General features: G+C 71.2%; 47 protein-coding genes and 2 tRNA genes (2 of these 49 only partly in view). 30 read left to right on the forward strand and 19 right to left on the reverse strand.

Annotation, left to right across the window (positions count from 1 at the left end; translation table 11 throughout):
- A protein-coding gene (locus tag H288_RS0112185) for a hypothetical protein (RefSeq protein WP_020092860.1) crosses the window boundary here: on the reverse strand, positions 1 to 180 show its start. 864 nt of this gene lie to the left of the window's left edge; the window shows 180 of its 1044 coding nt (coding positions 1-180); the start codon lies at positions 178 to 180; its stop codon lies off the left edge, out of view.
- Between the two features lie 407 nt (positions 181 to 587).
- Between H288_RS0112185 and H288_RS0112195 the strand changes: the two genes are divergently transcribed.
- Positions 588 to 878: a PilZ domain-containing protein gene (locus H288_RS0112195; protein WP_020092862.1), complete on the forward strand. Its 291-nt coding sequence runs from the start codon at positions 588 to 590 to the stop codon at positions 876 to 878.
- 18 nt (positions 879 to 896) lie between these two features.
- On the opposite strand, the gene H288_RS0112200 is transcribed toward H288_RS0112195, so the two are convergent.
- Positions 897 to 1076 carry a hypothetical protein gene (locus H288_RS0112200; protein ID WP_020092863.1) on the reverse strand — a complete coding sequence of 60 codons (180 nt, stop codon included), beginning with the start codon at positions 1074 to 1076 and terminating at the stop codon, positions 897 to 899.
- A 262-nt stretch (positions 1077 to 1338) separates the two neighbouring features.
- On the opposite strand from H288_RS0112200, the gene H288_RS0112205 reads away from it, so the two are divergent.
- Entirely contained in the window at positions 1339 to 2277 is a 939-nt protein-coding gene (locus H288_RS0112205; protein WP_245274493.1) for a hypothetical protein, read from the forward strand.
- 73 nt (positions 2278 to 2350) lie between these two features.
- Here the strand turns inward: H288_RS0112205 and H288_RS0112210 are convergent, their stop codons facing one another.
- The 4 genes from H288_RS0112210 to aroA all read right to left on the reverse strand — a co-directional run bounded on the left by H288_RS0112210 (position 2351) and on the right by aroA (position 4916).
- Entirely contained in the window at positions 2351 to 2638 is a 288-nt protein-coding gene (locus tag H288_RS0112210; RefSeq protein WP_012322505.1) for a hypothetical protein, read from the reverse strand.
- 116 nt (positions 2639 to 2754) lie between these two features.
- Positions 2755 to 2830: transfer RNA gene (locus tag H288_RS0112215), tRNA-Lys, on the reverse strand.
- Positions 2831 to 2922: 92 nt separating this feature from the next.
- Positions 2923 to 3561, reverse strand: a complete 639-nt coding sequence (cmk, locus tag H288_RS0112220) for a (d)CMP kinase (RefSeq protein WP_051123743.1) — start codon at positions 3559 to 3561, stop codon at positions 2923 to 2925.
- Between the two features lie 5 nt (positions 3562 to 3566).
- Positions 3567 to 4916, reverse strand: a complete 1350-nt coding sequence (gene aroA / locus H288_RS0112225; RefSeq protein ID WP_020092866.1) for a 3-phosphoshikimate 1-carboxyvinyltransferase — start codon at positions 4914 to 4916, stop codon at positions 3567 to 3569.
- Positions 4917 to 5183: 267 nt separating this feature from the next.
- Here aroA and H288_RS0112230 point away from each other — a divergent pair, with 267 nt between their 5' ends.
- Both H288_RS0112230 and H288_RS0112235 read left to right on the forward strand, forming a co-directional pair.
- Complete coding sequence (locus tag H288_RS0112230) at positions 5184 to 5570, forward strand: TIGR02300 family protein (RefSeq protein WP_026604880.1); 387 nt, start codon at positions 5184 to 5186, stop codon at positions 5568 to 5570.
- Between the two features lie 153 nt (positions 5571 to 5723).
- Positions 5724 to 5799 (forward strand) — tRNA-Ala (locus H288_RS0112235).
- A 234-nt stretch (positions 5800 to 6033) separates the two neighbouring features.
- On the opposite strand, the gene H288_RS0112240 is transcribed toward H288_RS0112235, so the two are convergent.
- Positions 6034 to 6522, reverse strand: coding sequence for an Lrp/AsnC family transcriptional regulator (locus tag H288_RS0112240; protein ID WP_020092868.1), 489 nt, complete (start codon positions 6520 to 6522; stop codon positions 6034 to 6036).
- Positions 6523 to 6702: 180 nt separating this feature from the next.
- Between H288_RS0112240 and mdeB the strand changes: the two genes are divergently transcribed.
- The 6 genes from mdeB to H288_RS0112270 all read left to right on the forward strand — a co-directional run bounded on the left by mdeB (position 6703) and on the right by H288_RS0112270 (position 14329).
- Positions 6703 to 9387, forward strand: a complete 2685-nt coding sequence (gene mdeB / locus H288_RS0112245; protein WP_026604881.1) for an alpha-ketoglutarate dehydrogenase — start codon at positions 6703 to 6705, stop codon at positions 9385 to 9387.
- 76 nt (positions 9388 to 9463) lie between these two features.
- Complete coding sequence (locus H288_RS0112250) at positions 9464 to 10840, forward strand: 2-oxo acid dehydrogenase subunit E2 (protein ID WP_020092870.1); 1377 nt, start codon at positions 9464 to 9466, stop codon at positions 10838 to 10840.
- A gap of 8 nt (positions 10841 to 10848) precedes the next feature.
- Positions 10849 to 12582 (forward strand): dihydrolipoyl dehydrogenase, encoded by a 1734-nt coding sequence (gene lpdA, locus H288_RS0112255; RefSeq protein WP_026604882.1) that lies wholly within the window; start codon positions 10849 to 10851, stop codon positions 12580 to 12582.
- Positions 12583 to 12763: 181 nt separating this feature from the next.
- The gene (locus H288_RS0112260; RefSeq protein WP_026604883.1) at positions 12764 to 13510 is read left to right on the forward strand and encodes a hypothetical protein; all 747 of its coding nucleotides are present in this window, start codon (positions 12764 to 12766) and stop codon (positions 13508 to 13510) included.
- A 34-nt stretch (positions 13511 to 13544) separates the two neighbouring features.
- Positions 13545 to 13955, forward strand: coding sequence for a DUF2147 domain-containing protein (locus H288_RS0112265; protein WP_020092873.1), 411 nt, complete (start codon positions 13545 to 13547; stop codon positions 13953 to 13955).
- Between the two features lie 104 nt (positions 13956 to 14059).
- Entirely contained in the window at positions 14060 to 14329 is a 270-nt protein-coding gene (locus H288_RS0112270) for a hypothetical protein (RefSeq protein ID WP_012322495.1), read from the forward strand.
- 169 nt (positions 14330 to 14498) lie between these two features.
- On the opposite strand, the gene alaS is transcribed toward H288_RS0112270, so the two are convergent.
- Complete coding sequence (gene alaS / locus H288_RS0112275) at positions 14499 to 17177, reverse strand: alanine--tRNA ligase (RefSeq protein WP_020092874.1); 2679 nt, start codon at positions 17175 to 17177, stop codon at positions 14499 to 14501.
- A gap of 229 nt (positions 17178 to 17406) precedes the next feature.
- On the opposite strand from alaS, the gene H288_RS0112280 reads away from it, so the two are divergent.
- The 5 genes from H288_RS0112280 to H288_RS0112300 all read left to right on the forward strand — a co-directional run bounded on the left by H288_RS0112280 (position 17407) and on the right by H288_RS0112300 (position 21981).
- Positions 17407 to 18573, forward strand: coding sequence for a transglycosylase SLT domain-containing protein (locus tag H288_RS0112280; RefSeq protein ID WP_020092875.1), 1167 nt, complete (start codon positions 17407 to 17409; stop codon positions 18571 to 18573).
- A gap of 120 nt (positions 18574 to 18693) precedes the next feature.
- Positions 18694 to 19290, forward strand: a complete 597-nt coding sequence (locus H288_RS0112285; RefSeq protein WP_020092876.1) for a NepR family anti-sigma factor — start codon at positions 18694 to 18696, stop codon at positions 19288 to 19290.
- Between the two features lie 72 nt (positions 19291 to 19362).
- A complete protein-coding gene (locus H288_RS0112290) occupies positions 19363 to 20292 on the forward strand; it encodes a transglutaminase family protein (protein ID WP_020092877.1) in 930 nt (309 codons plus the stop codon).
- A 75-nt stretch (positions 20293 to 20367) separates the two neighbouring features.
- A complete protein-coding gene (locus H288_RS0112295; RefSeq protein WP_020092878.1) occupies positions 20368 to 21186 on the forward strand; it encodes a transglutaminase family protein in 819 nt (272 codons plus the stop codon).
- A 147-nt stretch (positions 21187 to 21333) separates the two neighbouring features.
- Positions 21334 to 21981, forward strand: coding sequence for a L,D-transpeptidase (locus H288_RS0112300; protein WP_020092879.1), 648 nt, complete (start codon positions 21334 to 21336; stop codon positions 21979 to 21981).
- Positions 21982 to 22094: 113 nt separating this feature from the next.
- Here the strand turns inward: H288_RS0112300 and H288_RS0112305 are convergent, their stop codons facing one another.
- The gene (locus H288_RS0112305; RefSeq protein WP_020092880.1) at positions 22095 to 22430 is read right to left on the reverse strand and encodes a hypothetical protein; all 336 of its coding nucleotides are present in this window, start codon (positions 22428 to 22430) and stop codon (positions 22095 to 22097) included.
- Positions 22431 to 22559: 129 nt separating this feature from the next.
- A complete protein-coding gene (locus tag H288_RS0112310) occupies positions 22560 to 23048 on the reverse strand; it encodes a phasin (RefSeq protein ID WP_012322487.1) in 489 nt (162 codons plus the stop codon).
- 259 nt (positions 23049 to 23307) lie between these two features.
- Here H288_RS0112310 and H288_RS0112315 point away from each other — a divergent pair, with 259 nt between their 5' ends.
- The 5 genes from H288_RS0112315 (at position 23308) to H288_RS0112335 (ending at position 32230) form a co-directional block, all read left to right on the forward strand.
- Positions 23308 to 25902: a PAS domain-containing protein gene (locus H288_RS0112315; RefSeq protein ID WP_106735912.1), complete on the forward strand. Its 2595-nt coding sequence runs from the start codon at positions 23308 to 23310 to the stop codon at positions 25900 to 25902.
- Between the two features lie 266 nt (positions 25903 to 26168).
- Entirely contained in the window at positions 26169 to 28115 is a 1947-nt protein-coding gene (gene acs / locus H288_RS0112320) for an acetate--CoA ligase (RefSeq protein ID WP_020092882.1), read from the forward strand.
- 135 nt (positions 28116 to 28250) lie between these two features.
- Complete coding sequence (locus tag H288_RS0112325; RefSeq protein WP_020092883.1) at positions 28251 to 28622, forward strand: DUF485 domain-containing protein; 372 nt, start codon at positions 28251 to 28253, stop codon at positions 28620 to 28622.
- Complete coding sequence (locus H288_RS0112330) at positions 28619 to 30301, forward strand: cation acetate symporter (RefSeq protein ID WP_020092884.1); 1683 nt, start codon at positions 28619 to 28621, stop codon at positions 30299 to 30301. The genes H288_RS0112325 and H288_RS0112330 overlap by 4 nt, the downstream gene beginning before the upstream one ends.
- Positions 30302 to 30595: 294 nt before the next feature.
- Positions 30596 to 32230: an MFS transporter gene (locus H288_RS0112335; RefSeq protein ID WP_020092885.1), complete on the forward strand. Its 1635-nt coding sequence runs from the start codon at positions 30596 to 30598 to the stop codon at positions 32228 to 32230.
- A 600-nt stretch (positions 32231 to 32830) separates the two neighbouring features.
- Here H288_RS0112335 and H288_RS0112340 read toward each other — a convergent pair.
- The 4 genes from H288_RS0112340 to H288_RS0112355 all read right to left on the reverse strand — a co-directional run bounded on the left by H288_RS0112340 (position 32831) and on the right by H288_RS0112355 (position 37984).
- A complete protein-coding gene (locus H288_RS0112340; RefSeq protein WP_020092886.1) occupies positions 32831 to 33070 on the reverse strand; it encodes a hypothetical protein in 240 nt (79 codons plus the stop codon).
- Positions 33071 to 33467: 397 nt separating this feature from the next.
- On the reverse strand, positions 33468 to 35066 hold the full coding sequence (gene purH / locus H288_RS0112345; RefSeq protein WP_020092887.1) for a bifunctional phosphoribosylaminoimidazolecarboxamide formyltransferase/IMP cyclohydrolase: 1599 nt from the start codon (positions 35064 to 35066) through the stop codon (positions 33468 to 33470).
- Between the two features lie 84 nt (positions 35067 to 35150).
- Positions 35151 to 36899 carry a heparinase II/III family protein gene (locus tag H288_RS0112350; RefSeq protein ID WP_020092888.1) on the reverse strand — a complete coding sequence of 583 codons (1749 nt, stop codon included), beginning with the start codon at positions 36897 to 36899 and terminating at the stop codon, positions 35151 to 35153.
- A gap of 173 nt (positions 36900 to 37072) precedes the next feature.
- Positions 37073 to 37984 (reverse strand): zinc ABC transporter substrate-binding protein, encoded by a 912-nt coding sequence (locus H288_RS0112355; RefSeq protein ID WP_245274497.1) that lies wholly within the window; start codon positions 37982 to 37984, stop codon positions 37073 to 37075.
- A 188-nt stretch (positions 37985 to 38172) separates the two neighbouring features.
- Between H288_RS0112355 and H288_RS0112360 the strand changes: the two genes are divergently transcribed.
- From H288_RS0112360 to H288_RS0112390, 7 genes are all read left to right on the forward strand, one after another.
- Positions 38173 to 38718: a Spy/CpxP family protein refolding chaperone gene (locus tag H288_RS0112360; protein WP_026604886.1), complete on the forward strand. Its 546-nt coding sequence runs from the start codon at positions 38173 to 38175 to the stop codon at positions 38716 to 38718.
- Between the two features lie 92 nt (positions 38719 to 38810).
- Positions 38811 to 40571: an ABC transporter ATP-binding protein gene (locus tag H288_RS0112365; protein ID WP_020092891.1), complete on the forward strand. Its 1761-nt coding sequence runs from the start codon at positions 38811 to 38813 to the stop codon at positions 40569 to 40571.
- A 127-nt stretch (positions 40572 to 40698) separates the two neighbouring features.
- Positions 40699 to 41787: a branched-chain amino acid aminotransferase gene (locus H288_RS0112370; protein WP_020092892.1), complete on the forward strand. Its 1089-nt coding sequence runs from the start codon at positions 40699 to 40701 to the stop codon at positions 41785 to 41787.
- Positions 41788 to 41961: 174 nt separating this feature from the next.
- A complete protein-coding gene (locus H288_RS0112375; RefSeq protein ID WP_020092893.1) occupies positions 41962 to 43767 on the forward strand; it encodes a hypothetical protein in 1806 nt (601 codons plus the stop codon).
- 134 nt (positions 43768 to 43901) lie between these two features.
- The gene (gene oxlT, locus H288_RS0112380; protein WP_020092894.1) at positions 43902 to 45188 is read left to right on the forward strand and encodes an oxalate/formate MFS antiporter; all 1287 of its coding nucleotides are present in this window, start codon (positions 43902 to 43904) and stop codon (positions 45186 to 45188) included.
- Positions 45189 to 45334: 146 nt separating this feature from the next.
- The gene (oxc, locus tag H288_RS0112385) at positions 45335 to 47080 is read left to right on the forward strand and encodes an oxalyl-CoA decarboxylase (RefSeq protein WP_020092895.1); all 1746 of its coding nucleotides are present in this window, start codon (positions 45335 to 45337) and stop codon (positions 47078 to 47080) included.
- Positions 47081 to 47360: 280 nt separating this feature from the next.
- Positions 47361 to 48056, forward strand: coding sequence for an esterase (locus H288_RS0112390; RefSeq protein WP_020092896.1), 696 nt, complete (start codon positions 47361 to 47363; stop codon positions 48054 to 48056).
- A 3-nt stretch (positions 48057 to 48059) separates the two neighbouring features.
- On the opposite strand, the gene H288_RS0112395 is transcribed toward H288_RS0112390, so the two are convergent.
- The 3 genes from H288_RS0112395 to H288_RS0112405 form a co-directional block, all read right to left on the reverse strand.
- Positions 48060 to 49238 (reverse strand): HPP family protein, encoded by a 1179-nt coding sequence (locus tag H288_RS0112395; protein ID WP_020092897.1) that lies wholly within the window; start codon positions 49236 to 49238, stop codon positions 48060 to 48062.
- Positions 49239 to 49322: 84 nt separating this feature from the next.
- Entirely contained in the window at positions 49323 to 50573 is a 1251-nt protein-coding gene (gene frc / locus H288_RS0112400) for a formyl-CoA transferase (RefSeq protein WP_020092898.1), read from the reverse strand.
- A gap of 55 nt (positions 50574 to 50628) precedes the next feature.
- Complete coding sequence (locus H288_RS0112405; RefSeq protein WP_020092899.1) at positions 50629 to 51102, reverse strand: PAS domain S-box protein; 474 nt, start codon at positions 51100 to 51102, stop codon at positions 50629 to 50631.
- Between the two features lie 395 nt (positions 51103 to 51497).
- Between H288_RS0112405 and H288_RS0112410 the strand changes: the two genes are divergently transcribed.
- Both H288_RS0112410 and H288_RS0112415 read left to right on the forward strand, forming a co-directional pair.
- Entirely contained in the window at positions 51498 to 52151 is a 654-nt protein-coding gene (locus H288_RS0112410) for an ABC transporter ATP-binding protein (protein WP_012322467.1), read from the forward strand.
- Between the two features lie 140 nt (positions 52152 to 52291).
- Complete coding sequence (locus H288_RS0112415) at positions 52292 to 53533, forward strand: capsule biosynthesis protein (protein ID WP_026604889.1); 1242 nt, start codon at positions 52292 to 52294, stop codon at positions 53531 to 53533.
- 40 nt (positions 53534 to 53573) lie between these two features.
- Here the strand turns inward: H288_RS0112415 and H288_RS0112420 are convergent, their stop codons facing one another.
- Positions 53574 to 54170 (reverse strand): hypothetical protein, encoded by a 597-nt coding sequence (locus H288_RS0112420; protein ID WP_020092901.1) that lies wholly within the window; start codon positions 54168 to 54170, stop codon positions 53574 to 53576.
- Positions 54171 to 54407: 237 nt separating this feature from the next.
- On the opposite strand from H288_RS0112420, the gene flhA reads away from it, so the two are divergent.
- The gene (gene flhA / locus H288_RS0112425) at positions 54408 to 56555 is read left to right on the forward strand and encodes a flagellar biosynthesis protein FlhA (RefSeq protein ID WP_020092902.1); all 2148 of its coding nucleotides are present in this window, start codon (positions 54408 to 54410) and stop codon (positions 56553 to 56555) included.
- Positions 56556 to 56743: 188 nt separating this feature from the next.
- Here the strand turns inward: flhA and H288_RS0112430 are convergent, their stop codons facing one another.
- On the reverse strand, positions 56744 to 57671 hold the 3' portion of the coding sequence (locus H288_RS0112430) for a lysylphosphatidylglycerol synthase domain-containing protein (protein ID WP_020092903.1). It continues 140 nt past the right edge of the window; the window shows 928 of its 1068 coding nt (coding positions 141-1068); its start codon lies off the right edge, out of view — the gene reads right to left on this strand; it ends in the stop codon at positions 56744 to 56746.

A 57671-nucleotide genomic window follows, 5' to 3' on the forward strand; every position in this document is an offset into this window, starting at 1 on the left:
GCCCATCACCCCGGTCCCCTGCACGCTGCGGGAGAAATTCGGCGGCCACGGCTGCGGTGCGGACGCCGGATCCGTCGCCGGCGCGGCGCGCGGCGGCTGTCCGGGCGCCTCGGCGGCCGCGACCGTCGGAACGCCGATCGCGAAGCACGCCATCAGGGCGGTGCCGGGGCGGATGCGCATGATCGTCTCCGGATATCCTCTCGGCGCGGCCTCGCCCAGGATCGCACTGGCAGAACCCGCCCGCGGGACCAGATAGGTTACAGCATCGCATCGGCGACGCCGGCCACGGGCGCCCGCGGATGCGGCACCCGCCGCGCCATGGGAGCGAGCCGATGACCGCCCTGCGATTCCTGCGCAATTGGTTCCTGGTGTCGATCCCGCTCGGCCTCCTGATCGGCCGGTTCATCAAGGCCGGCGAAGGGCCGCCGAGACGAGACCGGCGGTGATTACCGGAGACCGGTCCGATAGACAGGGCGCGACTTGCTATTCTGACGCTCGGATGTCGATCATCAATAACATGTTAGCGAATCCGGCGCATTTTTACTGATATCGCGCCATACCGGCCGACCAGGGCAGGAACTTCGGCCGTGTCCCGCAACGCCAGCACCCCTGCCGCCGTCGCGGAACGCCGGGCGACCGAGCGGAGACCCACCGCCCTGCTGGCCTTCGCCCAGCAACGGGACGGCGCGCGCTATCCCTGCCAGGTCATGAACATCTCCGATCGCGGCGCGATGCTGGAGTTCCTGGGTTCGCAGGCGGTGCTGCTGGAGGACGTGTTCGACCTCGTGCTGGCGAGCGCCGAGATGCGCTACGCGGTCCAGCTCGTCTGGCGGAAGGAGCGGACGGTCGGCGTCCTGTTCTGCGGCGAGGCCGTGTGAGAGGTCGACCCTGCGGGCTCAGACCGCGAGCGTCGCCATCAGCGTGAGCCCGACGGCCGGCAGCGCCAGCGCCAGGACCGCGAGGGTGTCGAGGGGTGCGGGCCGGCTCGCCGCGAGCCAGCGACGCTCGGCGAACTTCTCGGCCGCGAACCCGGACAGGACCAGGCCGCAGCCGACGAACGTGACAAGCGCGGACATGGGTCGACCCTTCTTCGCAACGCCGCGCCGTGTGATGCGCCTGACGGGAGTACCCGCGGCGCGGCCATAAAGTTTCACCGCGGCGCGGATACGCCGGCGAAAGCGGCGGCGCGCCGGGAACGCCGCCGGCGCGTTCCCGCCTCTCCCGGGGACGAAGGGGTTGCAATCCCGCGCGGATCCGTCGAGGCGGAAGCCCAGCGTCATCGACGGGATTGTCGCGGGCGGCGGGAGGCCGGAAGCTTTGAAGACGAGCGGCAACGGCGTGGCCGTCGGACACGATGGCTGGCTGTACTGGGTCGGACGCGCCCGCGAGGTCGAAGCCTTCTACGGCGACACCGCGACCTCGCGGCGGATCCTGAAGCGCTGGACGCGGCTCATCGGGCGGCGCGCGCGGCGCCTCGACGACCTCGGGATCCGGCACGTGCACACCGTCGTCCCCGACAAGCTCGCGATCTATCCGGACCTGCTCGGCCGCCCCTTCCCGGGGCTCGACGATCCGCCCGTGGTTCGGCTCGCCCGGCTGGTCGCCGGGGACAGCGGGGCCCCGATGGTCGACCTGCAAGCACCGCTACTGGCGGCGCGAGTCGAGGAGCCCGTCTACCTGCGGACGGACACCCACTGGACCTACCGGGGCTACCTGACGGCGTACCGCGCGCTCTGCGAGGCCCTGGACGCGCCGGTGGCGGCGCACGTCTTCGCCGGAACCAGCGTGACCGAGCGCTTCACCTTCGATCTCGGTGAGAAGCTCGTCCCGCCGGTCGACGAGGCCTACGTCGCCTACGACTTCCCGCGCCACGCGGCACGGATCGACGCGAACGCCCTGGTAGCCGTGCGGGAATCCGGCCGGGCCGTGCGGCCGCGCGGACTGTTCGTCGGATCCCGCGTCGTTCTGAGGAACCCGGAGGCGCCGGATCCGCGCCGCGTGGTGCTGTTCGGCGATTCCTACATCTACAGCCCGGGCGCCCGGCTCACGGCGATGCTGGCCGAGACCTTCGCCGAGGTGCACGCGATCTGGTCGGCGAACATCGACTGGGCCTACGTCGAGGATGTCCGGCCCGACATCGTCGTCTTCGAGATCGCCGAGCGGTTCCTGCGGCAGGTTCCGAACGACCGGATCCGCATCGATCGCTTCGCGGCGTCGCGCGCGCGGCGGGCCGTCCGCCCGACGCTCCGGGAGCGGATCCGGCGCTGGCTGCGCTGAACCCGGCCGCTTCTAAAAGCGAGAGCCCCGCCGCGGTGGCGGCGGGGCTCTGCTCCCTCAGGTGCGCGGCGGCTCAGTAACCGCGGCCGTAATAGCCCGGGCCCCGGTCGAAGGCGCCCGCCGCGGCGGCGCCGGCGGCCGCGCCCGCGATACCGAGACCGATGGCGGCCCCGGTCGACAGGCCGCGGTGACGGCGGTAGCCGAAATCGCGCCGGTGGCCGTAGCCGCGATCGTAGCCGCGGCCGTAGCCGTAGCCGTGGTGGCCGCCGTAGCCGTAGCCATAACCCTGCGCCTGGGCGCCGGTGGCGCCGAGCGCGCCGAGGGACAGGGTGACGGCGGAGATGAGAGCGAGCTTGCGCATCGGTGACTCCTTCGCAGTTGCGTTGGGACCCCAACCCAAAGCGCAACCAGGGGTTCCGATTTTCATGTGGGCAGGGCGCCGACCGCGCCGGATGTCAAAAGTGAGGATCGAGGATGTGGTGAGCGCGCTGGGACTCGAACCCAGGACCTACAGATTAAAAGTCCGTTGCTCTACCAGCTGAGCTACGCGCTCGCGTCCCGGGCCGCGCGGCGGCCCGTCGGGGACGGCGCGTCCGCAATAGGTGAGCGGGACCGGGGGGTCAACACGACGGAGGTGGACAACCCTCAGGCCGCGTCGCCGCGGGTCCGCTCGACGATGTCCCGGGCCTCGTCGAAGGCCGCGTCCGCGTCGAGCTCGGTGGTGTCGAGCCGGACCGCGTCCTCGGCCATGCGCAGGGGGGCGGCGCTGCGCGACGCGTCCCGGGCGTCGCGGGCCTCGATGTCGGCCAGGATCGCCGCGAAGGTCGCTGCCTCGCCGCGGCCGGCCAGCTCGCGGTGGCGGCGGCGGGCACGCTCCTCGGACGAGGCGGTGATGAACAGCTTCACCGCGGCCTCGGGGCACACGACCGTGCCGATGTCGCGCCCGTCGAGCACCGCCCCCTGCGGGTCGGCGGCGAAGCGGCGCTGCCACGCGAGCAGCCCGGCGCGGACCTCCGGCACCGACGAGACGCGGGAGGCCGCCTCGCCCATTGCCCGCTCGCGCAGGCGCGGATCGTCGAGCCGACCGGCGTCGAGGGCCTGGGCCGCCCGCGCCGCGGCGGCGGCATCGTCCAGCGACAGACCGGCGTCGATCAGGGCAAGCGCCACCGCCCGGTAGAGGAGCCCGGTGTCGAGATGCGGCAGGCCGTAATGGTCGGCCAGACGCTTGGCGAGGGTACCCTTGCCGGACGCGGCCGGTCCGTCGATCGCGATGACGAGCGGCATGGCGGTCACGCCCCGATCTGGCCGCCGAGGGCCTGCATGGTCGGAAGGAAGCTCGGGAAGCTCGTGGCGATCATCGCGCCGTCATCCACCGTGACCGGGTTCCGCGCCGCGAGCCCCATCACCAGGAACGCCATGGCGATGCGGTGGTCGAGGTGGGTCGCCACCGTCCCGCCGCCCGGCGCCGCGGTGCCGTCGCCCTCGACCACGAGATCGTCGCCCTCGACCGCGTGGCGGACGCGGTTCGCGGCGAGCCCGGCCGCCACGGCCGCGAGGCGGTCCGATTCCTTCACCCGCAGCTCGTGCAGGCCGTTCATCCGGGTCCGGCCCTCGGCGAAGCTCGCCGCCACCGCCAGCACCGGGTACTCGTCGATCATCGCGGGCGCCCGCTCGGCCGGGACGTCGACGCCGGTCAGGCGGCTCGCGCGCACGCGCAGGTCGGCTACGGTCTCGCCGCCCTCCTCCCGCTCGGCCACGCGCTCGATCTGCGCGCCCATCTCGAGGAGCGTCGTGATCAGCCCGATGCGCAGCGGGTTCATCATCACGCCCTCGATCACCACGTCGGAGCCGGGCACGATCAGCGCCGCCACCAGCGGGAACGCCGCCGAGGAGGGGTCGGCCGGCACCACCACGTCGGTGCCGCGCAGGGTCGGCTGGCCCGTCAGCGCGACCTTGCGGCCGTGGCCGCCCGGACCGTGCGGCTCGACGCTGACCGCGGCGCCGAACAGGCGCAGCATCCGCTCGGTGTGGTCGCGGGTCGCGGCCGCCTCGATCACGGTCGTGACGCCGGGGGCGTTGAGGCCGGCCAGTAGGACCGCCGACTTGATCTGCGCGGAGGCCGCCGGGGTCTCGTAGGTGATCGGGATCGCCTCCCTGGGACCCCGCAGGGTCAGGGGCACGCGTCCGCCCTCGGCCTCGGCCAGGACCTGCGTGCCCATCCGGGTGAGAGGGTCGAGGATGCGGCGCATCGGCCGCGAGCGCAGGGAGGCGTCGCCGTCGAAGGTCGCGGTCACCGGCTGCCCGCCGACCACGCCCATCATCAGCCGCGAACCGGTGCCGGCATTGCCGAAATCGAGAACCTCGGCCGGGTCGCCGAGGCCGCCGATCCCGACGCCCCGGACCCGCCAGCTCCCGGCCCCGAGGCGCTCGACCCCTGCCCCGAGCGCCTTCGCGGCGGCGGCGGTGCGCAGGACGTCGTCGCCCTCCAGCAGGCCCTCGACCCGCGTCTCGCCCTGGCTGAGCAGGCCGAGGATCATCGACCGGTGCGAGATCGACTTGTCGCCGGGCGGGCGCAGGCGTCCGCGCAGCGGGGCGCCCGGCGCGGCGGTGAGGGGCTGGGGGGTCGAATCGTGCGACACGGGACGTCCGTTCGGGCTCTGAGACGTGGGCCTGGATCCGGCGCGTCGCGCGGCCCTGCCGCGGCGCTGCAATCGGACGGTGAAATCGCCGCGCCGTTAACACGGGCACCGCCCGCCGTCATCCATCCGCTGCCCGCGCCGATCCCGGGCGCCGCACGCGGGGGCGCGCCGCCCGAAACGCCCTGCGCGGGCTCGATTGACAGGCGCTTTCACCGCGACTAACGGGGCGCCTCCCCCGAGACAGTACTGACGACGAGGTGTCCGCCCGTGGCCCGACCGGAACTTGGCTTGAAGCGCCAGTGCATGAGCTGCGGCGCGAAGTTCTACGACCTCGCCCGCGATCCCGCGGTCTGCCCGAAATGCGGCGCGGTCTATCAGGCGGTGGCCACCTCCAGCCGTGCGGCCCCCCCGGCGCTGTCGCGGGGCCCGGCCAACACCGACGATGAGGACGAGACGGACGAGAAGGGCCCGGAGATGGTCTCCCTCGACGAGGTCGAGGCCGCCGAGGACGACGCCGATCCCACGCCCGAGGACGACTCGGTCGAGGACGGGGAATCCTCCGACGACGATACCTTCCTGGAGGAAGAGGATTCCGGCGACGACGACGTCTCCGACCTGATCGACGGCGATATCGAGAACGACGAGGAGGGCTGAGGCGGCCTCCGTCTCTCCCGACCAAAAACCCCCGGCGGCAGCGAAAAAGGGGGTTGAGTCCGCGATGCGAGCCGCCTATAGAACCGGCCTCGCCGACCGCGACCCGGACCGGCGAGACCCCGCGGTACCCAAACCGCGGTGGATGTAAAAAGTGGGGCCTTAGCTCAGCTGGGAGAGCGCTTCCATGGCATGGAAGAGGTCATCGGTTCGATCCCGTTAGGCTCCACCATTCCTCGCGTGCGCGACGCGGCCGTCCCGGCCTTCCGCGCTATCAGGCAGATCCCCACAGCACCGTCCCTGCGCGCAGCGAAGCGATCCCGTAGGCGCGACGACTGAGGTCGCGCGGTCCTGAGTCACCACGCGTTGCTCGTGATGGCGGAGAGGACATCGCCCGAGGGTTTCAGGCGGAACCCGTCCCGGCCGACCAGGCCCGCATCGGGACTCCTCGCTGTATCAATCCGGCTCAGCGGGTCAGGTGACCGAGCGGCAGCGCGGTCGTGTACTTCACCTGCCCCAGGGCGAAGCTCGAGCGGATGTTGGCCACGCCGGGGATCCGCGTGAGGTGGTCGAGGACGAGCTTCTGGTACTGGCCCAGATCCTCGACGACGACGCGCAGCATGTAGTCGGCCTCGCCGCTCATCAGGTAGCACTCCATCACCTCCGGGCGGCTGCGCACCGCCTCGTCGAAGGCCTGGAGCGCGGCCTGGGTCTGCTTCTCAAGCGACACGTGGACGAAGACGTTGACCGCGAGCCCGAGGCTCAGCGGGTCGACCACCGCCACGCAGCCGCGGATCACCCCCGCCTCCTTCAGGTCGTTGACGCGTCGCCAGCACGGCGACGTCGACAGGCCGACCCGCTCCGCGAGATCCGCGATGCTGATCTCGCTGTCCTGCTGCAGGCACTCGAGGATGCGCAGGCTCGCGGCGTCGAGGGCGGCCGGTCGGGCGGGCATGCGATCGGTCTCCGGTCGGGAGCCGCGTGCGCGGTCCGGGGCGCAGGATGCGGCATGTTTTGCCGCCTACAGCCCGCATCTCGGAATATCAATCCGCGAGCCCCGGCATCGCGGCAAATATCCGGCATGTCCCGCCGCCGCGATCCTCGTATGATCGCGCCGACCAGGGAGGCCGCGCCGATGAACGCCATACCGCCGAAAGCCACGATCGCGCGGTCCGCCGAGGTGGATCACGATCCGGCCGAGACCCAGGACTGGCTCGCCGCGCTGGAATCCGTCTTCCGCACCGAGGGTGCGGCCCGGGCGCGCTTCATCCTCGATCGCCTGGAGCGGCGCTCGAAGGAGATCGGCATCCTCGACGAGGCCCTGCCCTACTCGCCCTACCGGAACACGATCGCGCTGGAGAAGCAGCCGCGCTACCCCGGCGACCTCGACATCGAGGAGCGCCTGACCTCGATCATGCGCTGGAACGCGCTGGCCATGGTGGTGCGTGCCAACATGGCCTACGGCGAGCTCGGCGGCCACGTGGCGAGCTACGCCTCGGCGGCGGAGCTGTTCGAGGTCGGCTTCAATCACTTCTTCAAGGGCGGCACGGACGGCGACCTCGTCTATTTCCAGCCGCACTCCGCGCCGGGCGTCTACGCGCGGGCCTTCCTCGAGGGCCGGCTGTCCGAGGAGCAGCTGAAGCACTACCGCCAGGAGATCGCCGGCGACGGGCTGTGCTCCTACCCGCATCCCTGGCTGATGCCGGATTTCTGGCAGGTCCCCACCGGCTCCATGGGCATCGGCCCGATCCACGCGGTCTACCAAGCGCGGTTCATGCGCTACCTCGGCGACCGGGGCCTCGCCGACACCACCGGCCGGCACGTCTGGGGCGTGTTCGGCGACGGCGAGATGGACGAGCCCGAGTCGATCGGCGGCCTGGCGCTCGCCGCGCGCGAGAATCTCGACAACCTAACCTTCGTCATCAACTGCAACCTGCAGCGGCTCGACGGGCCGGTGCGCGGCAACGGCCAGATCATCCAGGAGTTGGAGAGCCTGTTCCGCGGCGCCGGCTGGAACGTCATCAAGGTGCTGTGGGGCTCGGAGTGGGACGGGATCTTCGCCCGCGACACCAACCACGCCCTGCTGCGCCGCTTCGCCGAGACGGTGGACGGCAAGTACCAGACGCTCGGTGCCAAGGACGGCGCCTACAACCTCGCCCACTTCTTCGGCGAGGATCCGGAGGTGCGCGAGCTCGTCGCCCACATGTCGGATGCCGACGTCGACCGGCTGAAGCGCGGCGGCCACGACTTCCGCAAGCTCTACGCGGCCTTCGCGGCCGCCAAGGCCACCAAGGGCCGGCCGACGGTGATCCTGGCCAAGACCAAGAAGGGCTACGGCATGGGCGGCGCGGGCGAGTCGCGCATGACCGCCCACCAGGCCAAGAAGCTCGACGTCGACGCGCTGCGCGCCTTCCGCGACCGCTTCGCCCTGCCGCTGTCGGACGCGCAGGTGGAGGGCCTGGCCTTCTACAAGCCGGCCGAGGACGGCGCCGAGATGCGCTACCTGCGCGAGCGGCGCGAGATGCTCGGCGGCGTCCTGCCGGCCCGCCGCCGCACGGCGCCGACGGTCCCGGTTCCGGAGCTCTCCACCTACGCGGGCTTCGCCCTCGAGGCTGGCGGCAAGGAGATGTCGACCACCACCGCGGTGGTGCGCCTGTTCGGCAACCTCCTGAAGCACAAGGATCTCGGGCCGCGCATCGTGCCGATCGTCGCCGACGAGGCGCGGACCTTCGGCATGGCCAACCTGTTCCGGCAAGTCGGGATCTACGCGCCGCAGGGGCAGCTCTACGAGCCGGAGGATGCCGGCTCCATGCTCTACTACCGCGAGGCCCGGGACGGGCAGCTCCTCGAGGAGGGCATCACCGAGGCCGGGGCGATCTCGTCCTGGACGGCGGCGGCCACGTCCTACAGCGTCCACGGCCTGTCGATGCTGCCGTTCTACATCTACTACTCGATGTTCGGCTTCCAGCGGGTCGGCGACCTGATCTGGGCGGCGGCCGACCAGCGGGCCCGCGGCTTCCTGATCGGCGCCACGGCGGGCCGCACGACGCTCGGCGGCGAGGGCCTGCAGCACCAGGACGGTTCGAGCCACATGCAGGCGGCCGCGATCCCGAACTGCCGGGCCTACGATCCGGCCTTCGCGTACGAGATGGCGGTGATCGTCGACCGGGGCGCCCGGGCGATGATGGAGGAAGGCGAAGACGCCTTCTACTACCTCACGGCGATGAACGAGAACTACGCCCAGCCGTCCATGCCGCAGGGGGCGGAGGCCGGGATCCTGAAGGGCATGTACCGCCTGTCGGGGCCGGAGGCCGGACAAGGGACGGGCGCCGCTGTGCGGCTCCTGGGCTCCGGGGCGATCCTGCCGGAGGTGATCGCAGCGGCGACGATGCTCGCGCAGGATTTCGGCGTCGCGGCCGAGGTGTTCAGCGTGACGAGCTTCAGCGAGCTGGCCCGCGACGCCCGCGAGGCCGAGCGGCAGGCGATGCTCAACCCGGAGGCCGAGGCGCCGGTCAGCCACGTGGCGGCGCTGCTGCCGGGCACGGCGCCCATCGTCGCGGCGAGCGACTACGTCCGGGCCTACCCGCAGCTGATCGCCTCCTATGTCGGCGCGCGCTTCGTCACCCTCGGCACCGACGGGTTCGGGCGCAGCGACACCCGCAACGCGCTCCGCCGGTTCTTCGAGGTCGACCGGCAGCACGTGGTCATCGCCGCCCTGCACGCTCTGGCCGAGGCCGGCACGGTGCCGCGCGCCGCGGTGGCGGACGCGATCCGCCGCTACGGCGTCGCGGCCGACGCGCCCGCGCCCTGGACGATCTGAGGCCGGGCGCCCCGTCGAGGGGCGCCGCCCGCCCCCACCCCTTTTCCGAACGCCCGACCCACGGACACCCGACCGCATGAGCGCCGCGCTGCAGATCGCCCTCCCGGATATCGGCGACTACCGGGACGTGCCGGTCATCGAGCTTCTGGTGAAGCCCGGCGACCGCCTCGCGGTGGACGACCTGATCCTCAGCATCGAGTCCGACAAGGCCACCATGGAGGTCCCCTCCCCGGTCGCCGGCATCGTGCGCGAGTTGCTGGTGTCGGTGGGGACGAAAGTGTCCGAGGGCACGCCGATCCTGACGGTGGAGCCTGCCGAGGGCGGCGGGGTCGAGACCGCGGCGGCACCGCCTGCCGCGGCCGCAGCGCCGTCGGCTTCCGGGCAGGGCGCGGGTCCCCGCTCCCGTGCGGGAGAGGGACAGGGTGAGGGATCCGGGTTGTCCGGAGACGGCACCCCCCTCACCCCAGCCCTCGCCCGCACGGGAGAGGGAGCCGGTCGCGCCTCGCCGGAGCCGATGCGGGCCGACCCGATCCAGGCGACGAGCGGCGACGTGCATGCCAGCCCGTCGGTCCGCCAGCTCGCGCGCGAGCTGGGCGTCGGGCTCGACCGCGTCGCCGCCACCGGCCCGAAGGGGCGGATCCTGCGCGAGGACGTGCACGCCTTCGTCAAGGCGGCCCTCAACGCGCCGGTCCAGGCGCCCGCCGCCGCGTCCGGCATCGGCGCCGGCCTGCCGCCCTGGCCGGAGGTCGACTTCGCCAAGTACGGGCCGGTGCGGCGCGAGCCGCTCTCGCGCATCCAGAGTCTCTCTGGGGCCAATCTCAGCCGCAACTGGCTGACGATCCCGCACGTGACCAATTTCGACCGGGCCGACGTCACCGAGATCGAGTCGTTCCGGGTCGGCCTCAACACGGAGACACGCACGCCGCCCGCCCGGGTCACCATGGTGGCCTTCCTGATCAAGGCGGCGGCCTCGGCGCTGCGCGCCTATCCGCGCTTCAATTCCTCCCTGGAGGGCAGCGACCTCGTCCTGAAGGACTACGTCCATGTCGGCTTCGCGGTGGACACGCCGAAGGGCCTGATGGTGCCGGTGGTGCGCGACTGCGACCGCAAGGGCCTCATCGAGATCGCCACCGAGATGGCCGCGATGGCCGAGAAGGCCCGGGCCGGAACCCTCCCGGGTTCCGACATGCAGGGCGGCTGCTTCTCGGTGTCGTCGCTCGGCGGCATCGGCGGCGACGGCTTCACCCCGATCATCAACGCCCCCGAGGTCGCGATCCTGGGCGCGGCGCGCTCGCGCACCGAGGCGGTCTGGGACGGCAAGGCCTTCCAGCCGCGCCTGATCCTGCCGCTCAGCCTGTCCTGGGACCACCGCGTCGTGGACGGCGTCGCCGCCGCCCGCTTCCTCGGCCACGTGGCCTCGGTCCTGTCGGACCTGCGCCGCGCCCTCCTGTGACCGCCGCCATGCCCGAGACCCTCGACATCCGCGTCCCCGATCTCGGGGACTACGCCGACGTGCCCGTCATCGAGATCCCGGTGGCGCCCGGCCAGCCGGTCGCCAAGGACCAGACCCTGCTGGTGGTCGAATCCGACAAGGCGACGCTGGACATCCCCTCCCCCGCGGCGGGCCGCCTCGTGGAGATGCTGGTCGGCCTCGGCGACACGGTCTCGGCCGGCACCCTCGTCGCCCGCCTCGCGGTCGAGGCGACCGACGCGCGCGGCGAACCGACCCCTGCGCCGGCCTCGGCTCCGACCCCCGCGCCCACGCCCGCCGCGCCGCCGCCGAAGCCGCAGGCCGGCGCGGGCTGCGATCTCCTGGTGATCGGCGGAGGACCGGGCGGCTACTCGGCCGCCTTCCGGGCCGCCGATCTCGGGCAGCGGGTCATCCTGGTCGAGCGCCACGCGACCCTCGGCGGCGTCTGCCTCAACGTGGGCTGCATCCCCTCGAAGGCGCTGCTCCACGTGGCCGCGGTCACCGAGGAGGCCGTCCGGCTGGCCGCGCACGGGATCAGCTTCGGCGCGCCGACGGTCGATCTGGAGAAGCTGCGGACCTTCAAGGCCGGCACCGTACGCCGCCTCACCGACGGGCTCGCCCAGATGGCGCGCCAGCGCAAGGTCGAGGTGGTCCGCGGGACAGCCCGCTTCACCGGGCCCGACACGGTCTCGGTGACGCTGCACGACGGCGGCACGCGGGACGTCACCTTCACGGGCGCCGTCGTGGCGGCGGGCTCCGCGCCGGTGGCCCTGCCGATGCTCCCGGACGATCCGCGGATCGTGAATTCCACCGGGGCGCTGGAACTGCCCGCCGTGCCGCGCCGGCTCCTGGTGATCGGCGGCGGCATCATCGGCCTGGAGATGGCGACCGTCTACAGCGCCCTCGGCGCGCGGGTCGACGTGGTCGAGCGCCTGCCCGGCCTGCTCGAGGGCGTCGACCGGGATCTCGTCAGCGTCTGGACGAAGCGCAACGCCCACCGTTTCGACCGCGTCCTGACAGGGATCGAGGTCGTCTCCGCCGAGGCGAAACCGGACGGGATCGCCGTGACCTTCTCGGGCGGGGCCGAGCCCGGAACCTACGACCTCGTTCTCCAGGCCGCCGGCCGCCGGCCCAACGGGGCGACGCTCGGCCTCGACGCGGCCGGCGTGGCGCTGGACGGCGGCTTCGTGCCGGTGGACGCCCAGATGCGCACGAACGTGCCGCACATCTTCGCCATCGGCGATTGCGTCGGCCAGCCGATGCTCGCCCACAAGGCGGTGCATCAGGGCCACGTCGCCGCCGAGGCGGCCGCCGGCCACAAGGCCGGGTTCGACGCCGCCGTGATCCCCTCGGTCGCCTACACCGACCCGGAGATCGCCTGGGCCGGCCTCACCGAGACGGCCGCGAAGGCGGCCGGGCGGGCCGTCGAGGTGGCGCGCTTCCCCTGGGCCGCTTCGGGCCGGGCCATCGCCAACGGCGCCGATTACGGCCTGACCAAGCTGCTGTTCGACGCGCAGACCAGGCGCGTCGTCGGCGGCGCCATCGTCGGCCCGAGCGCCGGCGACATGATCGGCGAGGTCGCGCTGGCGATCGAGATGGGCGCCGACGCCACCGATATCGGCCGGACGATCCACCCCCACCCGACGCTCGGCGAGACGATCGGTCTCGCGGCAGAGGCCGGGCTCGGCCTCTGCACCGACCTGCCGCCGGTCGCCCGTCGGTAGACACGACATCGGCGCCGGGCCCGTCCGCCCGGCGGCTCGACGGATCGCCGCGTCTTGTATAGATCTCGGCCCGCGTCGCCGGCTCGGCCGGGAAGCCGTCCGGTCGGAGCGTTCTGCCGGGCCTCGATGCGGCGGCACGTAGCGAAGATCTGGTGGTTCAGCTGGGAGGATATGATCCGAGATGCTGTGGCACACCGGAAAGTCTTTCCGCCATGCCGTCCGCATTTTGCCATTACTGGCACGGGATCAATCGGCGCGCGGGGCCCCGCGGCCCGCAACGGCCGCACAGGCGTTCCGGGTACCGCCCCTGGCCCTCGCGGTGCTGCTGGGGTCGGTCGCGGTGACCGGGTCGCCGAGCTGGGCGCGCGATGCCGCCGAGGCGCCGAAGCCGGCCGATACGCCGTCCGCCGCCGACGGGCCGCAGGCGCTCATCGCCTCGCTGCGGAGCCGTATCCTCGCGGCGCACAGCGCGACCTTCGCTCTCGAGAGCTGGTGTGCCGACTACAAGCTCGCCGGAGACCCGCACCTCGTGGCGGAGCGCGTGGCCGTCGCCGACAAGCCCCTGACGGCCGCGCAGCGCGCCCGTCTCGCGATCGGCCCGGACGAGCCGGTGCGCTACCGCCGCGTCCGTCTCGCCTGTGGGGACCGCGTCCTGTCCGAGGCGGATAACTGGTACGTGCCGGCCCGGCTCACGCCGGAGATGAACGCGACGCTGGACACCACCCGCACGCCCTTCGGCCGGGTCGTGCGTCCCCTCGCCCCGGTGCGCAGCACCGTCGAGGTGCGCGCGCCGGTCCGGAGCGCCGCGCCCGGACCGGACGATCCGCTCTTCGAGATCGACGCCGTGCTGTCGACCGGGGCCGGGCAGCCGTTCTGCGAGGTCGTCGAGACGTATCTGGGCGGTGCGCTGCCGCAGGCATCGCGGTAGAACCCGGCCGCGTTCTCGGTTGGGAGGAACAGGTATGGGTTCGAGGTTTCGTCGCGCGGTTCTGGCCCTGCTCGCGACGGGCGCGGCGTGCGCGCCGGCCCTGGCGGCCGATCCGGCCGGCGTATGGCTGACGGAAACCGGCAGTTCGAAGGTCCGCATCGCGCCCTGCGGCGGCGGCTTCTGCGGCACGATCATCAGCGCACCCGGGAAGGGGCTCGACGCGAAGAACCCGGATCCGGCCCTGCGCGGCCGCAGCGTCGTCGGCGTCCAGATCCTCGACGCGCGACAGCCCGAAGGCGGCGGCTTCTCAGGGTCGCTCTACAACCCGAACGACGGCAAGACCTATTCCGGTTCGCTGAAGCTCACGGGACCCGACTCGCTCGAGGTCTCCGGCTGCGTCATGAGCGTGTTCTGCAAGCGGCAGACCTGGACGCGCGTGAAGTGATCGCGCGCGGCGGGCGCCGGGGCGAGGCGGTGCCGCGTCGCAACAACGCGGGATCGATCGCGCGCGACTGAGGTTGCCTGAGCCTGGAACCAGCAAGGATTCTCATGACCCGGACATGTCTCGCCGCCCTTCTCGCCCTCGCCACCGTCGCGCCGGCCAGCGCCCAGGTCGAGGCCCGGCCCGTCGCGCCCGCTCCCGGCGCGCCGGGCGTGGTGAGCCAGCAGATCGACGCCACCGGGAACGAAGCCGCCGTGAGCTACTCGCCCACCGGCCGGCCGGCCGACACGATCTCCAACAACTCGGCGGCAGCGGGCAACGCCAACCAGCCGTCGCGGGTCGCGCCGCAGGGCGGTGGCGGCGGCGGCAGCCGGTGATCTCGCCTGATCCCCGGTGACCCGAGCGGCGCAGGACCCGCGAGGGGGCCGCGATGTTCACCCGGGGCCGGAACGGACGCGGGAGCCTGTCGGGCCGACCGCGCCGGTCTCGCGGAGGACGATCGGACCGCACCCGTGACGGTGCGGCCCTTCCGCGGCCCGTCGCGGCTCAGGCGGCCTCGGTGAGGGCCTGCGCGACGGCGTCGAGGGCGGCCTCGGCCCCGGCTCCGTTCGGGCCGCCGGCCTGCGCCATGTCGCGGCGGCCGCCGCCGCCCTTCCCGCCGAGCGCCCCGGCCCCGGCCCGGACCAGGCCGACCGCGTCGTAGCGCGCGGTCAGGTCGTCGGTGACGCCGACCACCAGCCCGGCCTTGCCGTCCGGTCCGACGCCGACCACCGCCACGATGCCGGAGCCCAGGCGCTTCTTCTCCTCGTCGACGATCGGCTTGAGGTCGCGCATGTCGAGCCCCTCGATGACGGAGCGGCGGAAGGCCACCCCGCCGATCTCGGTCTGCTGCGCGCCCGAGCCCGGGCCGCCCTCGCCGCCCATGGCGAGCTTGCGACGGGTCTCGGCCAGTTCGCGCTCCAGGCGGCGCCGGTCCTCCATCAGCGCGGTCAGGCGGTCGGGCGCCTCCGAGACCGGCGCCTTGAGGATGCCGGCGAGCGCCGCCAGCGTCCGGGCCTCCTCGGCCCGGTGACGGCGCGCCGCGTCGGCCGTCAGCGCCTCGATCCGGCGCACGCCCGCGCCCACCGCGCTCTCGGCCACGATGGTGATCGCCCCGATATCGCCGGTGCGCGCGGCGTGAGTGCCACCGCAGAGCTCCACGGAGAAGTTCTTGGCGCGCGGTTGCGCGGCGTCGCCGTCGACCGGCAGCCCCATCGAGACCACCCGCACCTCGTCGCCGTACTTCTCGCCGAACAGCGCGCGGGCGCCCGACGCGATCGCGTCGTCCACGGCCATCAGCTTCGTGACGACGGGCGCGTTCTGCAGCAGCACCGCGTTGGCGATGTCCTCGACGCGGCCGAGCTCGTCGGCCTCAATCGGCTTCGGGTGGCTGATGTCGAAGCGCAGCCGGTCGGGGCTGACCAGCGAGCCCTTCTGGGCGACGTGGTCGCCCAGCACCTGCCGCAGGGCCTCGTGGAGCAGGTGGGTGGCCGAGTGGTTGGCCCGGATCGCCCTGCGGCGGGCGTTGTCGACCTTCAACTCGACCGGCTGGTCGAGGCCCACCGTCCCCTCCTCCACGGTGACGTGATGGACGAACACGTCGCCGAGCTTCTTCTGGGTGTCGGTCACCCGCGCCCGCACGCCCGGCGCCAGGATCAGGCCGGTATCGCCGACCTGGCCGCCCGACTCCCCGTAGAACGGCGTCTGGTTGACGAGGACGAGGCCGGTCTGACCAGCCTCGAGGGCCTTCACCTCGGCGCCGTCGCGCAGGAGCGCGGTCACGATGCCCTCGGCGGTCTCGGTCTCGTAGCCCAGGAATTCGGTGGCGCCGACGCGCTCGCGCAGTCCGAACCACACCGTCTCGGTCGCCGCCTCGCCCGAGCCCTTCCAGGCCTCGCGGGCCGCCTGCTTCTGGCGCTGCATCGCGGCCGCGAAGGCGTCGGTGTCCACGCCAATGCCGCGGGCCTTGAGGGCGTCCTGCGTCAGGTCGAGGGGGAAGCCGTAGGTGTCGTAGAGGGTGAAGGCGGTCTCGCCGGAGAGCTTGTCGCCCTCCCGGAGGTCGCGGCTCTCGGCGTCGAGGATCGACAGGCCCCGCTCGAGGGTGCGGCGGAAGCGGGTCTCCTCCAGCTTCAGGGTCTCGGCGATCAGGCTCTCGGCCCGCATCAGCTCCGGGTAGGCCTGGCCCATCTCGCGCACGAGGGTCGGCACGAGGCGGAACATGGTGGGCTCGCGGGCCCCCAGGATCTCGGCGTGGCGCATGGCGCGGCGCATGATCCGGCGCAGCACGTAGCCGCGGCCCTCGTTGCCCGGCAGCACACCGTCGGCCACCAGGAAGGAGGCCGCCCGCAGGTGGTCGGCGATCACCCGGTAGGACGCCATCGTGGCCGCCTCCGGCGCCCGCGAGACCGCGTGGGCCACGGCGTCGATCAGGGCGCGGAACAGGTCGGTGTCGTAGTTCGAGTGGACGCCCTGGAGGATCGCCGCCATGCGCTCCAGGCCCATGCCCGTGTCGATCGACGGCCGCGGCAGCGGGTTCCGGACGCCCGGCTCCAGTTGCTCGTACTGCATGAACACGAGGTTCCAGAACTCGAGGAAGCGGTCTCCGTCCTCGTCCGGCGAGCCGGGCGGGCCGCCCTGCAGCGCCGGGCCCTGGTCGATGAAGATCTCCGAGCAGGGGCCGCAGGGGCCGGTATCGCCCATCTGCCAGAAATTGTCGGAGGTCCCGATCCGGATGATCTTGTCGTCGGAGAAGCCGGCGATCTTCTTCCACAGGCCGGCGGCCTCGTCGTCGTCGGCGTAGACGGTGACGAGGAGCTTGTCGGGCTTGAGGCCGAACTCCTTGGTGATCAGCGTCCAGGCCAGCTCGATCGCGCGGTCCTTGAAGTAGTCGCCGAACGAGAAGTTGCCGAGCATCTCGAAGAAGGTGTGGTGGCGCGCGGTGTACCCGACATTGTCGAGGTCGTTGTGCTTGCCGCCGGCCCGCACGCATTTCTGCGCCGTCGTCGCCCGGTCGTAGGCGCGCTTCTCCATCCCGGTGAAGACGTTCTTGAACTGCACCATGCCGGCGTTCGTGAACATCAGCGTCGGGTCGTTCTTCGGCACGAGGCTCGAGGACGGCACGACCTCGTGGCCCGCCTTGGCGAAGTAGTCGAGGAAGGTCGACCGGATCTCGTTGACGCCGCTCATCGGGGCTGACTCTGGCAGTACGGACGGGAAAGGGCGGCCGCGCGTCATCCGCCCGGCGCCCGCATGGCGCCCTCTTAAGGAGGGATGCCGCGCGAGTCACGGGCGGCCTGCCCCGAAATCTCCACGGGACGCCGCAACTCGGCCACAAGCGCGGCCGTGTTGTCGCCACATCTGTCAAGCGATGGTGAGTCCGTAGCGCCACAGCGGCGTGTGGAGAGTCGGGATAACGATGCAGGGCCGCACGGTCGGATCGCCGAGGACCATCACCGGCAAGCAGGGCCATTTCGGCTCGGGCCGCGCCGACGTGATCGCCGCACAGCCCATGCTGGGCCGTGCCCATGGCAGCCGCCCCGCGCTGTTCCGCTCCCTGCTCACCGTCTCGATGATCGCCGGCGGCCTCAGCGCCGCGCTGATCGGGTCGGGCGTGGACCTCGCCAAGGTCGGCCTGTCGCCGGCCGTGTCGGTCGCGGAGGCCGCCACCGAGCTCCCGATGCCGCGCCCGCGCATCCACACCGTCGCCCTCACCACCCCGCTGGAGCAGACGCCGCTGCGCGCCGCCGCGAGCTTCGCCCCGGTGCACGACCTCGACACCGAACTCGGCTCCAACACGGTCGACCGCGTGTCGTACGACTTCCTGCTCTCCGAGAGCGCCGTCGGCGATCCGAACGACATCCTCGAGTTCGGCCCGATGAAGATCCGGCGCCACCTCGTGCAGACGATCGTCCGGGCGGCCCAGGCGGTCCAGACCGATCCGGTGCTGCTGATGGCGGTAGCCGACAAGGAATCGAGCTTCGTCACGGCGGTCCAGGCCAAGACGTCCTCGGCGACGGGCCTCTACCAGTTCATCGAGCGGACCTGGCTCGGCGTGGTTCGCGACTTCGGCGCCAAGTACGGGCTGGAGAAGGACGCGGCGCTGATCACCTCCGACGCCAACGACCGGCCGGTGATCACCGATCCGGCGGAGCGCGCCCGGGTGCTGGAACTGCGCCGCGACCCGTACCTCTCGGCGCTGATGGCCGGCGAGATGCTGAAGCGCGACGCGGCCCGCATCGCCCTGCGCATCGGCCGCGAGCTGACCCTCGGCGAGGTCTACCTCGCCCACTTCCTCGGACCGGACGACGCCGAGGAGTTCCTCGCCAACGTCGTGAACAAGCCGGCCGCCGCCGCGGCGGCCCTGCTCCCGGGGCCGGCCCGGGCCAACCGCTCGATCTTCTTCGCCGCCGGGCGCTTCGTCGGGCGCGGCCGCCACCGCAAGCCCCTGAGCCTGTCGGTCGCACAGGTGCACGAGAAGTTCGAGGCGATGATGAGCACCCGCGGGACGCGCTACCAGAACGTCCGCCAAGTCTCTGGAATCATGGCGTATGCCGACGCCGACGCCGGGCTCGCCACGCAGTAACGGCTCTGTGACGCCGGGCGGGATTCCGAACGCCCGGCGCAACCAGCGGCGGATTGCCGACTTTCCTCCTTCGAGCGCCGCATCCTCGGGCGGCGCGGAAGTCGACTTCGGGGGGAGTCCTTGAAAAAGCACCAGACGAGCGCACCCCTGCCGCTCACCGATACGCTGTCACCGGGTATTCCGCTCGATCAGATCGGTCAGAAACTGGCGTCGTTCTACGATGATCTGGTCACCGAGGGTGTGCCCGAACACCTCGCGGCCCTGGTCCGCCGCGTGCGGCAGAACGAGGGCGACGAGGCCGCCCTGGGCGCGCCGAGCGTCGTGGCGGCCGAGGCCGGTCCGCCGCGTCTCGCGCTCGTCGTGGAGGACGATCCCGAGATCCGCGCGCTCGCCGAGACCCTCTTGGAGGAAACCGAACTCGACGTGGTCGGGTGCGACAGCGCCGAGGCCGCCCTGTCGGTCCTCCAGGCGCGCGGGGGCGACGTCGCCCTCGTCTTCGCCGACGTCCGGCTGGCCGGCGAGATGGACGGCCTCCAGCTCGCCCGCGCGGTAGCGACCCTGTGGCCTCGGGCCCGCCTGGTGATCACCTCGGGCCACGGCATTCCCCGCCCCGAGTTGCCGGCCGAGGCCGTCTTCATCGCCAAGCCGTGGCGCCCCCTCGACGTGCTGGTCGAGGCCGAGCGCGCCGCCGCCGACCCGGCCCCGCCGGTGGTCTGAGGCGTTCCGCGCGGCCGGGCCCGGCCCTTGCATCGCCGGTGACCGCGTCGGCGCGAGCCCGGAGCCTGCGACTTGCCGATCCTCTCCGTCCGCCACCGCACGGTCTACCGGTACCGGCGTCCGGTCGCCTTCGGCGAGCACCGGATCATGTTCCGGCCGCGCGACAGCTACGATCAGCGGCTGATCGCGGCGACCCTCGACATCGCCCCGGAGCCGGCCTCCCTGCGCTGGCTGTTCGACGTGTTCGGCAACTGCGTGGCGGTCGCCACCTTCGACACCCGCGCCGAGACCCTGACCTTCGACTGCGGCATCACCCTCGACCACACCCCGGAGCACGCGCCGGTCTTCCCCCTGGCGCCGCACGCGACCCACTACCCGTTCGGCTACGGGGCGGAGGACATGCCGGACCTCGCCCGCTCCATCGAGCGGCAATGGCCGGACCCGCGGCACGAGGTCGATGCCTGGGCGCGGAGCTTCCTGCCGCCGCAGGGCCGTATCCCGACGCAGGAGCTGCTGGCCGCGATGACGCGCAGCGTGCGGGCGAACTTCACCTACCTCGCCCGCTCCGAGAAGGGCGTGCAGGACCCGCTCACGACCCTGCGCACGAAGCTCGGCTCGTGCCGGGACTTCGCGGTGCTGATGATGGAGGGCGTCCGGGCGCTCGGCATGGCCGCCCGCTTCGTCTCCGGATACCTCTACAACCCGCGCAACGACCGGGCGCGCCACGTCGGCGGCGGCTCCACCCACGCCTGGCTGCAGGTCTACCTGCCGGGCGCCGGCTGGGTCGAGTTCGACCCGACCAACGGCATCGTGGGCAACCGCGACCTGATCCGCGTGGCGGTGACCCGCGATCCGGCCCAGGCCGTGCCGCTGCACGGCTCATTCTTCGGCCTCGCCAGCGACGATCTCGGCATGCGCGTCGACGTCGACGTGGTGGAGCTGCCCGCCGACGGGCCGGCGGCCCGAACCGTGCAGGGGCCGGAGACGTCCCTGGCGCGTTGAGTTCGCGCGCACCCGGACCCGGAACGAGCGTGCGTGGCGACTCCGCGCGGACGGCGACAGAGCAAGGTGGCCCCGATGAAGATCAGGACCGGTTTCGATATCGCTTTCACGCTGTCGCAGCCGACACCGATGATCCTGATGCTGAGCGTCCATCCCTCGCGGATCAACGACGTGCTGACCCCGCACGCGATCGGGTTCGATCCGCCGCTCGAGGCGCGGACGTACCGGGACGGCTTCGACAACATCTGCCACCGCATCGTCGCGCCGCCCGGTCAGCTGACCATCGCGGCCGACTTCACGGTCGAGGATTCGGGCGAGCCCGATCCGGTCGTGCCGGACGCCCGGCAGATCCCGGTCCAGGACCTGCCCGACGACGTCCTGATCTTCCTCCTGGGCTCGCGCTACTGCGACACCGACAAGCTCTCGCAGACCGCGTGGTCCCTGTTCGGCGGCACGCCGGAGGGCTGGGCCCGCGTCCAGGCGATCGTCGACTACACGCACGAGCGGATCCGCTTCGACTATCAGCGCGCCGACGCGACCCGGAGCGCGCACGACGCCTTCATGCAGCGCGAGGGCGTGTGCCGGGACTTCGCGCACCTGGCGATCACCCTGTGCCGGTGCATGAACATCCCGGCGCGCTACGCCACCGGATACCTCGGCGATATCGGCGTGCCAAAGGATCCGGCGCCGATGGACTTCTCCGCGTGGTTCGAGGTCTTCCTCGCGGGCCCAGAGGGGCCGCGCTGGTACACGTTCGACGCCCGCCACAACCGGCCCCGCATCGGCCGCATCGTCATGGCCCGCGGCCGCGACGCCACCGACTGCGCCATCTCGACCAACTTCGGCTACGCCCACCTCGCGCGCTTCGACGTCCACACGGACGAGGCCCCCTGAGCCGCGCACGCGTTCGTGATATCGCGCACCGCACGGCCAAGCCGGCCTGCGTATTCCGCCGGGCAGCAAATTCCGGGCGGAAGTATGGAACTGCCAGCCTATGCTCACGCTTGTAATGGCAAAGGTTATTGCACAGGTAGGCCACTCATGAAGACCACGGTCACCGCACTCGCCGCGCTCCTCGGCGTGTCTGTTCTTGCCGCCACGCCCGTCCTCGCCGCTTCGTCGTACGATCCCTTCGGCACGGATAGTGCCGACGAGTACTACTCCGATCAGGGACAGTACGGTTACCAGGGCTCTTACGCCCCGGGCTACGGCCAGGGCGTGCAAGCCGCGCCGCAGGCGCAGGTCCAGCCGATCCCCCGCGAGATCGTCGCGTTCAACGCGCCCTACGCGCCCGGCACGATCGTGGTCTCCACCGCCGAGCGGCGCCTGTACTACGTGCTCGGCAACGGTGAGGCGATCCGCTACGGCGTCGGCGTCGGCCGTCCGGGCTTCAGCTGGAGCGGCACCAACAAGATCACCGCCAAGCGCGAGTGGCCGTCGTGGACGCCCCCGAAGGCCATGATCGCCCGTCGTCCCGACCTGCCGCGTTACATGGCGGGCGGCATCGAGAACCCCCTCGGCGCCCGGGCCATGTATATCGGCAGCACCGAGTACCGTATCCACGGCTCCAACGAGCCGGACACGATCGGTCAGGCGGTCTCGTCGGGCTGCATCCGGATGACCAACGACGACGTCACCGACCTGTACGAGCGCGTGAAGGTCGGCGCCAAGGTCGTCGTCCTGAACTGAGCGCGCGGCGCGGGATCACCCGCGCCCCTAGCCCGCCTGTGCCGCACGGGCCGCGTCATCCCACCCGGGGGCGCGGCCCGTCGCGTGTGCGGTCGCCTGCGCGGGGCTGCGCCTCAGGGAACGACGCGGCCGACGGCCGTCTGCGGCGGGCTGAACGACGCGATCGGCATGTCGCAGAAGCAGCGCACGCCGAGGGGCCGCGGCCCCGGCAGCGGGCAGGAATACGGCTTCGGGCCGGTGATTCCCTGCTGGACGGCGTCGCAATTGTAGCCGACCGGGGCGCGCTGCGCCCGGCGCGGGACCGGCCGGTAACCGCCGTCGTAGCCCGGATCGTCGTAGTACTGGGCGAAGGCCGCGCTACTCGGAGCGACGGCGGCGAGCGCCAGGGCGGCGACCGCCAGACGGAGAGGTCCACGCAGGCCGGATCGGCCGGAAACAGTGAGGCGCATCCCTGAACCCTTCACTCGGCGCGGACCCAACGCGTCCGCCCGGCGGCTCTCGGCGGCAATACCGGCGAAAACGAGACGGCCCGCCCCCGGATCGGGAGCGGGCCGCGGCCCCGTTCGTCGGTGCGAGCGTCAGTGCGACGCGCGCTCGGCGGCGTCCTGGGCGTTCTGGGCCGTCTGCTTCGCGGCGTCCTGGCCCTGCTCCATGGCCTTGCGGGCCTCGTCGGCACCCTGCTGCATCGCCGACTTGGCGCGCTCGGCGCCCTGCTGCATCGCGCTCTGCGCGAGGCCGCTGAACTCCTTCGCCTGGGCCTGGATGGCGGCGAACTGGCTGCGGACGAACTCGGCCTGGTGCTGCATCGCCTCCTGCATGTCCCTGGAGCGGACGAGCTTCTGGGCGAGGTCGAAGGCCGCGTTCACGTTCTGCTCGGCATACTCGAAGCCGCGCGAGGACGCGTCCAGCGCGTTGGAGCGCGCCAGCTCGGCCGAGCCCTGCACGGTGTCGGCGGTGCGGCGAGCCGCGCCGATGAAGCTGTCGAACGCCTTCCGGGCCTGCTCGACGCTCTTCTCGGCGAAGTCGCGCATCTCGGCCGGAACTTCGTAGTTCGGGGGGTTGCTCATACGTCGTCTCCTCTCTTCATTGGCCTGTGGATGGCGCTTTGTGCGGTGCACAATAACTGATTCGCCGCCATATGCCACCCGCGCTCACGGCGTTAAGGTTGACATAACGTAAACGTGTGACGGTTGCGCCGAGAGTCCAGCGCCGCGGCGCGGGGGAGTTTACAATAGGGCTACGGTCGCGCGCGTTTCTCGGGCAAAGCGGGACCGTTGAGCGTCAGGATCGCGTTAGGGTTCGAGGTCGCGGGCTTTGGAGACGACAGTGACACCGACGGCCGCTGCAGCCCCGCCCGGGCTGGGGACTGCCTTCGCGACCTGGGAGCGCCTGCCCGCGCTGGCGGCCGCGCTGGGCGCGCGCGACGCCGTGCATCTCGTGATCGATCCGTCGGAGGCCCGGATCCTGTCCGCGTCCGAAGCGGCGGCGGGTCTCGCCACGGTTCTGGACGGCCCGGCCCTCGCCGACCTGACCCGGCAGATCGCGACCGCGGTGGCGGGCGACGCCGCGCCCCGCCTCGCGCGCCTGCGCCTCGATGTCCGCCGGATCGCGCCGCCGGTCCTGTGCTGGCTGGCGCGCGGCGCGCAGGACGACGGCCGGCCCGCGATCCTCGTCGTGCCGACCGCGCCAGTGGCGGCTGGCCGCGCGCGTCCGATCCGCCCGCTCGATCCACCGGTCGACGCGCCCGCCGGGCATCCGGTGGCAGCGCGGGCGCTTCCCCAGGAGCCGCAATCGCCTCCGGCGACGCCGCTCCGGCGCGACGACCGCTTCCTCTGGCGCCTCGATGCCGCGGGTGTCCTGACGACCCTCACAGGCCCGGAGGCGCTCGCCGGGCTGGTCGGGCAGCGCTGGCGGGATCTGGCCGAGAGCGGGCGCCTCTCCGGCGCCGACGCCGTGCTGGCGGCCCTGCGCGACCGGCGCACCTTCCGCGGGGAACCGGCGGTCCTCGATGCCGGCACCGGGGCGTTCCGGGTCGACCTGTCCGGAGCCCCGCTCGGGCGGGGCGACGCGGCCTTCTCGGGCTTCGGCGGCTTCGGCCTGATCCGCAGCGCCCCGCCCGGCAGCCCGAGACCAGTCGCGACGCCGGAGCCGATCCCGGGGTCCATGCCCGAGCGCGTTCCCGAGCGCGTTCCCGAGCCCGTGCCCTCCGCGACGCCGGAGCCGGCAAGGTCCGCGGTTATCAAGCCCGCTGCCGTCCCGGCCGGGACCGGCGACGCCGCGATCCCTGTCGCGATTCCTGTCGCGGTCGACGCGGATCCCGTCGCCGCGCCACTGTCGAACGACGAGCACGCCGCGTTCCGCGAGATCGCCCGCGCGCTGGGCGCCCGCTACGCCGGTGACGAGGCCGGATCGGGGTCGCCCCGGACCGCGGGAGGGGCGGTGATGCCGTTCCCGGCGCCGCAGGCCGGTCCGGCGGAGACCAGCGCGACCGCCGCGGATCCCGATGTCGAGACCGGGACGGCGGAGGCCGAGCCGGTCGCCGACGCGCCGCCGTCCCCGGAATCCGATCTCCTCGGCGGATTGCCGGTGCCGGTGCTGGTCCATCGCGACGGAGCGATCGTCGCGACGAACCGCGCCTTCCTCGATCTGACCGGCCACCCCGACCTGCCGAGCCTCGCGCGCCTCGGTCTTCCGGGATTGCTGCCCGGCCTCCCCCCGGCGGAGACGGTCGACCCATCCGCGCGCCGGACGACCGTCGCGACGGCCGACGGCGGCGCCCGTCCCGTCGAAATCCGGGCCGGCGCCCTCCCCTGGTCGGGCGCGACCGCGACGTGCCTGGTCGTGCGCCCGGTCGAGGACGCCGACGTCGCCGACGCCCTCACGGCCGAGCGCCTCGCCCGCGCCGCTGAGACCGAGCGGACGGCCAGCGCCGAGGCGACTTTGGACGCGCTGGAGACGGGCGTCGTCACGGTCGACGGGGCCGGGCGCATCGTCGCGCTGAACCGCGCGGCGGCCGGCCTGTTCGGCTGCGATCCGCGCGAGATCGTCGGCAGCAGCTTCGTCACGCTCTTCGACCGGGAGAGCGTCCTGACGGTCGCCGATGCCCTGAGGGGCACCGCCCCGGGGCGGCGGATCGTGCGCATCGACGGCGCTCCGATGTCGTTGACCGTAGCGGCGACGGCGAGCCGGCGCGTGGCCCAGATCGCCCGAGCCGAGGACGAGGCCCTCGCGCGGAGCGCGGAGGGCGGCCCGGAGCCCGCGCCGGGCCGCGCCGATGCCCTCGACCGGCTCGGCTGCGCCGTCCGCGAGCCCGTGTCCGGGATCGTCGACCTGGCCGGCGCGATGCTGAAGGAACCGTTCGGCCCCCTCGGCGACGCGCGCTACCGGGGCTGCCTCGCCGAGATCAAGGCCTCGGGCGAGGCGATGCTGGAGCGCGTCGGGAAACTCCTGGACCTCGCCGCCGTCGAGGCCGGCGCGCTCCACCTGGAGCCGCGCGCCCTCGACCTCAACGACGTCGTGGCGAGCTGTGTCGCCCAGCTCCAGGCGGAGGCGGCGCGGGGGCGCATCGTGATGCGGACGAGCTTCTCGACCGATATCGGCGACCTGGAGGCCGACGAGCGCTCGGTCAGCCGCGCGGCCAGCTTGGTGATCGAGAACGCGATCCGACGCTCCACGGCCGGCAGCCAGATCATCGTGTCCACCGGGTCCGCCGAGCGGGCGGGGATCGCCGTGCGGGTGCGCGAGACCGGCGCCGGCCACGCGCCGCGGGCGGCAGCGCCGCAGGGCGATGTCGAGGACGGGCTGGCGCTGCCGCGGGCGCTCGTGGAGGCCAATGGCGGGCGCCTGCAGCTCTCCGCCCGACCGGAAGACGGCACGCTCGTGGAGATCATCATGCCCGCGCGGCGGGCGGCCAACGGCTAGGGGTGAGCGCCCCCCACCCCCGCGGGGCGGAAACAGAGGGCCGCCGGTGACAGCGGGCTCGGGCGCGCGCGCTTGACAGCGCAGCATCGAAGCCCCAATCAGCCCTTACATTGCGCCCAATCTATTCACGGGAATTGAGCTGCGCAGGAGCGCGCCAAACTGCGATGATATCGTCCTCGTAGATTGGCGGCTACGTTACTTTGGAAGTCCTGGCTGCGCGGCGGAGACCGCGATACGATCGGGCGCCAAAACAGGGATGGGACGCCATGGTAGGCAAGGTGATCGAGGTTCAATCCGCGTGGCGCGAGGGTGCGCACGTGGACGATGCCAAGTACCGGGAGATGTACGCGGCTTCGGTCGCCGATCCCAACGCGTTCTGGGCCGAGCACGGCAAGCGCATCGACTGGATGAAGCCGTTCTCGACGGTGAAGAACACCAGCTTCGAGCCCGGCAAGGTCTCGATCAAGTGGTTCGAGGACGGCAAGACCAACGTCGCCCATAACTGTATCGATCGCCATCTCGAGACCCGCGGCGACCAGACCGCGATCATCTGGGAAGGCGACAACCCCGACGAATCCAAGCACATCACCTACCGCGAGCTGCACGCGCAGGTCTGCCGGATGGCCAACGTCCTGCGCAACCGCGGCGTCGGCAAGGGCGACCGCGTCACGCTCTACATGCCGATGGTCCCGGAGGCCGCCTACGCGATGCTCGCCTGCGCGCGGCTCGGGGCGATCCACGCCATCGTGTTCGGCGGCTTCTCGCCGGATTCCCTCGCCTCGCGCATCCAGGGCTGCGGCTCCAAGGTGGTGATCACCGCCGACGAGGGCCTGCGCGGAGGCCGCAAGGTGCCGCTGAAGGCCAATGTCGACGAGGCGATCAAGCGTCTCGGGACCGACCTCGTCGACCACGTGATCGTCGTGCGCCGCACCGGCGGCAGCGTCGCCATGGAGGCGGGCCGGGACGTCTACTACGACGAGGCCGCCGAGCAGGTGACGGACGAGTGCCCCGCCGTGGCGGTGGAGGCCGAGCACCCGCTCTTCATCCTCTACACCTCCGGCTCGACCGGGCAGCCGAAGGGCGTGGTGCACACCACCGGCGGTTACCTCGTCTACGCGTCGATGACGCACGAGTACGTCTTCGATTACCGCGAAGGCGACGTGTACTGGTGCACCGCCGATGTCGGCTGGGTCACGGGCCACAGCTACATCGTGTACGGGCCGCTCGCGAACGGCGCCACGACGCTGATGTTCGAGGGCATCCCGACCTACCCGTCGACCTCCCGGTTCTGGGAAGTGGTCGACAAGCACAAGGTCAACATCTTCTACACGGCGCCGACCGCGATCCGCTCGCTGATGGGCGGCGGCGAGGGGCCGGTGAAGAAGACCTCGCGGCAATCGCTCCGCGTGCTGGGCTCCGTGGGCGAGCCGATCAACCCGGAAGCCTGGGAGTGGTACTACAACGTCGTCGGCGACCAGCGCTGCTCGATCGTCGACACGTGGTGGCAGACCGAGACCGGCGGCATCCTGATCACCCCGCTGCCGGGTGCCACCGCCCTGAAGCCGGGCTCGGCGACCCGGCCGTTCTTCGGCGTGAAGCCCGAGATGGTCGACGCCGAGGGCAAGGTCCTGGAGGGCGCCTGCGAGGGCAATCTCTGCATCGCCGATTCCTGGCCGGGCCAGATGCGCACGGTCTACGGCGACCATGAGCGCTTCGAGCAGACCTACTTCTCGACCTACCCGGGCAAGTACTTCACCGGCGACGGCGCCCGCCGCGATGCGGACGGCTACTACTGGATCACCGGCCGGGTCGACGACGTCATCAACGTCTCGGGTCACCGGATGGGCACCGCCGAGGTCGAGTCGTCCCTGGTCGCCCACCCGAAGGTGGCCGAGGCCGCGGTGGTGGGCTACCCGCACAACGTGAAGGGCCAGGGCATCTACGCCTACGTGACCCTGAACGACGGCGAGGAGGGCGACGACGCCCTGCGCAAGGAACTCGTGACCTGGGTCCGCAAGGATATCGGGCCGATCGCCTCGCCGGACCTGATCCAGTTCGCGCCCGGCCTGCCCAAGACCCGCTCGGGCAAGATCATGCGCAGGATCCTGCGCAAGATCGCCGAGGACGATTTCAGCTCGCTCGGCGACACCTCGACGCTCGCCGAGCCGGCCGTCGTCGACGACCTGATCGAGAACCGGCAGAACCGGGGCTGATCGCACCCGCGCCGCCCCGGCGGCGCGGGTTCGGACCGGGGCGGGTGCCGGGGCGGCGCCCGCTCCCAACAAGAACCACGAGTCTCAACGCGAAGAACCGGGGGGCCAGAGCAGGCCCTCGCGGGAGGAACACCCATGAGCGGCACGACACTGAACACCCGAGGGCGCGCGGCGCCCCCGGGACCACGCCCACGCGAGACCGCCGCCGATCCGCAGGTCGAGCGGATCGCCCGGACACCCGAGTTCCAGCAGCTCGTTCACGAGCGCACCCGCTTCGCCTGGATCCTGACGATCCTGATGCTGGTCGTCTATTTCGGCTTCATCGGCCTGATCGCCTTCGACAAGTCGCTCCTCGCCGTGAAGGTCGGCGGCACCGCCTCCCTCGGCCTGTTCGCGGGCGTGTTCGTGATCCTGTTCGCCTTCGCGCTCACGGGGGTCTACGTCGCCCGGGCCAACACGCGCTTCGACGCGCTGAGCGAAGCCCTGAAGCGGAGCGTGGCCCGATGAACCGCCTCCTCCTCGGCCTGACGCTCGCCACGATCGTCGCGAGCGCCGCCTACGCGGCCGGCCCGGATCTCGGTGCCGTCGCGCAATCGGCCACGAACTGGCCGGCCATCCTGATGTTCCTGTTCTTCGTGCTGCTGACGCTCGGCATCACCTACCGGGCGGCCAAGGGCACCAAGTCGGCCGCCGACTTCTACGCGGCGGGCGGCGGCATCTCGGCCGGCACCAACTCGCTGGCGATCGCCGGCGACTACATGTCGGCGGCCTCGTTCCTCGGCATCTCCGGCCTCGTCTACACCTCGGGCTTCGACGGGCTGATCTACTCGACGGGCTTCCTGGTCGGCTGGCCGATCGTGCTGTTTCTGATCGCGGAGCGCCTGCGCAACCTCGGCAAGTTCACCTTCGCCGACGTGGCGAGCTTCCGCCTCGACCAGACCGCGATCCGCATCATCTCGGCGGTGGGCACCCTGGTGGTGGTGGCCTTCTACCTGATCGCCCAGATGGTCGGCGCGGGGAAGCTGATTCAGCTCCTGTTCGGCCTGCCCTACCTCTACGCGGTGATCATCGTCGGCGTCCTGATGATCGTCTACGTCGCCTTCGGCGGCATGAAGGCGACCACCTGGGTGCAGGTGATCAAGGCCTGCCTGCTGCTCGGCGGCGCGACCTTCATGGCCGGCGCGGTTCTGTACAAGTACGGCTTCAACCCGGAATCGCTGTTCGCCAACGCCGTTCAGGTCCACCCGAAGGGCGACGCGATCATGGCGCCGGGCGGTCTGGTGTCGAACCCGGTCGAGGCGATCTCGCTCGGCGTCGGCCTGATGTTCGGCACCGCCGGGCTGCCGCACATCCTCATGCGGTTCTTCACGGTCTCGGACGCCCAGGCCGCCCGCAAGTCGGTGTTCTACGCCACCGGCCTGATCGGCTACTTCTATATCCTGACCTTCATCATCGGCTTCGGCGGCATCGCGCTGCTGATGTCGGACCCGGTCTACTTCAAGCTCGGTCCGGCCGGCGCGTTCGACAAGCTGAAGGACATGATCGGCGGCACCAACATGGTGGCGGTGAACCTCGCCAACGCGGTGGGCGGGCCGTACTTCCTCGGCTTCATCTCCGCGGTGGCCTTCGCGACGATCCTCGCGGTCGTCGCCGGGCTCACGCTCGCCGGGGCCTCGGCGATCAGCCACGACCTCTACGCCCAGGTGATCGCCCGCGGGCGCACCACCGAGAAGCACGAGGTCAACCTGTCGAAGATCTCGGCCGTGGTGATCGGGATCGTGGCGATCTACCTCGGCTACGTGTTCGAGAACCAGAACGTCGCCTTCATGGTCGGCCTCGCCTTCGCGGTGGCGGCGAGCTGCAACTTCCCGGTGCTGGCCATGTCGATCCTGTGGCGCGGCACCACCACCTGGGGCGCGCTTGCCGGCGGCCTCGTCGGCCTGCTCGCGGCGGTCATCATGGTGGTGCTGTCGAAGGCCGTGTGGGTGACCACGCTGGGCAATCCCGCCCCGCTCTTCCCCTACGACAACCCGGCGCTGTTCTCGATGCCGCTGGCCTTCGCGACGATCTGGGTCGTCTCCCTCGTGGACAAGTCCCGCCGGGCCCAGCGCGAGCGGGCCGCCTTCGAGGCGCAGTACGTGCGCTCCGAGACCGGCATCGGGGCGGCCGGCGCGCACGCGCACTGACGGCCTTCCGAAGCGTCGAACAGGCGGAGGGCGCGGCGCGAGCCGCGCCCTTCGTCGTTCCGGTGACAACTGCGTACGCGCCCATGTTGATGGGAGTCTTCACGATCGCTTTACCGGTTGACCGCTCCAATCGGTGCGATAACGCATAGGTGATCTGCGCCGTGCGCAGAACCGCCCGGGAATCGGGCCGGTGAGCGGGCGATCCGTGTCGCGGGCCGCCCAAATGCGTCTGGGAGGACCTGTTTCATGGCTGTGGCAACCGCGAGTGCGCGGACAGGGGACGCCGCGAGGCCGATGACGTCGGCCGAGAAGCGGGTGATCTTCGCGTCCTCGCTCGGCACCGTGTTCGAGTGGTACGATTTCTATCTCTACGGCTCGCTGGCGGCGATCATCGGCGCGCAATTCTTCTCGGCCTACCCGCCGGCCACGCGCGACATCTTCGCCCTGCTGGCCTTCGCGGCCGGCTTCATCGTCCGCCCGTTCGGCGCCCTCGTGTTCGGCCGCGTCGGCGACCTCGTCGGCCGCAAGTACACCTTCCTCGTCACGATCCTGATCATGGGTCTGTCGACCTTCATCGTCGGCATCCTGCCCAACGCGGCGACCATCGGCATCGCGGCGCCGATCATCCTGATCGTCCTGCGCCTCGCCCAGGGCCTCGCGCTCGGCGGCGAGTACGGCGGCGCGGCGACCTACGTGGCCGAGCACGCCCCCAACGGCCGGCGCGGCTTCTACACCAGCTGGATCCAGACGACCGCGACCCTGGGCCTGTTCCTGTCGCTGATGGTGATCCTGGCGACCCGGACCATCACCGGCGAGGCCGCCTTCGCCGAGTGGGGCTGGCGCATCCCGTTCCTGGTCTCGGTGCTGCTGCTCGGCATCTCGGTCTGGATCCGCCTCCAGCTCTCCGAATCGCCGGCCTTCCAGAAGATGAAGGAGGAGGGCAAGACCTCCAAGGCGCCGCTCACCGAGGCGTTCGGCCAGTGGCGGAACGCGAAGTTCGCGATCATCGCCCTGTTCGGGCTCGTCGCCGGCCAGGGCGTGGTCTGGTACACGGGCCAGTTCTACGCGCTGTTCTTCCTGCAATCGATCCTGAAGGTCGACGGCTACACGGCCAACCTGCTGATCGCGTGGTCGCTGCTCTTCGGCACCGGCTTCTTCGTGGTCTTCGGCTGGCTGTCCGACAAGATCGGCCGCAAGGTCATCATCCTGGCGGGCTGCGCGATCGCGGCGGCGACGTTCTTCCCGATCTTCAAGGGGATCACCTCGACGGCCAACCCGAAGCTCGAAGCGGCGATCGAGAACGTGAAGGTGACGGTGACGGCCGATCCGGCCGCCTGCGGAACCTTGTTCAACCCGGTCGGGACCCGGGTGTTCACCCAGCCCTGCGACCTCGCCCGCGACTTCCTGTCGAAGTCGTCGGTCCGCTACTCGACCGCCCCCGGCGCGGCCGGCCAGCCCACCACGATCCGGGTCAACGACACCGAGATCCCGTACCCGCAGGGCGGCAACGTCGAGGCCAACAAGGCCACGACCGCCGCGCTGCAGGCCGCGGGCTACCCGAAGGCCGGCGACCCCGAGATCGTCAAGATGTCGAACCCGTTCGACATCTTCCGGCCGCAGGTCGCGCAGGTGATCGGCCTGCTGTTCATCCTCGTGCTCTTCGTCACGATGGTCTACGGCCCGATCGCCGCCATGCTGGTGGAGCTGTTTCCGACCCGGATCCGCTACACCTCGATGTCGCTGCCCTACCATATCGGCAACGGCTGGTTCGGCGGCCTCCTGCCGGCGACCGCCTTCGCCATGGTGGCCCAGACCGGCGACATCTATTTCGGCCTCTGGTACCCGATCGTCATCGCGGTTGCGACAGTGATCATCGGCGTGTTCTTCGTGCCGGAGACCAAGGATCGCGACATCTTCGCCGACACCTGATCGGCGCGAGCCGGTCGGACCGAGGTCCGGCGCGTGTCACAGACGCCCAGGCAGCTCACGCTGCCTGGGCGTTCTCGTTCGTACGGCACGACGCGGCCGTCCCCCTTGTGTCGAGCCTGCAACGCGGCGGCGAAATAGCGACCCGTGCGGTTCCTCACGGATTGCGTTTCGTCTGATCCTATACGGATGTGTCAAGTATCGAGGCCCGGCGGAAACAGGCCTCCACCGACCGGATCCGGAGCGTCAATTGTCCTGGTTCAAACTTTTGATGTTGCGAGAGGCGACTTATTGCAACTGCAAGTAATTTGACCGGCGACCCTGAGCTCATCGAAGGCGCGCCCGTCACCCGAGCCTGGACAAGATTTAACCTGCCGACAATCGGCCCGGTGGAACCCGATGCGGTACGAGCCCGTATCGGCTTTCCCTCCGCACCGGGCCCCTGGGATATCGAACGTGAACACCGTCCTGACACTTCTGCGCAGTCAGCCCGGCACGAAGCCACCGCTTCTCCTTGTGATTACCTGGTCCCTCGTCGCTGCTGGGCTCTGGATCCTGATCAACGGGTACGCCGGACGGCTGGTCTGGTGGTGGTGATGCGCCTCACCGCCCCCGATCGCTCTCGGGGTACCCGGTGAGATAGGCGCCGAGGAGATACCCTGCCTGATGCGCGGTTAGATATCCCAACACGATCAGGACGCGCAGCAGGTCGATCCCGTAGACCGACACGAAGATCGTCGTGGCGGTGAACAGGATCACCGACGAGGTCAGGGCGAGGATGATCACCGAGTAGGATCGGCCGAGAAGCCATCCCACGAGAAACAACAGCGCTGCGACCACCATCTCGTCACTCGACCCGGAGCTGTTCCAGGAAGTTCTCCACGCGAGCTTCCGGCGCATTTCTCCGCGATGATGGCGTGCGGCCGAGAAAATTTCAACCCGCGGCGCAGACACCGCGCCTATTCGACAAATTTGGAATATTACACCCGTAATGTTTCACCAAAGATAGTTTTCCCGGACGCCGACCATTCATTACCGAGCTTGGTCGAGCACCGCGTCTGTTCACGGCAATGCTGGGCGGAAGCGCCCGCTCGGCAAACAATCGACCCGGCCGCTCCGATCGCGGCGTATCGTTAACGCGGCGCGGCGGCGCGACCGCGGGCGTTCCGGGGCGTCCGGACCGGTGCGGCCGCCCCCGAGGTGGCGCGCCGTCCCGGAGGGCGGGCGACGGCCCGCCGGCTCAGTGCCGGAAGTGGCGGTGTCCCGTCAGGACCATGGCGAGACCGGCCTCGTCGGCCGCCGCGACCACGTCCGCGTCGCGCATCGAGCCGCCGGGCTGGATCACCGCGGTGGCGCCCGCCTCGGCGGCCGCCATGAGGCCGTCCGCGAACGGGAAGAACGCGTCCGACGCCACCACCGAGCCGACAGCGAGGCTCTCGGCCAGCCCGAGACGCTTCGCCCCCTCGGCGGCCTTCCAGGCAGCGATGCGCGAGGAATCGACCCGGGACATCTGGCCCGCGCCGATGCCGACCGTGGCGCCGGCCTTCGCGTACACGATGGCGTTCGACTTCACGTGCTTGGCCACCCGGTAGGCGAACCGGAGATCGGCCAGCTCGGCCTCGGTCGGCGCGCGCTTGGTCACGACCGTGAGCGGCATGTCGTCGACGACCGCCGCGTCCCGGCTCTGGACCAGCAGCCCGCCCGCGAGGGTCCGCACGGTCTCCCCGCCGGCCCGCGGGTCGGGCACGCCGCCGGCCAGCAGCAGGCGCAAGTTCTTCTTGCCGGCCACGATGGCCGCCGCCTCGGGCGTTGCGTCGGGGGCGATGATCACCTCCGTGAAGATCTCGACGATCCGGCGGGCCGCCTCGGCGTCGAGGGTCCGGTTCAGGGCGACGATGCCGCCGAACGCGGAGGTCGGGTCGCAGCTCAGGGCCCGCTCGTAGGCCTCGAGCAGGCTCGCCCCCTCGGCGACGCCGCAGGGGTTGGCGTGCTTGATGATGGCCACGGCGGCGGTCCGGGCCGGGTCGAACTCGGCCACGCACTCGTAGGCAGCGTCCGTGTCGTTGAAGTTGTTGTAGGACAGCTCCTTGCCCTGGAGCTGGCGGGCGGTGGCCACGCCCGCCCGGACCTTACCGGGGGCGCGGTAGAAGGCGGCCGACTGGTGGGGGTTCTCGCCGTAGCGCAGTTCCTGGCCCAGGGAACCGCCGAAGGCCCGGAAGCGGGCCGGCGCCTCGGCGCCGAAGCGGCCCGCCATCCAGTTGGCGATGGCGGCATCGTAGGAGGCGGTGCGGGCGAAGGCCTTCTGCGCCAAGCTCCGGCGCAGATCCGCGCCGAGTGCGCCGTCCTGCGCCTCGAGGGCGGCGAGGACGCCGGCATAGTCCGACACGTCGGTGACGACGGCGACGTCCGCGTGGTTCTTGGCCGCCGCGCGGATCATGGCCGGGCCGCCGATATCGATGTTCTCGATGCAGTCGGCGTCGGACCGGTCGGCCGCGATGGTCGCCTCGAACGGGTAGAGGTTGACCACGAGGAGATCGATGGCGCCGATGCCGTGGGCGGCGAGCGCGGCCTGGTGCTCCGGGTTGTCGCGGATGGCGAGCAGGCCGCCGTGGACCGCCGGGTGCAGCGTCTTGACCCGGCCGTCCATCATCTCCGGGAACCCCGTCAGGTCGGCGACCTCGGTGACCGGCAGGCCGGCCTCCTGCAGGGTCCGGTGGGTGCCCCCGGTCGAGACCAGCGCGATGCCGCGGGCGTGGAGCGCCCGGGCGAAGTCGACGAGGCCGGTCTTGTCCGAGACCGAGAGGAGCGCGCGGGAGACCCGCACCTGATCGTGCGCCATAGCTTCGTGCCGAAAGTTCGAGATTTTCCGGCGCGGTAGCATGGAAACGGTGAGCCCGGCCAGCCGGCCCTGTCCGGAGACCCGTCAGGGCGCCACGCCGCGCAGGGGCGCGGAGGCCCGACGCTCGAAGTTCCACCGGACTTCCACATCGTCGGATACCCGCAGATGAAGGACGATCTGGTCGGTCCGGCGCGGTCCGGTCAGGCCCGAGAAGTAGACGCTCTCCTCGATGGCGATCTCGGCGTTCTCGGCGCTGAACACCCAGACCTCCCCGAGCGCCGAGGCGAGTTCCAGCCCCTCCGGGACGCTGCGCACCGCGATGCCGGGATGCAGGTGAAAACGGATCGCCACGTCCTGCGGGCGCAGCCGCCGCCCGCGGCTGAGCCCCTTGCCCTGGCGCAGGAAGGCGTCGCGGCCCTCCAGGCGCGCCGTCGCGTGGAAGAGCTGCCAGCGGCGCTCGTGCACGATGCCGAATTCGGGGGCGTAGCCGTTGTGCCGGGCAGCGAGGACGACGCTGTCGGCCTCCTCGGCCCGCTCGGCCGCCACCGCAGATGGACCGCTCAGCACCACGGGCCCGCGCCGACCGATCAGCCAGTCCGCCAGCAGCCGCTCGCCCCACCACCCGGTGCGGGTGAGGAACCGGCAGGATGAGGCGTGGGCCACCGAGGCCGTCGAATGGGCCGGCGTCGAGCGGGCAAGGAGGCGCAGATCCGCGCCGCTGGCCGGCAGGCCGCAATTGACCACGATGCGCTGCGGCCCGCTCGACATCTCGAAGGCGAGGCAGCCCGCACCGGCATTCACCGCGTAGGGCAGCGGCGGGCTGGCACCGACATCGGCGACGATCACCACCCGGCCGCCCTCCAGGCGCTCGTAGCCCGAGTTCGGCGCGTGCATCAGCGGGCGGGCGAGCGCGCCGTCGTAGACCAGCAGGGTCGCGAGATGGTCCGCGTCCGTGGCGCCCATGCCGTTGAAGTGGCTCAGCGAGGCATCCGGGTGGCGGAGCAGTCGCAGCAGCGGCAGCATCCGGTCGACCGCGCGCAGGAGCGCCAGCGGCGGCTCGACGCTGCGGCTCAGGTAGCTCTGCCGCAGCGGCAGGAGGTCGAGGAGCAGCTCCATGGCGTAGCGCGGGTCGCGGGAGCGGTGGCCGCCGTCGGTCAGGATCTGCCGGTCGAGCTCCCGCGTCAGGATGCGGGTCGCCCGGCGCAGGATCGGCTGGATGCCGTCGCAGCACAGGCCGGCGTAGCAGAGCGCCACCGCGGCGTTCAGGCGCCATTGCGGCGGCACACCGCGCCGGAGGTCGCGCTCGAGCTGCTGGGCGTTGCGGCCGATCGCCTTGAGGAAGTTCTGGTAGAAGCCGTGGTCGGCACCCTCCAGAACGAGGGGCGACTGGCACAGGAACGAGATCAGCCGGCGCGCCGCCACCGGCGTCTGGCGGGCGAGCGCCGCGTCGCCGCGGCCGGCGATGAAATCGGCCACGAAGGCGCGGGCATTGGCGCGGGCCAGCGCGGTGTCGGCGGCGCGCAGGTGGCGCAGCCAGCCGAAGCCGTAGAGCTCGTCGGCCCATTCCGGCGACGGTGCCGCGTAGTCGAAGGGCGAGCCGCCGCTCGCCGCGAGCGACCGGCCGGCGAAGACGAACAACCCGGCGTAGATGTCGTCCGCGAAGGTCGCGTCGGAGGTGCGCAGGTCCTGCGGCGCGATCACCAAGCCGGCGACCCGCATCCGGGCGAGGATGTCGGGCGGGGCTGTGACGCTGGCGCCGGCGGCGCGGACCGCGCGCGCGGTCTCGCGCGCGACGAGCCGATAGAAGCGCCAGCGGTCAGGCCCCCAAGCCACGCGATCTCCGAGCTACGCGTTCTGAAGGCCCCAAGGCCTTGAGCCCTCGCGCACGAGGATCGGCTGGCACCCGTTTCGTAAGGCTAGTGGGGGCCTCTTAACCGGCGGTTTACGCTATGTCATGTCCGACGCCGTGAAGGCGAAGGATCGCGGCGGCGCGCCCTCCCGGCGGGTTAGCCCGGCATCAGCGCGGCGTCGAACGCCTTCAGGTTCGACCGCATCAGGTCGAGATACGTCGCGGCCGGGCCGTCCGGCGCCGAGAGCGCGTCGGAATAGACCTTGCCGCCGACGCGGGCGCCGCTCTCGCGGGCGATCTGCTGCATCTGGCGCGGGTCGCTGATGTTCTCGAGGAACACCGCCGGCACGCGCTCCTTCCGGATCTGGCGGATGATCGCGGCCACGTCCCGCGGGCTCGCCTCGCTGTCCGTCGACACGCCCTGCGGCGCGATGAAGCGCAGGCCGTAGGCCGCCGCGAAGTAGCCGAAGGCGTCGTGGGTCGTGATGATCCGCCGCCGCTCCGGGGGGATGCGGGCGATCGCCGCCCGGACGTCCCGCTCCAGCGCGTCGAGCTCGGCGAGGTAGGCGGCCGCCGCCGCCCGGTAGGCGTCGGCATGGGCCGGATCGACCTTGGCGAGGCCGTCCCGGATGTTCGCCACGTAGGTCCGCACGTTGGCGACGTCCTGCCAGGCATGCGGGTCCACGGCGTGGTCGCCGTGTCCGTGTCCGTGGTCGCCGTCCTCGTGGGCGTGCTCGTCCTGCGCGGGGATCGGCTTCACGCCCGCGGAGGCCACCACCACGGGGGCGCGCGTGCCGGAGGCCCGGATCAGCCGGTCGAACCAGCCCTCCAGCCCGAGGCCGTTGACGAACACGATGTCGGCTTCGGCGAGCTTGCGCGCGTCGGCCGGGGACGGGCTCAGGCCGTGCGCGTCGGAGTCCGGACCGACCAGCGTCGCCACCGTCACGTGCGATCCGCCGACCTGCCGGACGAGGTCGCCCAGGATCGAGAAGGTCGCCACCGCCCGCACCGGCCGGTCCTGCGGTGCGGCCGAGACCGGCCCCGCCGACCCGAACCACAGGGACAGGATCGCGAGCGCCGCGATCCGGAATGTTCTCGCCACGCGCCGCACCGCTCCACCTGCCGCAACCCCGTCGCGCCTGCCACTAATGTAACATTGTTACATACACAAGCGGGATACACGGAAGGTGCCCTATGCGCGGCGTTGGGCGCCGCCGCGGGCCGCGGCGACGTCCCGAGCGTGAGACGGAGATTTCCATGTCCCGACCTTTGACGGCGGCCATCCTGGTGACCGGGGCGCTCGGCCTCGGGCTCGCCGGCGCGGCGGTCGCGCGCGATCACGGACCCGAGGGCTTCCGCGGGCACGGCCGCTGGAGCGCGCTGACCCCCGAGGACCGCGCGGCCTTCACGGATGCCCGCATCGCCGCCCTGCATGCCGGCTTGAAGCTCAACGCCGACCAGGAGAAGCTGTGGCCGCCGGTGGAGACGGCGATCCGCGACATGGCCAAGCTGCGCCAGCAGCGCCGCGAGGCGATGCGCGACCGGCCGAAGTTCAGCGACGACGCGCCGGCGGCGCTGCGGGCGATGGCGGACGCGGCGAGTGCGCGGGGCGACGCCCTGCGCAAGCTCGCCGACGCGTCCCAGCCGCTCTACGCCAGCCTCGACCAGGACCAGAAGCGGCGCGCCATGATCCTCGCCCGGCCGATGGGCCCGATGGGCGGCCACGGCATGCGGGGCGGCTGGCACCGGGACCGCGGTGACGATCGCGGCGACGATCACGGGTCGCGCGGCGACGGCCGCTGAGCAAAAGCCTTGATCCGCGGCGGCGGCGGCGGCAAACCGCAGCCGCCGCGCATCCTGCCCCGGGGCGGCACTGATCCGACCCGGTAGGTCTCATGGCGCGCCTTCCCGGCGACACGGCTCCCCTCCTCGCCCGGCTCTGGCGCACGTGGCTGTACCCGCACCGGGCCACCTTGGCGGTGGTGCTGGTGCTGATCGCCCTGGTCGGCGCCTCGACCGGGCTCTACCCGGCGCTGATCAAGGCCGCCTTCGACGCCTTCGACCGTAAGGACGCCGCCGCCATCGCGTACGGACCGCTGGTGGTGATCGTCGTCACGGCCACGCGCGGCTTCGCCCTCTACGGCCAGACGGTGCTGACCAACCGGGTGGTGACCCGGGTCGAGGCCGACATGCAGGCGGCGCTCTACGGGCATCTCATCGATTCGGACCTCGCCCAGCTCGGCCGCGAGAGCCCGGCGGCGCTCACCCAGCGCTTCACCACCGACTTCGCCTTCATCAAGGAGGCGCTGACCCGCATCTCGACGGTCCTGCTCCGCGACATCGCGATGCTGATCGGGCTCGTGGCAGCGCTGATCTGGATGGATCCGGTGCTGACCCTCGTGGCCGGCGTCACGGTCCCGTTCGTGGCGGGACCGATCGGGCGGATCGGCCGGAAGCTCCGGCGGGTCTCGACCTCGACCCAGGAGCAGATGGGCGCCACCGCCAGCCTGATCTCCGAGAGCCTGCAGGGGGCCCGGGTCGCCAAGGCCTACGCGATGGAGGCCTACCTCAAGGGCCGCGCCGCGGAGGCCCTCGACGAGGTGCGGCGCCTCAAGATGAAAGCCGCCAATGCCCGCGGCCGCCTCGACCCGCTGCTCGAGATCGGCGGCGGCATCGCGGTGGCGGGCGTCCTGGTGCTGGTCGGCCAGCGTGTCCTGGCCGGCGAGAAGACGGTCGGCGACTTCACCGGCTACGTGGCAGCCCTGCTCCTCGCCGCCCAGCCGGCCCGGGCGCTGGGCAACCTCAACGCCATCCTGCAGGAGGCGGCGGCCGCGCTGCGGCGCTACTTCGACGTCATGGACGAGAGTGCCACGATCCGCGAGGCGCCGGAGGCCCGGCCGCTGGCGGTGACCGGCGGCGCGATCCGCTTCGCCGACGTCCGGTTCCGCTACCGGCCGGACGCGCCGGCGCTGGAGGGCATCGACCTCGCGGTCCCGGCCGGATCGGTGACGGCGCTCGTCGGGCGCTCGGGCTCGGGCAAGTCCTCGCTGCTCAACCTCGTTCCGCGCCTCTACGACGTCACCGGCGGCGCCGTGACCATCGACGGCCAGGATGTCCGGGACGTGACGCTGGCTTCCCTGCGCGCCGCGGTGGCGGTCGTCTCGCAGGAGGTCGTGCTGTTCGACGACACGATCGCCGCCAATATCGGCTTCGGCCGACCCGGGGCCACGCCCGCGGAGATCGAGGCGGCGGCCGAGGCCGCCGCGGCCCACACCTTCGTCTCGGCCCTCCCGGAAGGCTACGGGTTCCGGGTCGGCCCGGGCGGCGGCCGGCTCTCGGGCGGCGAGCGGCAGCGGATGGCGCTGGCCCGCGCCTTCCTCAAGGACGCGCCGATCCTGCTCCTCGACGAGGCGACCTCGGCCCTCGATTCCGAATCGGAGCGGCTCGTCCAGGAGGCGCTGACCCGGCTGATGCGCGGCCGCACCACCCTGGTGATCGCCCACCGGCTCTCGACCGTGCGCGACGCCGATCAGATCGCCGTGATGGAGGCGGGCCGGGTGATCGAGACCGGGCGCCACGACGACCTGCTCGCCGCCGGCGGCGCCTACGCGCGCCTGCACCGTCTGCAGCTGTCGGAGCCCGCGACCGCCGAGTGACGCGCCGAGTGACGCGCCGAGTGACTCGGCGAGCGACTCGCATGTGCGGCGACGCCGTCATGCGCCGGCTCCGTAGATTCGCGCGCCGGAGCGCGCCATAAGGGCCTCAGTCGATGAGGACCACACCGTGAGCGACCTGACGTTCGAGATCCAAAGTCATCCGGCCCCGCGGACCGCCGAGGAGCGGGCCGCGCTGATGGCGAATCCTGGCTTCGGCAAGGTGTTCACAGACCACATGGTGGTGGCGCGCTACACCGCCGGCCGCGGCTGGCACGACGCGCGGATCCAGGCGCGCGAGGCCATCCCCCTCGATCCTGCCGCCGCGGTGCTGCACTACGCGCAGGAGATCTTCGAGGGCCTGAAGGCCTACCGCACCGCGGACGGCGGCGCGGCCCTGTTCCGGCCGGAGGCCAACGCCCTGCGCTTCCGCCGCTCCGCCGAGCGGATGGCGATGGCGCCCTTCCCGGAGGACGCCTTCGTCGAGGCGATGCGCAGGCTCGTCGAGATCGACCGCGCCTGGATCCCCGACACGCCGGACGGCAGCCTCTACCTGCGCCCGTTCATGATCGCCAGCGAGGCCTTCCTCGGGGTCAAGCCGGCCTCGGAATACCTGTTCGTGACGATCGCCTCGGCGGTCGGCTCCTACTTCAAGGATCCGACCGGCACCGTGACGGTGTGGGTCTCGGAGCACTTCACCCGCGCGGCCCCGGGCGGCACGGGCGCGGCCAAGTGCGGCGGCAACTACGCGGCGAGCCTCGCGGCGCAGTCGGAGGCGGCGTCGCAGGGCTGCGAGCAGGTGGTGTTCCTCGACGCGGCCGAGCGCCGCTACGTCGAGGAGCTCGGCGGCATGAACGTGTTCTTCGTCTTCGAGGACGGCACGCTGGTGACGCCCCCGCTCTCGGACAGCATCCTGCCCGGCATCACCCGCGACTCGGTGATCACGCTGGCGCGGGAGGCGGGCCTGACCGTGAAGGAGGAGCCCTACACGATCGACGCGTGGCGCGCCGACGTGCGGGAGGGCCGCCTCACCGAGGCCTTCGCCTGCGGTACCGCCGCGGTGATCACGCCGATCGGCACCGTCAAGGGCCGGGAGGAGAGCTTCACCATCGGGAACGGCAAGGCCGGCCCCGTGGCCCAGCGGCTGCGGAGCCTGCTGGTGGACATCCAGCGGGGCAATTCCAATGACGCCCACGGCTGGTTCCAGAAGATCTTCTGAGAATCGGCGTCCGCCCGCGGCCGTGTGGTCGGGGTCGGGACTGCTGGGTTCGCCGCGAGGACCGGGCAGGCGTCTGCCCGGTCCTCGCCCTCGTCCCGAGGTCGCGGCGCGCGTTGCGGACTTCTCGGGCGGTCTTCGGCGGAGCGCACGGTGACGGATACGGTTGCCGCGCGCGTGACGGACGCGTCGGTCCACTCTCCCGAGCCGCCTATCGGCCCCTGGAACCCGGGCGTCCGGTCCGATCTGCCGTCCGGCTTCCTGCCCCTCGTGACCGTCTACCGGCCGGAGCACGTCGAGACGCCGCTCCGCGACGCCCTGGACCTGAGCGATCTCTGCGGGCTGCCCGCCCGCCAGCTCACCCGGTTCCGGGCCGGGCGCCTCGTCGTCCACGAGGTCCTGATCCGGGTGATGTCGGATCTCTCCGTGCCGGTGGGCGAAGTCTACGCCGATCTCGGCGTGAACTTCCGCGCCATCGTCGCGACCATCCTGCGCGAGGGCATCGAGCCCCGCCTCGCCGAGGTCGAGTCCGCCCTTGACCGGATCCGCGCCGAGGCCGACGCGGTGCTCGCCCGCGAGATCGCCGCCATCCTGGAGGAGAGACCTCCCCCGCCGCCGCCAGAGCCGCGCTGGCTCGACCGCCTGCTCGGGCGCCGCCCGCCGACGGTCCAGGCGCCGCGCGAGGATCTCGCGACCCGGGCCCTGCGCCATCTCGAGAGCTGGCAGCGACGCGCCGCCGAAGCCGGCGACGCCCTGGAGATGGCCGCCTGCGAGGCCCTGCGCGCCGTGGTGTCGGGCCTCATCGCGCGGCAGAATGCGGTCATCCGCGACGCCGCGCTGCTGCGGACCATCGCGGGGACGCTGGTCTCGAACGGCTACGGCAGCCGGCGCGTCGGCGAGCAGATCGAGCCCTGGATCGACGCCGTCGTCGAGGCGCAGCGCTACCGGCGGCTGGCGCCGCAGGATCATCCGGTGGTGATGAACGTGAAGGGCGCCTCGGCGTCCGGAAAGAGCACGATCCGCCCCTACCAGCTCGGCCTCGCCAGGCGGCTGGGCATGGCGTGGTCGGACTTCGCGGTGATCACCCCCGACGTCTGGCGCAAGTACCTCCTCGACTACGACAGCCTGGGCGAAGCTTCGCGTTACGCCGGGACGCTGACCGGCTACGAGGTCGAGATCATCGACATGAAGCTCGACCGCTACGTCACCCGCAAGGCGGCGGAGCGGCGGATCTCGAACCTGCTGATCGACCGGTTCCGGTTCGACAGCTTCCAGGCCGACGCGGGCTCGGACGGCGGCGGCCAGTTGCTCACCCGGTTCGGCGACCGCGTCTACATGCAGTTCATGGTCACGCCTCCGGCCGACACCGTGGAGCGCGCCTGGAAGCGCGGCGAGCTGTTCGGCCGCTACAAGGCCGTCGAGGACCTCCTGGCCCACAACGTCGAGGCCTATACCGGCATGCCGCGCCTGTTCTTCAACTGGGCGCTCGCACGGGACAAGCAGGTGGTCTGCGAGTTCCTCGACAACAGCGTGCCGCTGGGCGAGCGCCCGCGCACCATCGCGTTCTGGGCGGACGGAACTCTCAACATCCTCGACGTGAAGGGGCTGATCGACATCGACCGCTTCCGCAAGGTCGACATCTTCGCCCCCGGGCCCGACGCGGTGTTCGACGGCGCCGACCTCTCGGCCTCCGCCAACACCAGCTTCCTGCGCGAATGCCTGCGCCGGATGGCGGTCGTCCGCTTCGTTCAGGCCGAGACCGGCCGGGCCTTCATGCGTCTCGACCGCGGTCGGATCACGGCGCTGGATCCGGGAACCCTGGCGGCGGTGAAGTCGGGGCCCGATTGGGAGGCCGCCTGCGCCCTCATCGGCTTCCCGGCCGACCCGGCCTCGATCCCCGCCCTCGACGAGATTCTGAGCCCCGCGGAGGCACCGACGCTCGGTGCCTGGGGACCGATTCCTCCGGCCGGGCAAACGGAATAATATCGCCGTCCTGACACTTCACCCGGTCCGTCTCACCCTGGTATATTGCATACCTAGAACGGATGTGCATGATCGTCGGGGCACGAGAGACGCCGCCAGAGCAAGGCCGCGCCGCCCAAGAGAGAGGCTCAGGGATGGAACGCCAGGATTCGCCTTCGGCGAAATGGTGGCAGCTCGCCTTCGGCGTGATCTGCATGGCCATGATCGCCAACCTTCAATACGGTTGGACCCTGTTCGTGGACCCGATCGACCAGCGCTACCATTGGGGCCGCGCGGCGATCCAGCTCGCGTTCACGCTGTTCGTCGCCACGGAGACCTGGCTGGTGCCGGTCGAAGCGTGGTTCGTCGACCGCTACGGTCCGAAGATCGTCGTCGCCTTCGGCGGCGTGATGATCGCCCTCGCCTGGACCATCAACGCCTACGCCGACAGCCTGGCGATGCTCTATCTCGGCGCCGTCGTCGCCGGCATCGGTGCGGGCTCGGTCTACGGCACCTGCGTGGGCAACGCGCTCAAGTGGTTCCCGGATCGCCGCGGCCTCGCCGCCGGCGCCACCGCGGCCGGCTTCGGCGCGGGTGCCGCCATCACGGTGGTGCCGATCGCCCGCATGATCGCGTCGAGCGGCTACCAGGACGCGTTCCTGTACTTCGGCATCGGCCAGGGCGCCGTGGTGCTGGCCCTCGCCTTCCTGCTGCGCAAGCCGTCGACCAACACGCCGGTCCAGCGCAAGAAGACCCGCCTGCCGCAGACCAAGGTCGACCGCAGCCCCCGCGAGGCGGTGCGCACCCCGGTCTTCTGGGTCATGTACGTGATGTTCGTGATGGTCGCCTCCGGCGGCCTGATGGCGGCGGCGCAGATCGCCCCGATCGCCCACGACTTCCAGGTGGCCGGCGTGCCGGTGAGCCTGTTCGGCCTGCAGATGGCGGCGCTGACGCTGGCGATCTCGCTCGACCGGGTCTTCGACGGGTTCGGCCGGCCGTTCTTCGGCTACGTCTCCGACAACATCGGCCGCGAGAACACGATGTTCATCGCCTTCTCGACGGCGGCGCTCGCGGTGATCGTGCTGCTGACCTACGGTCACGTCCCGATGGTCTTCGTCCTGGCCACCGCGGTGTATTTCGGGGTCTTCGGCGAGATCTACTCGCTGTTCCCGGCGACCTGCGGCGACACGTTCGGCTCCAAGTACGCCGCCAGCAACGCCGGTCTGCTCTACACCGCCAAGGGCACCGCGGCCTTCCTCGTCCCCTTCGCCAGCATCCTGTCGGCGGCCTACGGCTGGTCGGCGGTGTTCACGCTGATCATCGTCCTCAACGTGACGGCGGCGGCGCTGGCGATGTTCGTCTTGCGCCCGATGCGGGCCCGTTACCTCGCCTCGGAGGACCAGCCCGCGGCGCTCGGCGCCCAGCCGATCCGGGCGGCCTGATAGGCCCCCCGCCCCACGACGTCGCGCAAGCGACGCCCGACCTTCGCGGATCTCCCGCCCTCCCCCTCCTCGGGAGTGTGGGGGATCCTCCAGCTAGCCGGCGCCGAGAGCCGCCCGTACAAACCGATCCTCCGGGAGATACCGTGATGACCGCAGTCGCCAAGATCGTCCACACCACCCCCGAGGTCGAGGCCGAGCCCGATCTGACCGACGGCTTCCACCTCGTCATCGACGCGCTCAAGCTGAACGGCATCGACACCATCTACGGTGTCCCGGGCATCCCGATCACCGATCTCGGGCGCATGGCCCAGGCCGAGGGGATGCGGGTGATCTCGTTCCGCCACGAGCAGCACGCCGGCAACGCCGCGGCGATCGCGGGCTTCCTCACCCAGAAGCCGGGCATCTGCCTCACCGTCTCGGCGCCGGGCTTCCTCAACGGCCTGACCGCCCTCGCCAACGCCACCACCAACTGCTTCCCGATGATCCTGATCTCGGGCTCCTCCGAGCGCGAGATCGTCGACCTGCAGCAGGGCGACTACGAGGAGATGGACCAGCTCGCCATCGCCAAGCCCCTGTGCAAGGCGGCCTTCCGGGTGCTGCACGCCGCCGATATCGGCATCGGCGTCGCCCGCGCCATCCGCGCGGCCTGCTCGGGCCGGCCGGGCGGCGTCTACCTCGACCTGCCCGCCAAGCTGTTCTCCCAGGTGATGGACGCCGAGGCCGGCCAGAAGTCGCTGGTCAAGGTGATCGATCCGGCGCCTGCCCAGCACCCCGCCCCCGAGGCGATCGCCCGGGCGCTCGAGGTCCTGAAATCCGCCAAGCGGCCGCTGATCGTGCTCGGCAAGGGCGCCGCCTACGCCCAGGCCGATGACGCCATCCGCGCCCTCGTGGAGACCAGCGGCATCCCCTACGTGCCGATGAGCATGGCCAAGGGCCTCCTGCCCGACACCCACCCGCTCTCGGCCGGCGCGGCGCGCTCGACGGCGCTGAAGGACTCGGACGTGGTGCTGCTGGTCGGCGCCCGGCTGAACTGGCTGCTGTCGCACGGCAAGGGCAAGAGCTGGGGCGAGCCGGGCTCGACCAAGTTCATCCAGATCGACATCGAGCCCCGCGAGATGGACTCGAACGTCGAGATCATGGCGCCGGTGGTCGGCGACATCGCCTCCTGCGTGCAGGCGCTGCTCGACGGCATGGGCCAGGGCTGGCAGCAGCCCCCGTCCGACTGGATCGAGACGCTCAAGTCGAAGCGCGAGGCGAACGTCGCCAAGATGGCGCCGAAGCTCATGAGCAACGCCTCGCCCATGAACTTCCACGCGGCGCTCGGCGCGCTGCGCACCATCGTCAAGGAGCGGCCGGACGCGATCCTCGTCAACGAGGGCGCCAACACCCTCGACCTCGCCCGCGGCATCATCGACATGTACCAGCCGCGCAAGCGCCTGGACGTCGGCACCTGGGGCATCATGGGCATCGGCATGGGCTTCGCCGTCGCGGCCGCCGTCGAGACCGGCAAGCCAGTGCTCTGCGTCGAGGGTGACAGCGCCTTCGGCTTCTCCGGCATGGAGGTCGAGACGATCTGCCGGTACGGCCTGCCGGTCTGCATCGTGGTGTTCAACAACAACGGCATCTACCGCGGCACCGACACGGATCCGACCGGCCGCGACCCGGCCACCACCGTGTTCGTGCCGGATTCCCGCTACGACAAGATGATGGAGGCCTTCGGCGGCGTCGGCTACCACGTCACCACGCCGGACGAGCTGACCCGCGCGGTCAACGAGGCGATGAACTCGGGCCGCCCGGCCCTCGTCAACGCCGTCATCGACCCGGCGGCCGGCAGCGAGAGCGGCAACATCGGCAGCCTCAACCCGCAGAGCGGGATCAAGAAGAAGAAGTGAGGGCGAGCCCCTCGCGAGATCTCTGATCCCACACCATCGAAGCTGGGCTCGCGTGTCGAGCCCGGCTCTTTGCCTTGACGAGAACGGCGTCGCGGATCCGCGCGGGACGGTGTTCCGCTGAAGCTCCCGGCCCCCGGGAGACCTTCCCCGCACCGTCATCGCGAGCGAAGCGAAGCGGCCCGGGCCGGCGCGGTCCAGTTCCGCGCGGAGCGCGGGGATGGCTTCGCCGCGCCCGCAGTGACGGCGCCGGATCCGTCATCCGTTCGGTGACGGTGCATCCATGATCGATCCCGACCTCGCCGGCCGCCTGCACTTCCGCCACCGGCTCCCCACCGAGGAGCCCCTCCCCCCGGGCCGGCACGACCTCGGCCTCTTCGCCGAGCGCGACGCGGTGCTGGTGGTCCCCGAGGGCCTCGATCCGCGCCGGCCCTGCCCGCTCGTGGTGCTGTTCCACGGCGGCGGCGGCAGCGCCGAGCGCATCCTGCCGATGCTGGAGGCGCACGCCCGGACCGAGCGCTTCCTGCTCCTCGCGCCGCAATCCCTGTTCCCGACCTGGGACATCGTCATCGCCGGCCACGGGCCCGACCGGGAGCGCGTCGCGGCGGCGCTGGGTCACGTCGCCGACCGGTTCCTGCTCGATCCGCAGCGGCTCTGCTTCGCCGGCCATTCCGACGGCGGCAGCTACACGCTCTCGTCGGGGCTCGCGAACGGCGACGTGGCGAGCCACCTGATCGTCTCGTCGGCGGGGTTCCTGTCGGTGCACCTGCAGGTCGGCGCCCCGCGCATCTTCCTGTCGCACGGGACCCAGGACGAGCAGATCCCGATTGACCGGAGCGCCCGGGTCCACGTGCCGGCCCTGCGCGAAGCCGGCTATCCCGTGACCTACGTCGAGTATGACGGACCGCACGCCCACCAGCCGGCCGTGGTGACGCAGGCGGTCAGGTTCTTCCTGGCGGATCCGCCCGCCGAGCGCTGAGGGTCAGGCCAGCGCGGCCCGGGCCGGCGCGCGGGCGCGGATCGGCGCCTCGGGCGCGTCGGCCTCGGACAGGAGCGCCGGGATCAGGTCGGTCTGCGAGACGATCCCGACCAGGCGGCCGTCGTCGTCGACCACCGGCAGGTGGTGAAGCCCCGCCTCCGACATCCGCGGCACAAGGGCGGCCACGGGCGTGTCGGGACCGACCGGCTCGACCGCGCTCATGATGTCGGCCGCGCAGCCGTGGGGGGCGCGGCCGCGCTCGGCGGTGAGGCGCAGGCGGCGGCCGAGACCGAGGCGCGGCCCGTTCCGGTCCCAGGCGGCCTTGTCGAGCAGGTCGGTCTGCGTGACGATGCCGAGGACGCGCGCGCCCTCGTCGGTGACCGGAAGCGCCTTGATGCGGTGACGGCGCAGCAGCCGCATGGCCTCGGAGAGCGGCGCGTCCGGCGCCACCGCGATCACGTCGCGCGACATGATCGCCGCGCAGGTGATCGGGCCCGAGCGGCGGCCGTAGACCCGCATCTGCACGCGCCGCAGGATCTGCTCCAGGTCGCCCCGATCGACGTCCAGGAGCTGGTCGAAATCCTCCAGCGCGGCGTCGAGGTCCGAGGCCCGGAAGCCGACCCGGGCGTCCGAGGGCGGATCGGCGGTCCGGGGCCCGGCCGGGCGCAGGTGCGGGTAGGCGCGCCCGGTGAGGTTGTTGAACAGCAGGGCGGTGGTCAGCAGCAGCAGCGAGTTGACCGCCACCGGCCACAGCACGAAGCCGTAGCCCAGCTCCCGGATCGCCGGGCCGCCGAGCACCGCCGTCAGCGCCACGGCCCCGCTCGGCGGGTGCAGGCAGCGCAGGGCCATCATCAGCGCGATCGCCACCCCGATGGCGCAGGACGCCGCCACGAACGGGTCGCCGATCCAGGCCGCCGCCGTGACACCGACGAGCGCCGCCACGATGTTGCCGCCGAGGATCGACCAGGGCTGCGCCAGAGGGCTTGCCGGCACCGCGAAGAGCAGCACCGCCGAGGCGCCCATCGGGGCGATCAGCACCGGCAGGGCCTCGGCCGGGACGGAGACCCGGCAGACGAAGCCGGTCGCCAGGATGCCCACGAGGGCACCGGCCGCCGAGCGCAGGCGCTCGCGCTTGCTGACCGGGGTCAGCTCCGGCAGGAAACGGCTGAGGAATGCGCGCATCGGATCCGGGGCTCGCACGTGAAAAGGACGGCGCCCCGGGGAGCGCCGTCCTGTCTCAGGGTCGCTGAAGTCGGGCGGTCCTTATCAGACCGCGCGGGCCTCGTGCATCGCCCGGATCTGCTCCTGGGTGTAACCCAGGTCTGCGAGCACCTCATCGGTGTGCTCGCCGAGCAGCGGCGACGCCTTCACCTCGACCTGCATGTCGGAGAACTTGATCGGGCTTCCGACGGTCAGGTACTTGCCGAGCTTCGGGTGCGCCACCTCGACGACGGTGCCGCTCTCGCGCAGGGACTTGTCCTCGGCGATCTCCTTCATCGACAGCACCGGCGCGCAGGGGATGTCGTAGGTGCGCAGGATGTCGACCGCCTCGAACTTGGTCTTGTCGGCGAGCCACTCCTCGATCGTCTTGAAGATGTCGAAGATCTTGTCCTGGCGGGCGCGCGGCGTGTTGTAGCCCGGGTCGGTGATCCACTCCTCCTTGCCGAGCGCCTTGCAGATCGGCGCCCAGGCGTGGCCCTGGATCGTGAAGTAGATGTAGGCGTTCGGGTCGGTCTCCCAGCCCTTGCACTTCAGCACCCAGCCCGGCTGGCCGCCGCCGCCCGCGTTGCCGCCGCGCGGCACCACGTCGGAGAACTCGCCGTGGGGGTACTGCGGGTACTCCTCGAGGTAGCCGAGCGCGTCGAGGCGCTGCTGGTCGCGCAGCTTCACGCGGCAGAGGTTGATCACCGAGTCCTGCATCGACACGGCGACCTTCTGGCCCTTGCCGGTCTTGTTCTTCTGGTGGAGCGCCGTGAGGATGCCGATGGCGAGGTGCATGCCGGTGTTGGAGTCACCGAGCGCGGCGGCGCTGACGGTGGGCGGCCCGTCCCAGAAGCCCGTGGTCGAGGCGGCACCGCCCGCGCACTGGGCGACGTTCTCGTAGACCTTCAGGTCCTCGTAGTGGTGGCCGTCCGAGAAGCCCTTCACCGAGGCGAGGATCATGCCCGGGTTCAGCTCCTGGATGCGGGCCCAGGAGAAGCCCATCCGGTCGAGGGCGCCGGGTCCGAAGTTCTCGACCATGACGTCGGAGTCCTGTATGAGCTTCTCGAGGACTTCCTTGCCGGCCTGGGTCTTGGTGTCGAGGGTGAGCGAGCGCTTGTTGGAGTTCAGCATCGTGAAGTAGAGCGCGTCCGCGTCCTCGACGTGGCGCAGCTGCGTGCGGGTCACGTCGCCGGCGCCGGGGCGCTCGACCTTGATCACGTCGGCGCCGAACCAGGCGAGGAGCTGCGTGCAGGCCGGGCCGGCCTGGACGTGGGTGAAGTCGATGATCTTGATGCCTTCCAGCGGCTTGCTCATTGGGCGTTCTCCCTGTGCGGTTCGGTGATCGGGTCCTTCGGATCGTCCGGCGGGCTCAAGGCGCCCGACGGGCCGGATCCGAGGAAGCTTCGAGTTCGGCGACGCGCTGGCGCAGGCGCTTCTCCTCGGCCCAGCGCTCGGTCTCGTCGCGGATCACGGCGACGATCCCGGTCACCCGGTCGGAGGCGTCCCGCACCATCCCCACCGTGAAGGCGATGGAGAGCTGGCGGCCGTCCTTGTGGAGCGCCGGCACCCTCAGGGTCTCTGCCCCGTAGCGGGTGACGCCGGTGCGCATGGTCTTGGCGTAGCCGTCCCAGTGGCGGCGTCGGTGCCGCTCGGGTGTGATCAGATCGAGGGTCTGGCCCAGAGCCTCGGCGGCGGTGAAGCCGAAGATGCGCTCCGCGGCCGGGTTCCAGACCGTGATGGCGCCGTCCGGATCGGACACCACCACCGCGTCGCCGATCGCCTCGGCCAGACCGTGGATCTCGAGGGAACCGGGCGCGGCCAGGGTCGGCCCGGTCGCCGTCATGGGCGCCACCCGGTCGGCGGCGCGGATGAGAGGTGGATCGCGGCAGTCCGGCGCCTTGTCATGGGGCGGCCCTTCCTGAACGTCACGCGCGGAAACGGCGGTAAAATTCCGGTCCCGCATCCTTGAAGGGCTGTCACCCGCCCTCTTCGGTTGGTATTTGGTATGCCAAATGGAGAATGGCGTCAACCGACGGGGTGACAGGTGGCACTTTTCTTCAAGCGGCCGGTGGAGCTTTCCGGGCGAAGCCGTCGGCCGACGCGCGCCGTTCGACCGCCGCCGCGCGACGCGGCAAGGCGCTCATGTCCTTCTCAGATTTGCCGCTTTCAGCGAGCAGGACTCCGCCCGTCAGGCAGCTCGGACCGGCGGTTCGGCACACCGCCCGGGAGACCATTTCGGTGATCCGTTTCGAGAAAGTCAGCAAGGTCTACCGGACGGAAGGCCACCGGCGGACCATCCTGGAACAGGTGTCGTTCACCCTGAAGCCGGGCGTGTCCTACGGCATCCTCGGCATCAACGGCGCCGGAAAATCCACCACGATGCGGCTGATCGCCGGCACCGAGGACGCGACGCGCGGCCGGATCCACCGCGGCCTCAGGGTCTCGTGGCCCCTCGGCTTCGCGGGCGGCTTCCATCCCAAGATGACCGGGCGCGACAACGTCACCTTCGTGGCGCGCATCTACGGCGAGGACCCGCGCAAGGTGCTCGATTTCGTCGAGGACTTCTCGGAACTCGGAAGCTACCTCGACGTGCCGATCTACACGTACTCGTCGGGCATGGGCGCGCGGCTCGCCTTCGGCATGAGCATGGCGATCCCGTTCGACTGCTACCTGATCGACGAGATCACCTCGGTCGGCGACGCGCGGTTCTCGAAGCGCTGCGACGAGGTCTTCTCGCAGCGCCGGAAGAACGCCGACATCATCATGGTCTCGCACTCCATGGAGACCATCCGGCAGTGGTGCACGCAGGGGTTGGTCCTGCTGAACGGTCGCGCGATCATCTACGAGGACGTGAACGACGCCATCGAGGTGTACCGGCGCCTCAACGCCTGACCGCGCCGGCGGCGGCCGGACCGCGACGACATGCTTTTGCCGCCTCGCCGTGCGAGAGACGGTCGCGGCGCCGGGTGCGGCGCGCGCGGGATCCCGGTAACGGGTCGACCTTCGAGGCCGGGGAGGCCGGGAATCAGACCATGAACATGGAGATCCGGAAGGCCGAGGGGCAGCCGGTCACGCCCGCGGACCGCCAGCAGGCGGTGAGCGAGTCGCTGCGGCAGATCGCGCGCATGTCGCGCTTCGCCGACCGCAAGAAGGGCATCCGGTCCTTTCAGGCCGACGCCAAGAACGATCCCTGGATCCCGATCCTGTTCGTCGTCTGCTTCCTGCTGCCGACGCTCGCCGGGGCGGCCTATTACGGCCTGATCGCCTCGGACCGCTACGTCAGCGAGGCGCGATTCGCGATCCGGCCGGCCATCGGCTCCGCCGAGAAGACGTCCTCGGAGACCGGCGGGACGAATTCCGGCATGGCGAACCAGATGGTGGCGCAGGACACGCTGATCACGCGCGAGTTCATCCTCAGCCGTCCGATGCTGGAGCTCCTCGAGGCGCAGCTTCCGCTGCGCCAGTGGTTCAGCAGCGAGTCCATAGACTACTTCTCGCGCTTCGATCCGGAGAAGCCGATCGAGAAGTTCGTCCGCTACTGGAAGCGGCGCGTCGGCGTCGAGGTCGAGGCCGGATCCGGCATCTTGTCGGTGGAGGTCGAGGCCTTCGATCCCCAGGAATCCCTCGCCATCGCCAAGGCCATCATGAAGGAGGCCGAGCGCAAGGTGAACGACCTCAGCGTCAAGTCGCGCGAGGATGCCGTCGCCGAGAGCACGCGGGAGCTGCGGCTCGCCGAGGAGCGCATGACCAAGATCCGCCTCGCGACGCGCGACCTGCGCAACCGCGAGGGCGTGCTCGACGCGCAGAAGACGAACGACATCAACGTCAAGATGATCGCCGAGATGCGGGCCTCGCGGATCAACCTCGCGCTCCAGCTCGCGATCGGGCAGCGGGACCTCGGTCCCGACGCCCGCCGGATCATCGACATCAAGCAGCAGATGAAGGACCTCGACGACAACATCGCCCGGATCGAGCGGCAATCCGCCAGCCAGGATCCGGAGCAGAAGCGCCTGCTCTCCGACGCGTTGACCAAGTTCGAGGTCTTGGAGAACGACCGCAAGAACGCCGAGAAGTACTATCAGCAGGTGCTGACCGCCCACGAGCGCGCGCGCATCATCGCGGCCCGGCAGATCGAGTTCTTCAGCCCGATCGTCGAGCCGGTGAAGGCCGAATCCTCCACCGAACCGCGGCGGCTCTTGATGATCGCGTTGATCACCGCGGGCGCCGGCGTCCTGTTCGGCGCCGCGATGTTCGCCCGGAAGATGATGACCTAACGCGCGTCCCGCCGGGTTCGCCCGGGACGGTCCGGTATCCTCAGCGGCCGGCCCCGGTGCCCCGGTCATCCGCCGCCGGGCCGATGGTGCCGCCGGTCCAGCCCTGGGCGCGCCAGCCCTCGGCGCGCTGGTCGAGATCGATCGACCCTGCCTGGTCGAGAATGGACAGGACGCGCTCGGCCCGGGACTCGTCGGCGCGCACCGTCACCAGGGTACCGCCGCGACGCACGCCCTCGGCGTAGGTCTCGGCCTCGTCGGCGCTGAGGCCCGCGGCGGTCAGGCCGCCGATCAGGCCGCCGGCCGCGGCGCCCACGCCGGCGCCCGTCACGGTGGCGACGAGCCAGCCCGCCGCCGCCACCGGCCCGAGCCCCGGGATCGCCAGGAGGCCCAGCCCAGCGAGCAGGCCGGCGCCGCCGCCCAGGACCGTGCCGACCGTGGCTCCGGTGCCGGCGGAATCCGCCGCGTCCACCGGTCGGGGAACGGCGGTCCCGGGCGCCCGCGGCGGGACCGCGGGCTCGTTGCGATTCGCGATGATGCTGATGTCCGCGTGGGGGATGCCGGCGGCCTCCAGCCGGTCCACCGCCCCCGCGGCGGCGTCGTAATCGTCGAACAGGGCGGTCAGGGCGCGCAGGGCCATCGAGCTCTCCCGGTATGTCCGGGCCTGGGCCCGGAGACGTGGCGGCGGCGCGGGCGGCCCGGACGCGGGCGCGGTCGGATGCCGGATCGACGCTCTCGCCGACCGATCAAGCGATCGCGGCGGCCCGGGTTCCCGCGAGCGCCGGCCCCATCTTAACGCCGCGCTAACCATCCGCTCGGCAGATCTTGCCGGGTACGTCCCGGGCCTGTCCCGGGCGAACGGCAGCGGATGGCAGCGATGGCAGAGACGGCGAGCGTGCCGGCACAGACAGGAGCGGCGGCCGTCCTCGGCCAGCTCGCGCTGCCGACGCGCGGCGATCTCCAGGCGCTGTCGAAGCGGTCGGACCTGCTGTTCGCGACCGGCGTGCTGGGGATCCTGGCGGTCCTCATCTTCCCGTTGCCGGCGATCCTGCTCGACCTGCTGCTGGCCGTGTCGATCATCCTGTCGGTCCTGATCATGATGACCGGCCTGTCGATCGACAACCCGCTGGAATTCACCGTCTTCCCGACGCTGCTGCTCATCGCCACGATGTTGCGGCTCGCCCTCAACCTCGCCTCGACGCGCCTGATCCTCGGGCACGGGCACGAGGGCACGGCGGCGGCCGGGCACGTCATCGAGGCCTTCGGCCACTTCGTGATGGGCGGCAACTTCGTCATCGGGATCATCGTGTTCGCGATCCTGATCATCGTGAACTTCGTGGTGATCACGAAGGGCTCGGGCCGCATCGCCGAGGTCGCGGCCCGCTTCACCCTCGACGCGATGCCCGGCAAGCAGATGGCCATCGACGCCGACCTGTCGGCCGGCCTGATCGACGAGAAGACCGCGAAGGCGCGGCGCGCGGCGCTCGAGGAAGAATCCTCCTTCTTCGGCGCCATGGACGGTGCCTCGAAGTTCGTGCGCGGCGACGCGGTGGCGGCCCTGCTGATCACCTTCATCAACGTGGTCGGCGGCATCATCATCGGGGTGGCGCAGCAGGGCTTGAGCTTCGGCGAGGCCGCCAAGAGCTACACCCTGCTGACGATCGGCGACGGCCTCGCGAGCCAGGTCCCGGCGCTGATCGTGTCGACGGCGGCGGGCCTGCTGGTCTCGAAGGCCGGCGTGCGCGGCGCCGCCGACAAGGCGCTCGGCAAGCAGCTCGCGCACTATCCCAAGGCGCTGGGCATGTCAGCCGCGGTGATGCTGCTGATCGCCCTCCTGCCCGGCATGCCGATGCTGCCCTTCGTCCTGCTGGGCGGCGGGGCCGGCTACGCAGCGTGGCGCATCAACAAGACCGCCAAGCTCGCGCCGCCGCTCGACGCCCTGGGCGCCCCGATGGATGCGGCCGCGGTCGCCGCGGCGAGCGCCGCCAAGGAGGAGACGGTCACCGACCTGCTGAAGCTCGACGACCTCAAGCTCGAGATGGGCTACGCGCTCCTCGCCCTGGTCAACGGCGAGGGCCAGGACCGGCTCACCGACCAGATCAAGGCCCTGCGCCGCCAGCTCGCCGCGGAACTCGGCTTCGTGATGCCGTCGGTGCGCATCCTCGACAACGTCCAGCTCGACGCCAACGCCTACGTGGTGCGGGTCAAGGAGATCGAGGCGGGCACCGGCCGGATCTTCCCGGGCCAGTTCATGGCGATGGATCCGATGGGCGGTCAGGTCCAGCTGCCCGGACAACACATGCTGGAGCCGACCTTCGGCCTGCCGGCAACCTGGATCGACGCGGCCCTGCGCGACCAAGCGCAGCTCAAAGGCTACACCGTGGTCGATGCCGCCACCGTCGTGTCGACGCACCTGACCGAGATCATCAAGGCCCACGTCTCCGAGCTCCTCAACCACGTCGAGGTCTCGAAGCTGCTGCGCGAGCTGCCCAAGGAGCACGCCGAGTTGCTCAAGGAGATCGTGCCGTCGCAGATCTCCACCACCGGCATCCAGCGCGTGCTGCAGTTCCTGCTCGCCGAGCGGGTCTCGATCCGCGATCTAGGGGCGATCGTGGAGGCGATCGCCGAGGTGGCGGGCGCGGTGAAGAACCCCCGCGACGTGGTCGAGCACGTCCGGGCGCGCCTCGGCCGGCAGATCTGCGCACAGTACCAGGACCCGAACGGCATGCTGCCGATCATCACCCTGTCGCCGGCCTGGGAGCAGGCGTTCATGGAGTCGATCGTCGGCGAGCGCGAGGAGCGCTACCTCGCGATGCAGCCCTCGAAGCTCAGCGAGTTCGTCAACACCGTGCGCGACCGCTTCGAGACGGCGGCGCGCCAGGGCGAGATGCCGGTGCTCGTCACCTCCGCCCAGACGCGGCCTTTCGTGCGCTCGATCATCGAGCGCTTCCGCCGCGAGACGCCGGTGATGAGCCAGGCGGAGATCCACCCGCGGGCGCGGCTGCGGACGGTGAACTCGATCTGAGGACCCAGGGGCCGCGACACCGGCGTGGGCAGACTCGTGCCGGCGCACGGGCCGAGGGAGCAATTACGGGATCGGCGCGCGCCGCGCGCAGACGAAGCGCGCGGGCGAAGCGATCCCGGGTTTCGCGGTGTGGCGCGCGGGGGCCGAGGCGGCGGCGTCACCCCCGCGTCGAGACGGCGGTCAGGCCCTCAGATCGCTTTCTGCTTGAGCTCCCGCTCCAACTCGTGCGCGTCGAGACCGGGAACGACGACGGGCGGTTCCGGCACGGCGGCCGCCTTGGGCCCGTGCGCGGCCGAGCCGATCGCCGCGGCCAGCCGCGAGCGCTCGAAGGCGATCACCACGATCACCGAGACCAGGGCCGGAAGCCAGAAGTAGAAGATCCGGAAGATGATCACCGCCGCGATGATCGCGTCCTTCTGCGCCTCGTCGGTGATGTGCATCGCGGTGATGAACACGATCTCGAACACGCCGAGGCCGCCCGGCGCGTGCGAGGCCAGCGCCACCGAGAAGGAGGCCAGGAAGATCGCCAGGACCGGGATGAAGCCCGGGTTCATCGCCTCCGGCAGGGCGAAGTAGATGATGCCCGCCGCGCCCAGGAGCTCCAGCGGCGCCGCGAGCAGCTGGCGCCCCATGATGCCGGGCCGGGGATATTCGAGCTTGAACGACCGAATGTGCAGCGGCCGCAGGTGCAGGATCGAGCCGATCACGTACAGCCCGACGAAGCCCAGCATGCCGATGCCGACGATCAGCGCGGTCTTGGAATCGGTGAGGAAGCCCGGGAGCTTGCCCTCGAGGCGCGTCAGCAGGTTCGGATCGACCACCAGCGTGAAGCCGCCGAGGAGGACGGTCCCGAGGAAGAACGTGAACGAGCAGAGCGCCACCAGCACGGCGACCTGCGCCGCCGTCAGGCCCTTGGCCGTGTAGGCCCGGTAGCGGACCAGGGCGCCCGAGAAGACCGAGGCGCCGATATTGTGCGAGAGCGCGTAGGTCGTGAACGAGCAGAGCGAGACGAAGAGCCACGAGATGTGGCGCACGCCCAGATGCAGCAGGGCGATCCGGTCGTACCAGGCGAGCGCCGCGTAGGCGACCAGGGTCGACAGGGCCGCCAGCAGGATC

The organism is Methylobacterium sp. 285MFTsu5.1 (assembly GCF_000383455.1).
In the GTDB taxonomy this organism is placed as follows: Bacteria; Pseudomonadota; Alphaproteobacteria; order Rhizobiales; family Beijerinckiaceae; genus Methylobacterium.

Coding starts and splice junctions, on each gene's coding strand:
- H288_RS0112200 (WP_020092863.1), bottom strand. CDS start 1,076: ATGTCCGCGCTTGTCACGTTCGTCGGCTGCGGCCTGGTCCTGTCCGGG.
- H288_RS0112210 (WP_012322505.1), bottom strand. CDS start 2,638: ATGCGCAAGCTCGCTCTCATCTCCGCCGTCACCCTGTCCCTCGGCGCG.
- cmk (WP_051123743.1), bottom strand. CDS start 3,561: ATGCCGCTCGTCATCGCGATCGACGGACCGGCCGCGTCCGGCAAGGGT.
- H288_RS0112240 (WP_020092868.1), bottom strand. CDS start 6,522: ATGCCCGCCCGACCGGCCGCCCTCGACGCCGCGAGCCTGCGCATCCTC.
- mdeB (WP_026604881.1), top strand. CDS start 6,703: ATGAACGCCATACCGCCGAAAGCCACGATCGCGCGGTCCGCCGAGGTG.
- H288_RS0112250 (WP_020092870.1), top strand. CDS start 9,464: ATGAGCGCCGCGCTGCAGATCGCCCTCCCGGATATCGGCGACTACCGG.
- lpdA (WP_026604882.1), top strand. CDS start 10,849: ATGCCCGAGACCCTCGACATCCGCGTCCCCGATCTCGGGGACTACGCC.
- H288_RS0112260 (WP_026604883.1), top strand. CDS start 12,764: ATGCTGTGGCACACCGGAAAGTCTTTCCGCCATGCCGTCCGCATTTTG.
- H288_RS0112265 (WP_020092873.1), top strand. CDS start 13,545: ATGGGTTCGAGGTTTCGTCGCGCGGTTCTGGCCCTGCTCGCGACGGGC.
- H288_RS0112270 (WP_012322495.1), top strand. CDS start 14,060: ATGACCCGGACATGTCTCGCCGCCCTTCTCGCCCTCGCCACCGTCGCG.
- alaS (WP_020092874.1), bottom strand. CDS start 17,177: ATGAGCGGCGTCAACGAGATCCGGTCGACCTTCCTCGACTACTTCGCC.
- H288_RS0112280 (WP_020092875.1), top strand. CDS start 17,407: ATGCAGGGCCGCACGGTCGGATCGCCGAGGACCATCACCGGCAAGCAG.
- H288_RS0112295 (WP_020092878.1), top strand. CDS start 20,368: ATGAAGATCAGGACCGGTTTCGATATCGCTTTCACGCTGTCGCAGCCG.
- H288_RS0112300 (WP_020092879.1), top strand. CDS start 21,334: ATGAAGACCACGGTCACCGCACTCGCCGCGCTCCTCGGCGTGTCTGTT.
- H288_RS0112305 (WP_020092880.1), bottom strand. CDS start 22,430: ATGCGCCTCACTGTTTCCGGCCGATCCGGCCTGCGTGGACCTCTCCGT.
- H288_RS0112310 (WP_012322487.1), bottom strand. CDS start 23,048: ATGAGCAACCCCCCGAACTACGAAGTTCCGGCCGAGATGCGCGACTTC.
- acs (WP_020092882.1), top strand. CDS start 26,169: ATGGTAGGCAAGGTGATCGAGGTTCAATCCGCGTGGCGCGAGGGTGCG.
- H288_RS0112325 (WP_020092883.1), top strand. CDS start 28,251: ATGAGCGGCACGACACTGAACACCCGAGGGCGCGCGGCGCCCCCGGGA.
- H288_RS0112330 (WP_020092884.1), top strand. CDS start 28,619: ATGAACCGCCTCCTCCTCGGCCTGACGCTCGCCACGATCGTCGCGAGC.
- H288_RS0112335 (WP_020092885.1), top strand. CDS start 30,596: ATGACGTCGGCCGAGAAGCGGGTGATCTTCGCGTCCTCGCTCGGCACC.
- H288_RS0112340 (WP_020092886.1), bottom strand. CDS start 33,070: ATGGTGGTCGCAGCGCTGTTGTTTCTCGTGGGATGGCTTCTCGGCCGA.
- purH (WP_020092887.1), bottom strand. CDS start 35,066: ATGGCGCACGATCAGGTGCGGGTCTCCCGCGCGCTCCTCTCGGTCTCG.
- H288_RS0112360 (WP_026604886.1), top strand. CDS start 38,173: ATGTCCCGACCTTTGACGGCGGCCATCCTGGTGACCGGGGCGCTCGGC.
- H288_RS0112365 (WP_020092891.1), top strand. CDS start 38,811: ATGGCGCGCCTTCCCGGCGACACGGCTCCCCTCCTCGCCCGGCTCTGG.
- oxlT (WP_020092894.1), top strand. CDS start 43,902: ATGGAACGCCAGGATTCGCCTTCGGCGAAATGGTGGCAGCTCGCCTTC.
- oxc (WP_020092895.1), top strand. CDS start 45,335: ATGACCGCAGTCGCCAAGATCGTCCACACCACCCCCGAGGTCGAGGCC.
- H288_RS0112390 (WP_020092896.1), top strand. CDS start 47,361: ATGATCGATCCCGACCTCGCCGGCCGCCTGCACTTCCGCCACCGGCTC.
- H288_RS0112395 (WP_020092897.1), bottom strand. CDS start 49,238: ATGCGCGCATTCCTCAGCCGTTTCCTGCCGGAGCTGACCCCGGTCAGC.
- frc (WP_020092898.1), bottom strand. CDS start 50,573: ATGAGCAAGCCGCTGGAAGGCATCAAGATCATCGACTTCACCCACGTC.
- H288_RS0112405 (WP_020092899.1), bottom strand. CDS start 51,102: ATGACGGCGACCGGGCCGACCCTGGCCGCGCCCGGTTCCCTCGAGATC.
- H288_RS0112415 (WP_026604889.1), top strand. CDS start 52,292: ATGAACATGGAGATCCGGAAGGCCGAGGGGCAGCCGGTCACGCCCGCG.
- H288_RS0112420 (WP_020092901.1), bottom strand. CDS start 54,170: ATGGCCCTGCGCGCCCTGACCGCCCTGTTCGACGATTACGACGCCGCC.
- flhA (WP_020092902.1), top strand. CDS start 54,408: ATGGCAGAGACGGCGAGCGTGCCGGCACAGACAGGAGCGGCGGCCGTC.